The organism is Rhodococcus triatomae, from assembly GCF_014217785.1.
GTDB classification, from domain to species: Bacteria; Actinomycetota; Actinomycetes; order Mycobacteriales; family Mycobacteriaceae; genus Rhodococcus_F; species Rhodococcus_F triatomae.
This window is the reverse complement of sequence record NZ_CP048814.1, coordinates 2739001-2795973: the sequence shown is the minus strand read 5'-3', so window position 1 is coordinate 2795973 and position 56973 is coordinate 2739001. Positions and strand designations below refer to the sequence as shown.

General features: G+C 68.6%; 54 protein-coding genes and 1 pseudogene (2 of these 55 cut by a window edge). 30 read left to right on the top strand and 25 right to left on the bottom strand.

Annotated elements, in window-relative coordinates; genetic code table 11:
- From G4H71_RS13140 to G4H71_RS13125, 4 genes are all read left to right on the top strand, one after another.
- Window positions 1–184, top strand: partial view of a tyrosine-type recombinase/integrase gene (locus tag G4H71_RS13140; protein WP_083342996.1) — the final stretch only. Its footprint begins 995 nt before the window's first position; the window shows 184 of its 1179 coding nt (coding positions 996–1179); its start codon lies beyond the left edge, outside the window; it ends in the stop codon at window positions 182–184.
- Window positions 181–525, top strand: coding sequence for a helix-turn-helix domain-containing protein (locus G4H71_RS13135; RefSeq protein ID WP_072737045.1), 345 nt, complete (start codon window positions 181–183; stop codon window positions 523–525). The genes G4H71_RS13140 and G4H71_RS13135 overlap by 4 nt, the downstream gene beginning before the upstream one ends.
- A gap of 458 nt (window positions 526–983) precedes the next feature.
- Entirely contained in the window at window positions 984–2762 is a 1779-nt protein-coding gene (locus G4H71_RS13130) for a site-specific integrase (protein WP_175460995.1), read from the top strand.
- Between the two features lie 257 nt (window positions 2763–3019).
- Entirely contained in the window at window positions 3020–4819 is a 1800-nt protein-coding gene (locus G4H71_RS13125; protein WP_169847124.1) for an LGFP repeat-containing protein, read from the top strand.
- A gap of 312 nt (window positions 4820–5131) precedes the next feature.
- Here G4H71_RS13125 and G4H71_RS13120 read toward each other — a convergent pair whose 3' ends face one another.
- Both G4H71_RS13120 and G4H71_RS13115 read right to left on the bottom strand, forming a co-directional pair.
- Window positions 5132–5881 (bottom strand): alpha/beta hydrolase, encoded by a 750-nt coding sequence (locus G4H71_RS13120; RefSeq protein ID WP_083342994.1) that lies wholly within the window; start codon window positions 5879–5881, stop codon window positions 5132–5134.
- The gene (locus G4H71_RS13115; protein WP_072737048.1) at window positions 5878–7269 is read right to left on the bottom strand and encodes a flavin-containing monooxygenase; all 1392 of its coding nucleotides are present in this window, start codon (window positions 7267–7269) and stop codon (window positions 5878–5880) included. Before G4H71_RS13115 ends, G4H71_RS13120 begins: the two co-directional genes overlap by 4 nt.
- 117 nt (window positions 7270–7386) lie before the next feature.
- Between G4H71_RS13115 and G4H71_RS13110 the strand changes: the two genes are divergently transcribed.
- Window positions 7387–8028, top strand: a complete 642-nt coding sequence (locus G4H71_RS13110; protein WP_072737049.1) for a TetR/AcrR family transcriptional regulator — start codon at window positions 7387–7389, stop codon at window positions 8026–8028.
- 40 nt (window positions 8029–8068) lie between these two features.
- Here G4H71_RS13110 and G4H71_RS13105 read toward each other — a convergent pair whose 3' ends face one another.
- Complete coding sequence (locus tag G4H71_RS13105) at window positions 8069–8956, bottom strand: siderophore-interacting protein (protein WP_072737050.1); 888 nt, start codon at window positions 8954–8956, stop codon at window positions 8069–8071.
- 255 nt (window positions 8957–9211) lie between these two features.
- Between G4H71_RS13105 and G4H71_RS13100 the strand changes: the two genes are divergently transcribed.
- Entirely contained in the window at window positions 9212–9766 is a 555-nt protein-coding gene (locus G4H71_RS13100) for a TetR/AcrR family transcriptional regulator (protein ID WP_139183206.1), read from the top strand.
- Between the two features lie 68 nt (window positions 9767–9834).
- Here the strand turns inward: G4H71_RS13100 and G4H71_RS13095 are convergent, their stop codons facing one another.
- Together G4H71_RS13095 and G4H71_RS13090 are read right to left on the bottom strand one after the other, a co-directional pair.
- A complete protein-coding gene (locus G4H71_RS13095) occupies window positions 9835–10236 on the bottom strand; it encodes a hypothetical protein (protein ID WP_072737052.1) in 402 nt (133 codons plus the stop codon).
- 132 nt (window positions 10237–10368) lie between these two features.
- A complete protein-coding gene (locus tag G4H71_RS13090) occupies window positions 10369–11112 on the bottom strand; it encodes a TetR/AcrR family transcriptional regulator C-terminal domain-containing protein (RefSeq protein ID WP_072737053.1) in 744 nt (247 codons plus the stop codon).
- Window positions 11113–11331: 219 nt separating this feature from the next.
- Here G4H71_RS13090 and G4H71_RS13085 point away from each other — a divergent pair, with 219 nt between their 5' ends.
- Both G4H71_RS13085 and G4H71_RS13080 read left to right on the top strand, forming a co-directional pair.
- Entirely contained in the window at window positions 11332–11487 is a 156-nt protein-coding gene (locus tag G4H71_RS13085) for a DUF6131 family protein (RefSeq protein WP_169847125.1), read from the top strand.
- 66 nt (window positions 11488–11553) lie between these two features.
- Window positions 11554–12831: a fatty acid desaturase family protein gene (locus G4H71_RS13080; protein WP_072737055.1), complete on the top strand. Its 1278-nt coding sequence runs from the start codon at window positions 11554–11556 to the stop codon at window positions 12829–12831.
- 30 nt (window positions 12832–12861) lie between these two features.
- On the opposite strand, the gene G4H71_RS13075 is transcribed toward G4H71_RS13080, so the two are convergent.
- The 3 genes and pseudogenes from G4H71_RS13075 to G4H71_RS13065 form a co-directional block, all read right to left on the bottom strand.
- Complete coding sequence (locus G4H71_RS13075) at window positions 12862–13701, bottom strand: class I SAM-dependent methyltransferase (protein WP_072737056.1); 840 nt, start codon at window positions 13699–13701, stop codon at window positions 12862–12864.
- An 85-nt stretch (window positions 13702–13786) separates the two neighbouring features.
- Window positions 13787–14581, bottom strand: a complete 795-nt coding sequence (locus G4H71_RS13070; RefSeq protein ID WP_246442170.1) for a polysaccharide deacetylase family protein — start codon at window positions 14579–14581, stop codon at window positions 13787–13789.
- A 79-nt stretch (window positions 14582–14660) separates the two neighbouring features.
- Window positions 14661–15447 (bottom strand): annotated as a pseudogene (locus G4H71_RS13065) (polysaccharide deacetylase family protein).
- 114 nt (window positions 15448–15561) lie between these two features.
- Here G4H71_RS13065 and G4H71_RS13060 point away from each other — a divergent pair.
- Complete coding sequence (locus tag G4H71_RS13060) at window positions 15562–16491, top strand: alpha/beta hydrolase family protein (RefSeq protein ID WP_072737058.1); 930 nt, start codon at window positions 15562–15564, stop codon at window positions 16489–16491.
- Between the two features lie 13 nt (window positions 16492–16504).
- On the opposite strand, the gene G4H71_RS13055 is transcribed toward G4H71_RS13060, so the two are convergent.
- Window positions 16505–17488 (bottom strand): phosphotriesterase family protein, encoded by a 984-nt coding sequence (locus G4H71_RS13055; RefSeq protein WP_072737059.1) that lies wholly within the window; start codon window positions 17486–17488, stop codon window positions 16505–16507.
- A 73-nt stretch (window positions 17489–17561) separates the two neighbouring features.
- Complete coding sequence (locus G4H71_RS13050) at window positions 17562–18257, bottom strand: TetR/AcrR family transcriptional regulator (protein ID WP_072737060.1); 696 nt, start codon at window positions 18255–18257, stop codon at window positions 17562–17564.
- Between the two features lie 168 nt (window positions 18258–18425).
- Between G4H71_RS13050 and G4H71_RS13045 the strand changes: the two genes are divergently transcribed.
- The 3 genes from G4H71_RS13045 to G4H71_RS13035 are packed head-to-tail and all read left to right on the top strand — an operon-like array spanning window position 18426 to window position 21148.
- Entirely contained in the window at window positions 18426–19361 is a 936-nt protein-coding gene (locus tag G4H71_RS13045) for a hypothetical protein (protein WP_072737061.1), read from the top strand.
- Entirely contained in the window at window positions 19358–20467 is a 1110-nt protein-coding gene (locus G4H71_RS13040; RefSeq protein WP_072737062.1) for a hypothetical protein, read from the top strand. Before G4H71_RS13045 ends, G4H71_RS13040 begins: the two co-directional genes overlap by 4 nt.
- A gap of 12 nt (window positions 20468–20479) precedes the next feature.
- A complete protein-coding gene (locus G4H71_RS13035; protein ID WP_072737063.1) occupies window positions 20480–21148 on the top strand; it encodes a GNAT family N-acetyltransferase in 669 nt (222 codons plus the stop codon).
- A gap of 5 nt (window positions 21149–21153) precedes the next feature.
- On the opposite strand, the gene G4H71_RS13030 is transcribed toward G4H71_RS13035, so the two are convergent.
- Window positions 21154–21789, bottom strand: coding sequence for a response regulator (locus tag G4H71_RS13030; protein ID WP_246442176.1), 636 nt, complete (start codon window positions 21787–21789; stop codon window positions 21154–21156).
- Between the two features lie 5 nt (window positions 21790–21794).
- Complete coding sequence (locus G4H71_RS13025) at window positions 21795–22979, bottom strand: sensor histidine kinase (protein ID WP_139183205.1); 1185 nt, start codon at window positions 22977–22979, stop codon at window positions 21795–21797.
- Between the two features lie 124 nt (window positions 22980–23103).
- Here G4H71_RS13025 and G4H71_RS13020 point away from each other — a divergent pair, with 124 nt between their 5' ends.
- The 3 genes from G4H71_RS13020 (at window position 23104) to G4H71_RS22620 (ending at window position 25094) form a co-directional block, all read left to right on the top strand.
- Window positions 23104–24051, top strand: coding sequence for an ABC transporter ATP-binding protein (locus G4H71_RS13020; RefSeq protein WP_072737066.1), 948 nt, complete (start codon window positions 23104–23106; stop codon window positions 24049–24051).
- The gene (locus tag G4H71_RS13015; protein ID WP_072737067.1) at window positions 24048–24827 is read left to right on the top strand and encodes an ABC transporter permease; all 780 of its coding nucleotides are present in this window, start codon (window positions 24048–24050) and stop codon (window positions 24825–24827) included. Before G4H71_RS13020 ends, G4H71_RS13015 begins: the two co-directional genes overlap by 4 nt.
- A gap of 135 nt (window positions 24828–24962) precedes the next feature.
- On the top strand, window positions 24963–25094 hold the full coding sequence (locus tag G4H71_RS22620; protein ID WP_255314910.1) for a hypothetical protein: 132 nt from the start codon (window positions 24963–24965) through the stop codon (window positions 25092–25094).
- A 5-nt stretch (window positions 25095–25099) separates the two neighbouring features.
- Here the strand turns inward: G4H71_RS22620 and G4H71_RS13010 are convergent, their stop codons facing one another.
- The gene (locus tag G4H71_RS13010) at window positions 25100–26050 is read right to left on the bottom strand and encodes an alpha/beta hydrolase (protein ID WP_072737254.1); all 951 of its coding nucleotides are present in this window, start codon (window positions 26048–26050) and stop codon (window positions 25100–25102) included.
- A gap of 332 nt (window positions 26051–26382) precedes the next feature.
- Here G4H71_RS13010 and G4H71_RS13005 point away from each other — a divergent pair, with 332 nt between their 5' ends.
- Both G4H71_RS13005 and G4H71_RS13000 read left to right on the top strand, forming a co-directional pair.
- Window positions 26383–27384 (top strand): alpha/beta hydrolase, encoded by a 1002-nt coding sequence (locus G4H71_RS13005; RefSeq protein WP_072737068.1) that lies wholly within the window; start codon window positions 26383–26385, stop codon window positions 27382–27384.
- A 115-nt stretch (window positions 27385–27499) separates the two neighbouring features.
- Window positions 27500–30199 carry a hypothetical protein gene (locus G4H71_RS13000; RefSeq protein ID WP_139183204.1) on the top strand — a complete coding sequence of 900 codons (2700 nt, stop codon included), beginning with the start codon at window positions 27500–27502 and terminating at the stop codon, window positions 30197–30199.
- Here the strand turns inward: G4H71_RS13000 and G4H71_RS12995 are convergent.
- Window positions 30106–31560 (bottom strand): uracil-xanthine permease family protein, encoded by a 1455-nt coding sequence (locus G4H71_RS12995; RefSeq protein WP_072737255.1) that lies wholly within the window; start codon window positions 31558–31560, stop codon window positions 30106–30108. The two genes, G4H71_RS13000 and G4H71_RS12995, sit on opposite strands and share 94 nt — an antisense overlap.
- Window positions 31561–31727: 167 nt before the next feature.
- The gene (gene ligD / locus G4H71_RS12990; RefSeq protein ID WP_072737070.1) at window positions 31728–32699 is read right to left on the bottom strand and encodes a non-homologous end-joining DNA ligase; all 972 of its coding nucleotides are present in this window, start codon (window positions 32697–32699) and stop codon (window positions 31728–31730) included.
- Between the two features lie 130 nt (window positions 32700–32829).
- On the opposite strand from ligD, the gene G4H71_RS12985 reads away from it, so the two are divergent.
- On the top strand, window positions 32830–32976 hold the full coding sequence (locus G4H71_RS12985; protein WP_169847126.1) for a hypothetical protein: 147 nt from the start codon (window positions 32830–32832) through the stop codon (window positions 32974–32976).
- A 42-nt stretch (window positions 32977–33018) separates the two neighbouring features.
- Here the strand turns inward: G4H71_RS12985 and G4H71_RS12980 are convergent, their stop codons facing one another.
- Both G4H71_RS12980 and G4H71_RS12975 read right to left on the bottom strand, forming a co-directional pair.
- Entirely contained in the window at window positions 33019–33720 is a 702-nt protein-coding gene (locus G4H71_RS12980) for a GAP family protein (protein WP_072737071.1), read from the bottom strand.
- Window position 33721: 1 nt separating this feature from the next.
- Window positions 33722–33901: a hypothetical protein gene (locus G4H71_RS12975; protein WP_072737072.1), complete on the bottom strand. Its 180-nt coding sequence runs from the start codon at window positions 33899–33901 to the stop codon at window positions 33722–33724.
- Between the two features lie 108 nt (window positions 33902–34009).
- On the opposite strand from G4H71_RS12975, the gene G4H71_RS12970 reads away from it, so the two are divergent.
- The 3 genes from G4H71_RS12970 (at window position 34010) to G4H71_RS12960 (ending at window position 37426) form a co-directional block, all read left to right on the top strand.
- Window positions 34010–35209 carry a sensor histidine kinase gene (locus tag G4H71_RS12970; RefSeq protein ID WP_072737256.1) on the top strand — a complete coding sequence of 400 codons (1200 nt, stop codon included), beginning with the start codon at window positions 34010–34012 and terminating at the stop codon, window positions 35207–35209.
- A complete protein-coding gene (locus tag G4H71_RS12965) occupies window positions 35206–35841 on the top strand; it encodes a response regulator (protein WP_072737073.1) in 636 nt (211 codons plus the stop codon). Before G4H71_RS12970 ends, G4H71_RS12965 begins: the two co-directional genes overlap by 4 nt.
- Window positions 35842–35914: 73 nt before the next feature.
- Entirely contained in the window at window positions 35915–37426 is a 1512-nt protein-coding gene (locus G4H71_RS12960) for an ATP-dependent DNA ligase (RefSeq protein WP_072737074.1), read from the top strand.
- A gap of 13 nt (window positions 37427–37439) precedes the next feature.
- On the opposite strand, the gene G4H71_RS12955 is transcribed toward G4H71_RS12960, so the two are convergent.
- Complete coding sequence (locus G4H71_RS12955) at window positions 37440–38159, bottom strand: hypothetical protein (protein WP_139183203.1); 720 nt, start codon at window positions 38157–38159, stop codon at window positions 37440–37442.
- 241 nt (window positions 38160–38400) lie between these two features.
- On the opposite strand from G4H71_RS12955, the gene G4H71_RS12950 reads away from it, so the two are divergent.
- Both G4H71_RS12950 and G4H71_RS12945 read left to right on the top strand, forming a co-directional pair.
- A complete protein-coding gene (locus tag G4H71_RS12950) occupies window positions 38401–39324 on the top strand; it encodes a GmrSD restriction endonuclease domain-containing protein (protein WP_083342993.1) in 924 nt (307 codons plus the stop codon).
- 72 nt (window positions 39325–39396) lie between these two features.
- The gene (locus G4H71_RS12945; protein WP_139183202.1) at window positions 39397–39894 is read left to right on the top strand and encodes an MTB12 C-terminal domain-containing protein; all 498 of its coding nucleotides are present in this window, start codon (window positions 39397–39399) and stop codon (window positions 39892–39894) included.
- Here the strand turns inward: G4H71_RS12945 and G4H71_RS12940 are convergent, their stop codons facing one another.
- Entirely contained in the window at window positions 39895–41172 is a 1278-nt protein-coding gene (locus G4H71_RS12940) for a lactate 2-monooxygenase (protein ID WP_072737077.1), read from the bottom strand.
- A gap of 139 nt (window positions 41173–41311) precedes the next feature.
- Here G4H71_RS12940 and G4H71_RS12935 point away from each other — a divergent pair, with 139 nt between their 5' ends.
- Window positions 41312–42091, top strand: coding sequence for a VOC family protein (locus tag G4H71_RS12935; protein WP_072737258.1), 780 nt, complete (start codon window positions 41312–41314; stop codon window positions 42089–42091).
- Here G4H71_RS12935 and G4H71_RS12930 read toward each other — a convergent pair.
- Window positions 42036–42998 carry an alpha/beta fold hydrolase gene (locus tag G4H71_RS12930; protein WP_072737078.1) on the bottom strand — a complete coding sequence of 321 codons (963 nt, stop codon included), beginning with the start codon at window positions 42996–42998 and terminating at the stop codon, window positions 42036–42038. The genes G4H71_RS12935 and G4H71_RS12930 overlap by 56 nt on opposite strands.
- A gap of 75 nt (window positions 42999–43073) precedes the next feature.
- A complete protein-coding gene (locus tag G4H71_RS12925) occupies window positions 43074–44555 on the bottom strand; it encodes a flavin-containing monooxygenase (RefSeq protein ID WP_072737079.1) in 1482 nt (493 codons plus the stop codon).
- 90 nt (window positions 44556–44645) lie between these two features.
- Between G4H71_RS12925 and G4H71_RS12920 the strand changes: the two genes are divergently transcribed.
- Window positions 44646–45797 (top strand): alkaline phosphatase family protein, encoded by a 1152-nt coding sequence (locus G4H71_RS12920; RefSeq protein WP_072737080.1) that lies wholly within the window; start codon window positions 44646–44648, stop codon window positions 45795–45797.
- Between the two features lie 13 nt (window positions 45798–45810).
- Here G4H71_RS12920 and G4H71_RS12915 read toward each other — a convergent pair whose 3' ends face one another.
- Window positions 45811–46428 (bottom strand): DUF3060 domain-containing protein, encoded by a 618-nt coding sequence (locus G4H71_RS12915; RefSeq protein ID WP_072737081.1) that lies wholly within the window; start codon window positions 46426–46428, stop codon window positions 45811–45813.
- Window positions 46429–46585: 157 nt separating this feature from the next.
- Here G4H71_RS12915 and G4H71_RS12910 point away from each other — a divergent pair, with 157 nt between their 5' ends.
- The 5 genes from G4H71_RS12910 (at window position 46586) to G4H71_RS12890 (ending at window position 51879) form a co-directional block, all read left to right on the top strand.
- Entirely contained in the window at window positions 46586–46750 is a 165-nt protein-coding gene (locus G4H71_RS12910) for a hypothetical protein (protein WP_169847127.1), read from the top strand.
- 219 nt (window positions 46751–46969) lie between these two features.
- Complete coding sequence (locus G4H71_RS12905; protein ID WP_072737082.1) at window positions 46970–48085, top strand: glycoside hydrolase family 183 protein; 1116 nt, start codon at window positions 46970–46972, stop codon at window positions 48083–48085.
- 61 nt (window positions 48086–48146) lie between these two features.
- Window positions 48147–48764, top strand: a complete 618-nt coding sequence (locus G4H71_RS12900; protein ID WP_246442179.1) for a class I SAM-dependent methyltransferase — start codon at window positions 48147–48149, stop codon at window positions 48762–48764.
- Window positions 48765–48849: 85 nt separating this feature from the next.
- Window positions 48850–50685, top strand: coding sequence for an acyl-CoA dehydrogenase (locus tag G4H71_RS12895; protein WP_072737083.1), 1836 nt, complete (start codon window positions 48850–48852; stop codon window positions 50683–50685).
- Window positions 50686–50934: 249 nt separating this feature from the next.
- Window positions 50935–51879: a type IV toxin-antitoxin system AbiEi family antitoxin domain-containing protein gene (locus G4H71_RS12890; protein WP_072737084.1), complete on the top strand. Its 945-nt coding sequence runs from the start codon at window positions 50935–50937 to the stop codon at window positions 51877–51879.
- Between the two features lie 58 nt (window positions 51880–51937).
- On the opposite strand, the gene G4H71_RS12885 is transcribed toward G4H71_RS12890, so the two are convergent.
- From G4H71_RS12885 to G4H71_RS12875, 3 genes are all read right to left on the bottom strand, one after another.
- Entirely contained in the window at window positions 51938–53302 is a 1365-nt protein-coding gene (locus tag G4H71_RS12885) for an FAD-binding oxidoreductase (RefSeq protein ID WP_072737085.1), read from the bottom strand.
- A gap of 36 nt (window positions 53303–53338) precedes the next feature.
- Window positions 53339–55504 (bottom strand): VanW family protein, encoded by a 2166-nt coding sequence (locus G4H71_RS12880; protein WP_083342991.1) that lies wholly within the window; start codon window positions 55502–55504, stop codon window positions 53339–53341.
- A gap of 354 nt (window positions 55505–55858) precedes the next feature.
- A protein-coding gene (locus G4H71_RS12875) for an acetyl-CoA C-acetyltransferase (RefSeq protein ID WP_072737086.1) crosses the window boundary here: on the bottom strand, window positions 55859–56973 show its 3' portion. The gene runs 220 nt beyond the window's last position; the window shows 1115 of its 1335 coding nt (coding positions 221–1335); the start codon falls outside the window, past its right edge; its stop codon occupies window positions 55859–55861.

Below are 56973 nucleotides of genomic sequence, written 5' to 3'. Positions count from 1 at the left end.
CGCGACCCACAACTACGAACGGGGGATGGGGCTGTGGGAAGTGCAGCGACTCCTCGGTCATGAGCGAGCAACGACGACGGTCGGATACCTGTCGACTGCCCAAGCCGACCCTGAGCACGCCAGTCTGGCGTCGTCCGGTCGCGCGGTCCAGCGACTGATGATCGATCCTGGGAGGTTGGGATGAAGTGGAATCTACGATGGGCGGCTGCCCGGCGGGACATCTGGCGCCCCAGCGAACTGTTGGTCGCGTTCAGACAGGTCGGATTCGAGCCGTCGTTGAGTAAAGTCGCCCAGCTGTGGAGCAAGAAACCGATCTCGCTGCGCCTCGACGAACTCGACCTGATCTGTGCCGCGCTGGAGTGCAGCATTTCGGACCTCCTCGAGCCCGAACCCGCCGCCCGAGTCGGTGAGGAGCGAGCCGCCAGCGGCGGAGACAGTCCCCTGACGCGGGACGACGAATCCCACCCTGTCCGGCCGACGCCCCAACGAGGCAAGCGCGGACCCCGCGCCCTACCCCCCAACTGACCAGGCGACCGGCGGGAGACGAGGGTGGGAGAGAACGCGCCGTCGGTGAATGCCTGGTCTGCCACGGATGGGGACATATCGGCGCAGACGGCCGATGCCCGCCGTGCAAGGTATGGAATCGAACGAATTCGTTTATCGGACAATGTAATCGATGTGGCTTTACCGAGACTGTCAACCCTCATCATGTCTGCCGACGGTGCTACCTCGTCAACGACGTCGACGCTCGCCGCGAACGACGGCCTTTGCCTCCTGCGCAACTGATTCTGATCCTTCCTGGTGTCGGCCGACCCGAGCGGTCCGCCGTCCGGGATCCACGGCCACCGTGGGTGTGGTCATCGACCACCCCTCCTGTCGAAGACGAGTCGATCTGCCCGCCACTGCCACCGGGCCAGTTGATGCTGGTCCGTCCGCCGCGGCGCTTCTCGCACTCACTCGGGGCGCGGATCGACGGACGGTGGTTGCCCGGATTCGAGATCGTCGCCGCCGAGGTCAAGCGACGGGCCCGCGAGTTCGGACACGACACGATCAGGCGTCAGGGCACCAGGCGGATCGCGAATCTGCTGCTCGCTGCCGCCCGCGCGGATGGCCTGGAACGAGTGCCGCGGTCATGGATCAGAACTGCGCCCCGAGGAACCGACGCCTATGCAGTCCTGGCTCCCTTCGGGCTAGTGGAGGCCGGGCCGCGGGCTTTCGTGGACACTGAACCTCGATCCTGCCTGGACTGCTTGAGCTGGGGCAACGAACCAGTGTGCCCACCTTGCCGAGCCTGGCGACTCAAACACCAGGCGGGATGCTGCACGTGGTGTCGGCGTGAGCCGATCGCTGTCGCCGACAGGGCCGGCATCCCTTTGTGCCGGATGTGTGCCATCGCACGACAACACCGAATCGACAACAGCGACGAGCCCACGCCCATTCAGCTCACTTTCGGTGGCGCGCTCGGACCACGATTCACCTCGAGGGCGGAGGTCAACCGCCGCGCAAAAGCGGCCACGCCCACGCACGCTCCGTCCGAACACCTCGTCCGAGTAGGCCAGCTGCACCTGTTCGACTGTGAACGGGACTGGACCCGCCTTCCCCCCGACGAGAACCTGCCAGCCCTGACAGGCCAATCACAGGCCATGATCGAGGCCATGCGCGCCTTCGCGCGCGAGCGGCGATGGGACCACACCACGACGACGTTGAGTGTCCGTACGTTGACCGTGCTCCTGCGCTGGATCGGCGCCGAGATGCCCATCCGTGAAGCCGACATCCGAGCTCTACGCCCTCTACGCCGCAACCTCGACAAGGGGACCGGAAACCGCGCCATAGCTTTCCTCGCCGCCCACGACCTACTCGTGCCTGACCCCACGACCACGGCCAGCGAACTCTGGGTCACCACGCACGTCGACCAGTATCCCGACCACTTCGCCACCGAGATCCACGCTTGGGTTCAGGCAATGCGGGGACAGGGGCGGCGCAGACGGAAGCCACGCTCATGGAAGCTGATCAGGAACCATCTCTACGCAGTCCGACCTCTGCTGAACACCTGGAGCACCCGGCACCGAAGCCTCCGCGACGTCACCGAAGACCAGATCCTCGACGGCGTGCGCCAGGTCACCGGATCAGCCTCGTATCACAGGCTGCTCGGCTTGCGCAGCATCTTCGGAATCTTGAAGGCAGAGCGGATTCTGCCCAGCGACCCGACCCGCGCGGTCACGAATTCCCGCGCTGTTCCGCTCCCGACGCCGCTACGAGATGACCAGCTCCGGGGCCTCATAGAACGTGCTGAAGACCCGCGAGCGCAGTTGATCGTCGCGCTTGTCGCGGTCCACGCTCTCAACGTCGAGGAGATCCGGTCCCTGCGAATGGACTTGCTCGACAATCACGCAGGCACCCTTACCGTCGTGCGTCCACGAGGCCGCACTCGAATCCTCTACCTCGACGACCTCACCCAAACACTGATCGGCAGGTGGCTCCGCCACCGCCACGCGATGTGGCCGGCGAGCCCGAACCCCCATCTGCTGATCTCCTCATACGGCGCGCACGCGGCCAACACCCCACCACAGGCCGCCCTCACCATCACCACCACGTTCCGGCGACTGGGTCTGCAATCCCACCGCGTTCGGAGCGACCGAATCCTGCACGAAGCAACCACGACCGAGGACCCGATCCTGCTCATCAGACTGTTCGGCATCACCGTTCCCACCGCCATGCACTACCTACACGCAGCACACCCCGCACCGATCGTGCGCCGCTAGATGGCCGCGACATGAATGAGATGCGCCCGTTCGCTTCGGTACTGAATGAAACTCTTGTGATCTGTGTGTCAGAAGTGTCGATAGTTGTTACTGTCCCGACAGCGACAGGCTCCGTTGAGCGATTACTCCGATAGGTAGGGCATGAGATGGCCAAGCATGTACGAGGGAATCCTCTGACGGACCGGTCGCACTTCGGATTTCGATCTGGTCTGGCCACTGTCTCCCTTGCAACGTTCCTGGTTGCTTCAGGAGCCGGCGTGGCTGTAGCACAGCCGGCATCCCCTCCTACGTCGACCGCCGAATCGGATAGCAGCCAACGCTATCCATCAACGAGCACCACGCCCGAATCGCCGGGCGTCACAGCCACTACTCAAGCTCCGCCGTCATCTCCCGGTGTCGCCGCAACCCCGAGCCCAGTGGTACCTGCCACAGGAGAGACTTCAGAGAATCAAACGCCGTCAGATACGGAATCGACTGCATCCGAGACCGAGCAGGTCGTCGTCGAGTTACCACATCCCGTTTCGGTCGGGGATGCCCTGACGCTACGCACCACCGTCGACCTGGTCGGACTGCAGTACACCACGATGGGTGCAGCCGGCGGCGTCTCCGTGGCAGAAGGCCAGTCGGATGCCGATGTCATCGCTCAACTGGATGCCGCCACGTCGCCGTATGGCTTCACCCCGGCGATCACCGCGATCGTGGTGAGGCAACCGCGAACCAGCGGGCCCTCAGAGCCGAATGCTCGAACCGCTGAGCCCACGGTCCCCATCGTCAGCGACGCATTGCAGGACAAAGTCGACAGTATGGCCGGCGGATTACCTGAGGGCGGGACGGCGGGACAACCGCAGCAACCAGAGATCGCGCCTCCGCCTGCGTCGCGATCCGAACAACCTCAAGTGGGTGTTCAAGCAGAAGGCGACAATGCCGCCTGGAGCCCTGCTTACGCGAACAGCACCGCGTGGGAGTTCGAATCCAGTGTCGCCACCATCCGACATGACCTCGTTTGGGACGGCTCGACCGACTACCCGTGGGCCATCATCGATGACTTCGGTCTTGAGATCGGAGACAAACAGGTCAATGAGAACCTGCTTCCTGGAATACGCCCATACTGCCCCGACACATCAAGCGAGACAGGCTACTGGGCTCGCCGCGTCGACGCAAACAACGTGTTGTCCTGGACCATAATGATTCCGAACAACGACCCGGATGTGTACAGGTCCTACCTCGACTGGGAAAACAGCACCGACAGCTGCAAAGAAATGGAACTCGCAGTCGGCATCGGCTACCCCAATCGGCTCCAGTCGTACGGCCAAGAGTTCCGCATCTTCACCGAGATCCGAACCCCCCGGGGAAATGACGCAGGAACAGATGTGAACTCGGATCTGCAAGCCCCAAGCAACGATTGCCCACCAGGAGTGAACCCGAATACCACCTGCATGGGACTCAACATCGATCGCGGTTACGGTGGAACAAGTCTTCTCCGAACGGGAACGGGAAAACCATTTCCTGGCTCGTGGCACTGGCAATATGACACCGCCATAGCCGAGTGGGTGCAGGCGCAATGTGCGGCCTACGGGCGCATCGGAGATGCATATCGTCGCAACAACAGCGCAGCAGGCCCTCTCGGGACCTGTGAAACCTGGGAGTATCCAGGACCAGGGGATGGACGCCAACAAAACTTCGCGAACGGCCGCATCTACTGGCACCCCAACACCGACGCCTGGGCAGTCCACGGCGCTATCGGAACCCACTACATCGCCCTGAGTGAAGCCAGCGGCCCCCTCCGATACCCCACCAGTGACGAACTCAATTGTCCGACTCGACCCGACTGCAAGTTCAATCGATTCGAGACTGGCAACATCTATTGGTCGCCGACCACCGGGGCACACGGTGTCTATGGGGCGATCTTCGACGAATACGGTAGGCAAGGATACGAAAACGGGCGTTTCGGCCTACCGACAACCGATGAATTCTCAGTCGGTGCCGACCGGCAAGTCAACTTCGAAGGTGGCTGGATCCGGTGGATTGCCGCCACAGGCGCAGTCATCACCTCATGACCGACACCGCCGCCCGACGAGCCAAGACAGCTCTAGGCCTTACCGCATTCGTGTCGGGCGCCCTACTCGTCGTGCTCTATCTCTGGGATCATCTCACCCGAAGAACAACGCTGGCGACGCATTGGTGTCGTGACCGCTACGGCTTCCCTTCGCAATTCGACTACCTATTACCCGATCGTGCGGAGCGAATCCGAGCTGCCATCACCGATCCGTGGGGCTTGTTTCCGCCCGGGGCGACATGTGTCTTTCGGGACGTGATCACGAAGGAGGCTGTTGTTGTCGGTCCGGAGCCTTGGCGCGGCTATCTCGCCATCATCCTTGCTGCTTGCTTTCTCGTGTCGAGCGTCGCGTACATCGCCCTCCGGCGCCGTCGAGCTGCCTGATTCGCGCTGCACCCGCTCTTACCGGTCCTCGGGTCCCCATCGCGCCGCTCATCGATAGGAATGCGCCTGCCATTGCGAGGCCAGGAGAACCGGCACACGTCGAGGTGTCGATCGTCGAATGGGTTCCGGTTCCGGTGACAAGACCGTCAAGAATCGGCGAACCCGCTCGCTTTAGACGGCTGGTGACCACGTCACGGACGGCGGCGAGGGTGGCACCCATCGACGAGCGTGGGCTCATCGCCAATGTCGACGCGATACCGTCGGTGAACGGGCACTGCGCGATCGCGGCGACCAGCCCGTCGGGCCGGGTGGCAGCTGTCGCGATGACGTTGCCCCCGCCGAACGACGTTCCCCAGGCCACGATCCGGTCACCGTCCACCTCCTCGAGACCGCGGGCGAAGTCGATTGCCGCTGTCCAGTCCGCCTGTTGTCTCCGCGGGGCGACGAGGTGGCGCGGCACACCGTCACTGCCGCCGAAATGGCGGTAGTCGAACACCAGGCAGCCGTAGCCCGCGGAAACGAAGCGCTCCGCGTAGGCGTCGAGTCCCATGGCGCGGACGGCGCCGAGACCGTGCGCCATCACGATGATCGGCGGCCTGCCCGCACCGGTCGGCTCGGGCAGATGGAGGTCGGCCTCGCACCGTTCCCCGTCGACGGTGAAGTACACGGTGCGGCTCATGCGGGCACCTCCGCGGCGAGTTCGGCCGCTCGCCGCGCGGCGGCGCTCGCCACGGGCCGGTCGACCGGAGTCCGGCCGGCCGCGCGACGGGTACCGCGCCGGCGCTCGAGCCGCAGCGTGCGCATGTAGTCGTCGTAGTCGGCCTGAATGGTGTGCCGCTTCGACGCCACGTACCGCTTCTCGATCCCCCGCCGGTGCGCCGCGATCTCCTTGCGCATGCTCGACGCGCTCGGCAGCCGGTACACGCCCTGCAGGTGATCGGCGATCAGCTCGGACTGGCGCTCCGCGATGGGCATGATCGCACCGAGCGGCTGGATCAGCCCGACGAAGTACAGGCCGGGCACGGTGGTATGGAACACCCGCCGGTACAGCTCCACCTCGTTGTCGCCCGACGGGTCGAGGAAGTCACGGTCGAAGAACGGGAAACTGATCTTGTAGCCGGTGCAGAACACCACCAGGTCCGCCTCGACCCGGCTGCCGTCGGTGAAGACGACGTGGTCACCGTCGAAGCGGTCGATGTTCGGCTTCGGGGTGATCGCACCGTGGGCCAGGCGGTCGAGTATCCGGCTCGACATCGTCGGATGCGCCTGCGCGAAGCGGTGATCGGGAGCAGGCAGCCCGTATCTCTCCATCGGCCCCGTCGCCGCGGCCATCAGCCGGCGCGCGATCGGCCAGCGGACGGAACCGGGCAGCCATTCGCTTCCCCCGATCTGGTCGTACGGGCGGCCCCACACGTACTTGGGGACGACGTGAACCCCGCGCCGCGCCGACAGGTACGTCTCGTCGGAGTGGTAGGACGCATCCACCGCGATGTCCATCGCCGAGTTCCCCATCCCGACGACCACGACCTTGCGGCCCAGTAACTGTTCCTCCGCGGTGTAGGCGTGCGAGTGCATCACCGTCCCGGTGAACGTGTCGAGGCCCGGGAACATCGGTTCCGGCAGTCGTTGATCCCAATGGTGACCGTTGGCGACCAGTACCGCGTCGTACAGCGGCCGCTCCCCCGTCGACAAGGTGACCTCGAAGGTGCCGTCGCGCCGGGGCTCCACATGGTCGACGCCGGTGCGGAACCTGATGTGCTCGCGCAGACCGAAACGGTCGGCATACGCGTCGAAGTAGGCCGCCACCTGATCGTGCCGCGCGAAGTCCGGCAGGTCACCGGGCATCGGGAAGTCGCTGAACTCCATACGCCGCCGGGAGGTGTTGATGTGGAGGGACCGGTACGCCGCCGACACCCCGTTGCTGTTTCTCCAGACCCAGTTGCCGCCGACCCGATCGGACAGCTCGAAACACTCGACGTCGATGCCGCGTTCGGCGAGCACCTTGACTGCGGCGATGCCTGCCGATCCCGCACCGATCACGCACACCCGGTAACTGTTGTCGTTCATGCCTGACTCCCTCGCATACCGACCCCTCATGTGACCAGTGGTCATGTGACCAGTGGTCACAGCGTACGATCAGCGAAGTCGGCCCGTCAAGGGCTGCCCGGAGAGGAGGGATCGACCATGCCGACGGCCACGTGGGAGCGACTTCCGCAAGAACGACGGGCTGCGGTGATCGAGGCAGCCGAGGCGGAGTTCGCCGCACGAGGATTCAGCCACGGCAGCCTGAACACGATCTGCCGGGAAGCGGGCGTCTCCAAGGGGAGCCTGTTCCAGTACTTCACCGACAAGGCCGACATGTACGTGTACCTGGCCGATCGGGCGAGCAGACGCATTCGCGCGGCCATCGAAGCCGAGGCAGCCAGGTTGCACTGGAACGACGACTTCTACTCGTCGATGCTCTCCCTCACCGAGACCTGGGTGCGGTACTTCTACGACCATCCCCGCGACCTCGCGATGACGGCCGCCACGAACCTCGAACCCGATCAGACGGCCCGCGCCTCGGTCCGCGAGGTGGTCAACGAGCACTACACCGAGGTGCTGTCCCCGCTCCTCGACGCCGCCCGTGACAACGGGCAGCTGACGAGAGAGGCTGACCCCCAGGCGATCCTGGCAGTACTCCTGGTACTGCTGCCACACCTGGCGATCGCGCCCCACGTCCGGGGACTCGACTCCGTCATGGGGCTGGAAGCCTCCGACGCGGAGCAGGCCGCGGCCGCGGGCACGAGGATGATCGCCGTCGCCGTCCGGCCCTACGTGCGCTGACCGAACCTCGAACCTCGAACGCCGTGGTGCGGAACGCGACTCAGACTCCGATGGCGAAGTCGTCCAGATCGTCGATCCTCCCACCCGCCGCCAGCGTCCGCTCGTAGTGGGCGAGACGGTGCCGGTCGACCTCACTGGTGCTCATCCCGTGCTTCCAGTACCCGAACACGGCCACGTCGTCCTTGGGCAGGCCTACTTCCGAACGGAAGTGGGTCCGGAGCGCCCTCATCTCGTCGCGCTCGCCCGCCGCCCACACGGTATGGCCCGCCGGATCGGTGAGCGTCCTCGCCGCCGCGACGAGGGCACCGGTGGTTCCCGGCAGGCTCTCCGGGTCGCGGCGCACGTGATGCAGCGTGACACCCGCACTGTCCGCAGCCTCACGAAGTTCCTCGACCGGGAACGGATCGGCGGACTCGACCCACCCGACCGCCTCGGACCCCGACGGCCACTGCCGCAGAATCGCGTACAGGGCGGGAATCGCGGTCTCGTCGAGGAACATCGCGATACGGCGTCCGGGCACGACGGGAGGGAGGAAGTGCGGTCTCGGCCCGGTCAGCCGGAACACCTCGCCGGCCCGGAGCGCGGCCACCCACATCATCATCGGGCTCGTTCCCGGATGCAGGACGACGTCGATCTCCATGCGCCAGGCACCGAGGTCGAGGCTGCGGACCGTGTAGACCCGGGAGATCTCGCCGTCACCGACGGTCGCGAGATGGATCCGGACGGCGACGTTGGGGCGCAACCAATTCGGGTCCTCGAGCGGCACGAGCGATTCGGCGACGATCCGTAACAGGTGGCGCGCCGGCCGACGTAACTCGACGACACGCATCTCCACCGTGCCGATCGCGCGCGCATGATCCGCGCCGCTCAACGCTCCACCGGTGTCGGCCACCGCCTCGTCGTCGTGTGTCGCATTCCCGGATGTCATCGCGGATCGGCCTCCCTCGTCGTGACAATTAGTTAAATGAGGTTAGCCTTATTTACCGGCAAGGGTCAAGGTCCACTCCTTCCGGGACACGGCCTGGAATGCACGAGCCGTACCCGACAGAATGAGCGGGAGCGCACGCGACGGGTGTGCCCGGACGAAACGGGGTGACAGACGGTGGCGAACCGACCGGACCGACCCGGGCGTGGGCGTCCACCCCGGATCACACGGGACCGGATCGCCGACGTCGGGATCGAGATGACCCTTCCGCTCATCACGTTCACCGGTCTGGCCAAGCGACTCGGCGTGACCTTTCCCGCGCTGTACAAGCACGTCGACGGCATCGACAGCCTTCGACTGCTCGTCGCCGAGGAGATCTTCGACCGGTGGGAGTTGCCACCCCTCGACGCGGACGCGGCGGACGACGTGGCCGAGTACCTCACCACGCTCGCGGAATCGCTCCGGGAACTGGTGCATCGCCACCCGGGAATCGCCTGGTACCTCGCCCGGGTGGACACCCGAACACCGGTGGCCCTGAGGAAGATCGACCAGCACCACGGCCAGGTTGCGGCGCGCTACGGCTTCACCCCGACCCAGGCGTCCTGGCTGCTGTCCACGGTGGCCTCACACGCCGTCGCCTTGGCGGACACGATCTACCCGACACGGGACGACCGGGCCCGCGAGGAACTTACGGGGCGGATCGACCTGCCCACGCTCTCGCGCGTGGCTCCGAGCCCGGAGACCGCCGGATTCGGCCTCTCCATGCGCGCCCTCGTCACCGGGGCTCTCGCGATCGTGCCCGAACTCCCCTGAGCGACAGGAGATTACCGGACACCGGGGTCACCCCTCGTCGACCAGGGCGAGAATGATCGTGCGAGTCCTCAGGAGCCGCGTGCTGCGTCGCCGCGGCCGGTACGAGGTTCCTCCGGAGTCGACGACGCGGGATCGATGGTGTCCGCGCGGTCCCACTGCCGGTTCAACTCCTCCCGGGAGTGGGCTGCGAGGTGGCGCCGATCGGCGGCCCGCTGTTGCAGTTCGGCGGCTTCCTCCGCCATGGCGTCGGCTTCCGCTCGGGCGACCCGAGCTCGATCGGTCGCCTCGTCCGCGAGTGCCTCCCGCCGGCCGACGTGGAACGATTCCTCCTCGGCCAGATCACGAATCTCCCCGGCCTCGATGTGGCGGCGTTCGTTGCGCCTGTTGCGCGCCACCCATACGAGGGCGCCGAGTACGAGAACCGCGGCAACCACTGCGACGACGATCCAGACGAGCGTGCTGGTAGCCATGTCGGCTCCTTGCGTTGTCGCGAGCGCACTCCGGGCAGGGACGTCACGTGCGCCTCGAGATGTGTACACCACGAGTCAACGCCCTCGAGCAGCGAGTGTCAACACCGTAGACCTACGAAGAAGGTCTACGCATCAGATCGGTGCCGGTGCCGGTGCCGCCGGATCGACGTCGGGGTCGGTATCGGTGAGCGTGACCGTCAATCCGGCGAAGAGGATGTCCAGGCCGCGCTCGAGTTCGAACTCCCCGTCGTAGGCGGCCAGCACCGGCGCCAGACCGCGGAGGTGGGGAAACTCTCCGACGGGCAGTCGATGGAGCCCCAGACGCAACAGATCGTCCGTCTCCTCCGGACGCTCGACCAGCTCCTGCAACTCGTCGAGCACGTGACCGTGAAGGAAACCGAACAGCGCGCGGTAGACGTGCAGTGCGCCGGGGGCCGTGAATCCCGCACTGACGAGCAGGGAGAGGATGTCCTCGAGCGGCTTCAGCGTCCCCAGCGGACGCATGCCGAGCGGCGTGGAGAGCGGCCTGGTGACCAGGAGCGGCACCACCTGGGGGTGGTCGAGGGCGAGCCTGCGAAATCGGTGTGCGACGGTGCGCAGCTGCGTGATCCAGTCGCCGTCGTCGGTGTCGACCTCGAGTTGCCCGAGAACCATCTCGGCGACGCCGTCGAGCACCGCGGCCTTGTTGGGCGCATGCCGGTAGAGGGTCATCGGGTCGCGGTCCAGCGCTTTGCCGAGGCGTCGCATGGAGAGCCCCTCGACCCCGTCGCCGTCGATGATCTCGAGCGCGGCCTCGAGAATGCGGTGCCGGGTGATCCGGCCGTCGCCCGGGGACACCCCGCGGGGATTCGAACTGCGAGCCGAATCCTTCGGCATCACGCGCTCCCTCCGTTGAGACCTCTCCACTGTAGTCCACTGCCATAGGCCTACAGTGTTGACAGGCCGCGGGATACGGCGTTGACTCGGTTGCACGGGGCGACACCGTCCCACAGAGGCCGCGAAGTGCGGCGCGGAAGTCCGACGCGATCGGCGGGCACAGATCCCGTGGGTCACAGCCACGCACGCACGTCTCTCGGCCACGATCAGGGAGTCATCATGGTCATTGTCGGAATCATCCTCGTGGTCGCGGGGCTCGTCTTCAGCGTCCCGATCGTGACGTTCATCGGAGCGGTCCTGGCGGTCGTCGGACTGGCGTTGATGCTCTTCGGATCGATGGGGCACGCCGTGGCGGGCCGACGACACTACTACTGACCGCACGCCCGTCTCCTCGAGCGACAACTCGATCACGCTCGGGTCGGGAGGACGGGGTGGGCACCGATGGCAATCACCGATATCAAGGAATACGCACACCTGCACACCGACGACGTCGCGGCCCTGCGCGCCGAACTGGACCACATACGTCGAGAGATCACCGATTCACTCGGCGCGTCGGACGCCGCATACATCCGCCGCACGATCGCGTTCCAGCGCATTCTGGACGCCGCCGCGCGGTTGGTGATCGTCGGTAGCCGGACGAAGACGGGCTGGGCGCTCGGGGTCTCGGCTCTCGCTGCGGCGAAGAGCATCGAGAACATGGAGATCGGGCACAACGTGTCCCACGGTCAGTGGGACTGGATGAACGATCCGGAGATCCATTCCTCCAGTTGGGAATGGGACATGGCAGGCGTCTCGTCACAGTGGCGTTACTCCCACAACTATCGCCACCACGTGTTCAACAACGTGGTCGGCGTGGACGACGACCTCGGATTCGGCATCATCCGAATCACCCGTGACCAGCCGTGGCGGCCGTCGGACCTTCTTCAACCGTTGCGGAACCTGTTGTTGGCGATCACCTTCGAATGGGGTGTCGCCCTCCATGATCTCCACGCCGAGCGGGAGCGTGCCGGCAGTGACGCCGAGAAGTCCGCTCATTCGCGGGCGCTGCTCGGAAAGATCTCCCGACAGGCCGCGAAGGACTACCTCCTCCTACCGCTCCTCAGCGGGAAACGCTGGCGACGAACGTTGACGGCGGGCATCGTGGCGAATCTGCTTCGCAACCTGTGGGCATATGTGGTGATCTTCTGCGGCCACTTCCCCGACGGGGCCGAGAAATTCACGCGCGAGGAACTCGCGGGCGAGAATCGCGGGGAGTGGTACCTCCGTCAGATGCTGGGCACCGCGAACTTCCGCGCGGGCCCCGTTCTGGCCTTCGCGAGCGGAAACCTGTGCTACCAGATCGAGCACCACCTCTTTCCGGACCTCCCGAGCAATCGCTACGCAGACATTGCCCCGAAAGTGCGTGCCCTGTGCGAAGAATTCGATCTTCCGTACACCACCGGGTCGCTCACCAGACAGTATCTGCAGGTGCTCCGCACCATCCACAAACTCGCTCTTCCCGACAGGTTCCTCGTCGCGGACTCCGACGACGCCCCGGAAACCGCATCGGAACTCAGGTTCCGCGACACGGAAGCGTCGCGGGCACCCGGGATCCGCCCGGCCGAGCACGTCCCGCCCCCGCCGGGCGCATGGCGGTCCGGGCTCGGTACCGCACTGCGAGCGCCGCACCCGAGACGTCGCCGGATCCGTCGGCCTGCCCGGGCACACGGCCCCCGGTGAGATCGACCGGGCCGGCAACCGCGTGAACGATCACCGCGTTCGCCGGGCGACGACGGCGAAGTTCAGTGGAATCCGGGGTGCCCCGGGACCGAGCTCCCACCCCTCCCGGCAGGGAACGAGGCCGGGGAAGGCCGGCCAGTCCATGTACGGAAGTTCCTCCAGGGCTTCGATACGCAGACCGGCCGCGAGCAGCGCCCCGACGATCTCCCCCAGATCGTGCCGCCACTCGTGGTTCGTCACGTGCGCCACCTGCCCGGCGGAGTCGGCGGTGTAGGTCCCCGAGTCCTCGTAGGTGCGGGCACCGCCGCCACCGAGGTAGTCGTCGGTGACGTCCCAGGGTTCGAAGGCCATCGCTCCCAGGATCGGGTGGTCGTCACGGATCAGGAACACCCCTCCCGGCTCGAGGAGATCATGGATCGACCGGGCCCACTCGATGAGACCGGGGAGCCACACGATCGTCCCGGCACTGGTCACGATCGTGTCGAACCGGCGATCGATCACCGACGAGGCGAACCGGGCGTCACCGCCGACCCAGGTGATCTCCCTGCCGTCCGCCTCCGCGATACGGCGGGCATGGCTCAGGGAATTCGGCGAGAGATCGAGGCCGTGGACGTCGACCGCACCGAGCCTGGCCCACGAAACGGTATCGGTTCCGATATGGCACTGCAGGTGCAGCAGCGTGCGCCCACATATTCCGGATTCCGGTAGGTGGGGAGCCAACACGGCGAGATCGTTGCGGACCACCGACGAGATCTCCGCGGGCCCGGCCAGAAAGCCGTCGACGTCGTACATGTCCGAACGCGCGTGGACGTCGGCCCGGTCGTCCCAGTTCGCCCGGTTGGCGGCAATAGCCTCCGCGTCACCGCTCATGTCGCCACCTCACTTCTTCTCCCGACGTCGGGCCGTCCGACTCGACACCGTTCTCTCGCACCTGCTCGGAGCAACGCGAGTGAATTCAGTCCCTCCCCTGCTCGAGGAGGACGAAATGTGTACCCGACGCACGGAGCTCCGGCAGCGCCGCCTCGAGCCCCTCGGCAGTGCCACCCTGCGGGTGATTGAGGTGCAGCAACACGATGGCCCCGGACTCGGCGCCGAGCAGGGACGCGCGCACCTGCCCGGCGCCGAACGTCGCCCCGCCGTCACCGTTGACAGCGAATCCTGCAATCCGGACACCGATCTCGCCGACGATGTCGACCGCCACCTCGTCGTAGTGCGCCGTGCCCGCGCGGAACCAGTGCGGCTCCCGGCCGGTGAGCGTACGGATACGCTCGTGATTGTCGAGGACCTCGTCCACGACCTCCGCGCTCGACCCGGTGCCGTCGATCCCGTACGCGGACCGGCCGTGCACCGACAACGGCAGGTGCCGGGACCCGTGGTTCTCCACCTCGAACAGCGGGTGAGCGGCGAGGTCCCGGACGAGATCCGGGTGGGCGTCGATCCACCGCCGGTTCAGGAACAGTGTCGCCGGAATCCTTTCTCGCTCCAACAGATCGAGCAGGGCGTGATCCACACCCGAGCCTGCCGGTCCACCGCAACCGTCGAAGGTCAGCGCCAGCGGCCGACCGGGTCCGCCCGCGGAGACGTGCGTGACGACACCCGGAAGATGTGTGCCCCACTGCGTCGCCGGAACACCCTCGAAGCGAGCCACGAGCGCTCCGCGATCCACCCCTGCGGGCGCCCGGCCCTGCCGCGCGGCCGGGGCCGGGGCCATCGACGGCGCCGCCACCGACCCGGGCGACGCGACGGGCACCCCTGGACGGGAGGCGCAGGCACTCACAAACAGTCCCGCAGAGAGCACCGTCAGGAACCGGCGACGATCGACGTCCACCTCAGGCGGCCGACGGGACGGTGAAGACGTCGTCGAGGGTGACCATCGACAGGTTGCGCTCACGGATGATGTCGACGAGTTCGCCGTACACATTCGTCACCGGGAGATGGTTGGCGTGGCCGATGACGATCGACTGCGCGGTGAAGTACTTGTGCGCGCACTCGAGGAGGTACTCCTCGGTGATCAGCCCCGAGTCCGACAGCGACCCGTACCAGAGAGTGGGGACGGTGTAGCCGTGATCCGCGGCGATCCGGTCGACGGTGGAATTGTGGTATCCGAACGGCGGCCGGTAGTACGGCGTGCCGTCGACCCCGAAGGTGTCGTGCAGAAAGGTCTTCGTCCGGTGGAACTGCTCGGCGACACCGGTGGCGGTGAGTGCGGTCAGGTCGGGATGATCCCAGGTGTGGTTGCCGAGCTGGATCTGACCGGAGTCGACCAGCGGCCGCAATGCGGCGCGGTGCGTGGTCCAGCCGTCGAACACTCCGGTGACGAAGAACGTGAACCTGGCTCCGGTGTCCTTCGCGAACTGGATGTACGCGCCGACGACGTCGGCGCTCGCCCCGTCGTCGACGGTCAGGGCGATGTTGCTTCCCGGACCGGGGATGGCGGTGACCGCACCGGCAGGCACCGGAACACGCGCGGACGGCGGAGGTGGCCCGGGAAGCGGTGGCGGGCCCGGGGGGCGGTGGGGGCGCGGCCGCGCCGCCCTGCTCCACCGGCAGGGCGACCTCACCATGCGCGGGCGAACAGCCGGCCGCGGCGGCCGTCGCGGCCCCGGCGGCGAGCATCGTGAGGAACCTGCGTCTGTCCACGGCCGATACCCTAATTGTCCGAAGTGGCCGCTTCGGACAGGCACGCCGTGATGCGATGGGCGAGAGTTGACACCGACACGGAGGGGCTTCATGAGATTGGCACACTCGTCCCCGAGGCTTGTCCTCACCGCGCTCGCCGCGCTGACGGCCGCGACGGTCACGGCCGCTTGCGGCTCCGGCGACGAACCCGCCGCCGCGACCGAGGACACCACCACTCCCCCGGCCACGTCGGGCGGCACCTCGCGCATCGCCTACGGGGACGATCCGGACAACTACGGAATCCTGCACCTCCCCGACGGTGAGGGCCCGCACCCGGTGGTCGTGATGGTGCACGGCGGCGGGTGGCTCGAGGATCACGATCTCTCCTACTTCGAGCCGCTGTCCCAGTCGCTGACGGACGAGGGAATCGCGGTGTGGAACATCGAGTACCGCCGTGTCGAGGGCACCGGAGGATGGCCCACCACGCTCGCCGACGCCGACGACGCCACCGAGGCGCTCGGTACCGTCGTCCAGGACGAAGCCGGTGGACGCCTCGACCTGGACGACGTGCACCTCGCGGGGCACTCCGCGGGTGGCCATCTCGCGGCCTGGATCGCCGGACGGCACACGCTGCCCCCGGGATCCCCCGGCGAACAGCCGAGCATCGTGCCACGTAGCGCCACCATCATGGCGGGAGTGTTCGACCTGGGCCTCGCTGCCACCGCCGGACACGACATGTTCGTCCAGGGGCTTCTCGGCGGTACCCCCGATCAATATCCGGACCGCTACCGGATCGCGTCCCCGATCGAACACCTCCCGGTCGGATTGCCGGTCACCGCCGTCCACGGAACCGCGGACCAGACCGTCGATCCGGCGCAGTCCCGCAACTATGTCGCCGCGGCGACCACCGCCGGCGATCCGGCGCAGTTGCACACCCTCGACGGTGTCGGGCACGGGGAGTTCGGTGACGTCACCTCACCGGCCTGGGCCGCCTCGAAGCAGATCATCCTCGATCACGTCGCGGCGGAGGACGACGGGTAGAGCCGACGACCTGTCACCGCGCCTCGAAGTAGCGCCGCGGGACATCGACGAGCATCGTGGTGATCTGTTCCTCGGAGACCCCGTGCTCCCGCAGGTACGGCAGCACGTCGTTCTCGATGTGCAGGTAGTTCCATTGCGTGAGCATCGCCTTGACGTTCGGGTCGATCCAGTCGATGAAGCACGACGCGTCCTGGGAGAGCACCATCCGATCGGCGTATCCACGGCGGACCATCTCGATCAGCGTGTCCGCGCGAGCCTCGAAGGTGGTCTCGATGTTGATACCGAATCGATCCATTCCGAGAACGAATCCGGCCTCGGCCAGTTCCGTGAGGTGCTCGACATCCGTGGTGTCGCCGCTGTGTCCCAGCACGATTCGGCTCGGCTCCACGCCCTCCTGCTCGCACATCACCCGGGCGACCTCGAGCCCGGACCTGCTGCCCGGGTGGGTGTGCACGGTGATCGGCGTCCCGGTCACGCGGTGGGCACCTGCCACCGCCCGCATGACCCGCTCGACACCGGGGGTGAGGCCCTCGCTGTCGATCGCACACTTGAGCAGGCCGGCGCGGACACCGGTGCCCGTGATGCCCTCCTCGATGTCCCCGACGAACATGTCGACCATCGGATCGGGAAGAGACACCCCGGCGATCTCGTCGAGGGCCGGCCCACGGTAGTGGAAGAAGAACGGCACGTCGGTATACGTGTAACAGCCGGTGGCCACCACGATGTTCAGTTCCGGCACCTGTTCGGCGATGCGCTGGATCCGCGGAATGTAGCGTCCCAGACCGATCACCGTCGGATCGACGATCGTGCGGACCCCCTGCGCGGCCAGCGCCTTCAGCTTCGTGACCGCGTCCGCGACCCGCTCGTCCTCGTCGCCCCACTCGTCGGGGTAGTTCTGCTGCACGTCCGGAGTGAGAACGAAGACGTGCTCGTGCATGTACGTGCGTCCGAGTTCGCTCGTGTCGATCGGGCCACGGACGGTGTGGATCTGCGACATTCGGCTACGGTCGCACATCGACACCGACTCTGTCCGCGACTCGACGATGGGTGCCGGGCAGAACTGCCGGAGGTCAGTCGTCCATGGGAAGCCGCAGAGCATTCGCCCACAGGCGAGTGGCGGTGCGGACGAGATCGTCGAGGGACACGGTGGTCTCGCCCGGGGCCACACTCGGCGCCACGACGAAGTACGAGAACGCGAGCCGGCTGATCATGCCGGAGAGGGCACTGGATGCCAGCAGCGGGTCGACCCCGGTGTCGGCGACACCCCTGGCCTGCAAGTCGGCGATGCTCCGCGCATTGCGGCGGACGAACGCGTCGGCACGTTCCTGACGCAGCTTCCGGAACCCGGGGTCGATGTTCGCCACCTGTTCGAGCAGCGCCATGAGCCGGGCGTTGCGCTCGTAGGCCGCGAAGTACGCCCGATTGCTGGCCTCGATGACGGCGACCGCGTCGTCGTCGGCGTCCACGTGCGCCATCCCGGGATGCAGCATGTCCTCCTGCGCGACCTCGAGCACCGCCGCGAAGATCTCTTCCTTACTCGCGAAGTACGTGTAGAAGGTTCCGGAGGAGCACTTCGCTTCCTGCGTGATGTCCGCCAGCCGCGCATCGAGGTACCCCGAGCGCTCGAACACCGTCCGCGCGGCGGCCACGAGGGCCGAGCGGGTACGCAGGCCACGGCGAGTGACCGGGAGAGCGCGGAGTAGATCGGCACTCGCCATCGACGGAGGCGATTCCTCCCGCGGGGTGTCGGCTGCGGATCCGGACATGGACCTATTTATACGTCAGTTCCCCCTGTCCTCCGGTATCCGGCTGTTCCGGTACCCGGCGCTTCAGGGATCCGGCACTTCAGGGGATCCGCCGCGTCGGGGATCCGCTGAAGTGGGTCCGCCACCGATCTCGTCCGGGTAGCGTCCCTTCCAGCAGCTACTCGGGACATGAATACCGAGGAGACCCGGTTGAAGGCAGCCTCGCTCACCCGACGCCGCGCGCGCGTTCTGCTCGTTCCCGCGGTCGGGTTCGTCCTCTATCTCGGCATGTCGTCGCTGCCACAGCCGACCGGTCATGCCACCGTCTGGGATCTCGTGGAGATCTGGTGCGCGTTCCTGCTGCCGCTCGCCGCATTCGCCGTCCTCCGCGCGACCGGGTCCCACACGCCGGCGGGCGAGCCCGCGATCACGACCCGCCACCTCGTCGGCTACTGGGCCACCGCGGTCGTCCTGTGTGTTCTCCCCGCGACCGCGTTCTCGGTCGCGGCCCTCACCTCGGGCCGGACCCTGGGGCTCAGCGAGAGCGCCTGGGTGGGAATCGCGCTCGCCTCCTGGTTCGCACCGAGCCTGCTGATCGCGCCGATGGTCCCGAAACTGCGGCGGTATCGCAGCGTCGCCTACATCCTCGAGAGCTACCTGCGCTGGGCGATCACGGTGGTGCTCTCGGTGGTCGCCTGGCTCATCGTCAGTCACGGGATCCTGCCGCCCTCCACCCCGGACCCCGCCGCGGTGACCGCCGACCACGAATACGGATGGTTCCTGACCCGAGGTGGCTTCGTGTACGTCATCGCCGGCCTCCTCGCACTCGTCCCCATCCACCACCTCGTCCTCCACACCCTCCGGAAGGACAGGGACGTCGTCGTCGACGGCGGCGTGGTCACGATGACGGTCAGTGCCGTCGTCGCGGTGCTGTGCCTGGTGCTGGTGAGCACCACCGCCGACGAGATCGCGCGCGAGCTGGGCGGGGACTCGAACACCGCGGTCAACGTCACGGCACTCACCGTCGTCGCCGTCGCGGCCCTCTACGTCCAGGAGCAGGCACCACACATCCGCACCGGATCCGACCGGCCGGCAGCGGAACAGAGCGGAACGAGGCAATCGTGACCGAGGACGCCACCACGGCAACCGGCCGTCGAACCCGACTGTTGCGCAACGTCTACGGCAGTTCCGCGGCCGAGTCGTTCCTCGTCGTCGCCATCGCCACCATCCTGATCACGCGCCTGTACCTGGCACTGACCGACTACCCCCAGATCGGTGGCGGGACACTGCACATCGCCCACGCCCTCTACGGCGGAGCGGCGATGATGGCGGCTCTGCTCATCGGGTGGCTGTTCCTCGGCTTCGGGACCCGGGTGACCACCGTGGTGGTCGGCGGCATCGGCTTCGGACTCTTCCTCGACGAGGTCGGCAAATTCGTCACCCGCGACAACGACTACTTCTACGGACCGGCCGCGGAGATCATGTACGTGCTGGTCGTACTCCTTCTGGTGATCAACCGCGTGGTGCGAGACTTCCGGGCGCCGACGGCGGACGAGTGTCTCGCGAACGCCGCAGCGATCGCCGCCGACGGGGTGGTCCACGGCCTGCCTCCTCATCGCCGAGCCCTCGCACTGCGCATCATCGAGCGGGGTCAGCGGCTCGGCGCGGATGCCTCTGCCCTCGCCGGGGTGACTCTGATGATCGACGCGGCAGGCCACCGCGACGACAGGCTCTACGCGGCGAGCCGGCTCGTACCCCGGCTGGTTCCCTCGTTCCTCAAGAGCCCGCGCTGGGTGCCCGTCATGGGATGGCTACTCGTCGTGTCCGCACTTCTCGGGGTGATCGGCGGGATCGTCCAACTCGTCGCGGGTGGGCTGGACGTCGATACCGACGACACCTCGCTCCAGATCGATCGGATGGGTATTTCCGGCGGCATCCTCTTCGTCAGCGCCGCAGTGACACTGTCACTCGCACTCCCGGCGATGCTCCGGCTACGCCGCGACGGGCCCCTGTGGCCGTTGCGACTGCTGCGGCTGGCGGCTCTGATCTTCACCGCACTCAACGCGCTGGTGGACTTCGCGACCGAGGGGTTCGGTGCCCTCACCTACGTGGCGATCGGATTGTTCACGATGGCGGTGATCTCGCACCGGATCACCGTGCGCAGTGAGGAACTCGCGGCGGACGAGGCCGGTGCCCGGGAATCGCTACCACGCGAGACCCCGCACCCGTGATGAACTGTTCCCATGAGCGAACGAACACCCGATCGCGACGTCGTCGTCCGCACCTTCATCGACACGGACCGGCCCGAGCTGCTCGCCCTGTTCGAGCGGGCCGGAGAAGGCTCCCCCTCGGGCACCCTGTGGGGGCACACCGAGTCCGAGGCCGCGGTCTACCTCACCCCGTACATGGATCTCGAGCCGGAATCGCTGTTCGTCGCCGTCGTCGACGGTGAGCTCGCCGGATACCTCGCCGGCTGCACGGACAGCGCCCGGTTCCCGAGCGAGAGCGAACGGATGGAAGCGGCCATCCGCCGATATCGGCTCGTGTTCCGGCGCCGGCCGGCCGCGTTCTTCGCGCGCAGTATCGCCGACATGGTGTGGGCGAAGCTCCGCCGGATTCCGGCAGCCGGGGAGTTCCAGGACGCGCGTTGGCCCGCGCACCTACACATCGACCTCGTTCCCGAGGCCCGCGGACGAGGCGTCGGTGGCGCCCTGATGCGCCGGTGGCTGGACCGGCTGGAGGCTCTGGGCGTACCCGGCTGCCACCTACAGACCCTCGTGGAGAACGAGGGGGCGGTGCGATTCTTCGAGAGCAGCGGTTTCGTCCCGCACGGCGAGCCACGCGCGGTACCCGGTGTCCGATACCGGGGAAACCGGGTCCGTCAACGCGACATGGTGTGGACCGCTCCCTGACCGGCTCACCCGAGCAGGCCCTGCTGCAACGCCCGGAGCACCGCGTTCGTGCGGTCACGGGCACCGAGCTTGAGCAGCACGGTCGAGACGTGGTTCTTCACCGTCCCCTCGGCGAGGAACAGCACGTCGGCGATCTCGCGATTCGAATATCCGCTCGCCAGAAGCCGCAGCACCTCGGTCTCCCGGTCGGTGAGCGACTCGACCCGGACGTCGTCGGCGTCCGCCGCCGGGCCTGCCACGGCAGCCCGCAACACCCGATCCGTGATCGCGGGCTGCACCCACGTGCCACCGGAGGCGAGCGCTCGCACCCCGCCGACGAGTTGGTCCAGCGTCACGTCCTTGAGGAGATAGCCCTTGGCGCCGGACCGGATGGCACGCAACACCAGCTCGTCGTCGTCGAAGGTGGTGAGGACGAGGACCGGCACGTCGACGTCGCTGTCCCGCAACGCTTCCAGCATCCAGATACCGTCGTGCCGCGGCATCCGCAGATCGAGGAGCACCACGTCGGGGCGATACTCGGCGACCGCGGCCAGACCGGACATCCCGTCGTCCGCCTCGGCCACCACCTCGACATCGTCGGTGAGGCCCAACAGGCTGCGAATTCCCTGCCGCACCAGGGTCTGGTCGTCGACGAGCAACACCGAGATCACCGTGCCAGCACCGACGCCACCACTCGGAAACCGTCGTCTGCGGTGAACTCCACGTGTCCGCCCAGGCTTTCCGCACGCTCGGTGATACCGCGCAACCCGTTGCCGATCGTGACCTGAGTGGCGCCCTGTCCGTTGTCGTGTCCCGTGAGCACCACGCGGTCTCCGTCCACCGTCACCGCGACCCGGAGTCGAGTCGCCCCGGAATGCCGGAGGGTGTTGGTGACCACCTCTTGCGCACACCGCACCAGCGCCGCCGAGCGCTCCTCGTCCACCGACACCTCGTCGTCCACCGTGAGTTCGACGTCGAGACCGGGCAGGTCGGCCACGATCCGTGCCAGCGACTCACGCAGATCCGGTGCACTGCTCCGCATCTCCCCCACAGTTTCCCGGACGTCGGCGAGCAACTCGCGCGCCACCTCGCGGGCACGTGTCACGTGTTCGAGAGCCGGCGGCGTCGCGCGATGCGAGGCCACCTCGAGTTCGAGCGCCAGCACGGTGAGCTGATGACCGATCAGGTCGTGCAGTTCGCGCGCGATACGCAGACGTTCGTCGGCCCGCGAGGAGTCCGCCAACAGGGCACTGGTGGCCCGTAACTCCGTGTGTGCCACCGCGAGTTCGCGCCGGAGCCGCACCTCGTGTTCCTGTGCCACCACGGCGAGGACCGTCGCCGACTGGATCATCACGTACAGCGCCGTCACCATCAGCACCTCGCCGGGCGCATCGGTGATCGACCACAGCGACCAGGCGATGACCGCCGAATTGAGTACGACGACAACGACCGTCACCGGTCGGCTCACCAGGTACGCACTCACCGCCGCCGTGAACACGAGCAGGATCGGGGTGAGTCCGGCGGACGGCGCGGCGAGAACCAGCACCGGGCCCGCGACCACCTGGATTCCGAACACCCACGGGACCGCGGCCGGGCGGACCAGCTCGACCATGCAGATCACCATCGCCGCGAGGAACACGCCGAACACGACGACCCACAGCCACGGCGGCACGGTCGTCACCGAGTCCCCCAGGGCGACGGCGACCAGCACCGGCACGCCCGCCGCGGCACACACCAGTACGGCCAGCAGCCCGGACCATTCGTCCGCTCCCAGCCTTCTCATCGCTGCCGTCTTCTCATCGCCGTCGAGTCTATTCGGTGGCGGACGCACCCCGCCCGTGCCGAAAGTCATGGCGGGCGAACGTTACTTCCGGCACCTGCGTCGGAGGGCCGCGCTCCCTAGCGTCGGAGTCGACAGGAGAACAGGGCCGTCGCGAACGGCAGCCGCCGCGAACAGCAGTGGAAGGGATACGGCAATGCACGCGATGGAAGCGCGGAAGCTGCGCAAGCTCTATCGAGGGACACCGGCCGTCGAGGACGTCGACCTGCACGTCGAGGAGGGCGAGATCCTCGGTGTGCTCGGCCGGAACGGCGCGGGCAAGACGACGACGGTGGAAATGATCGCGGGGCTGCGCCGCCCCGACTCGGGCAGCGTCCGGATCCTCGGACTCGATCCGCACCGAGACCGTCGGCAGGTGCGGGAGGTTCTCGGCGTGCAGTTGCAGTCGAGCGCACTCCACTCGGCACTCACGGTGGACGAACTGGTTCGCCTCTACCGCACCTTCTACACCCACGGGGCCGACCCGGACGAGCTCGTCGATGCGGTCGGGCTCGAGGCGAAACGTGGCACCCGGTTCGAGAAGCTCTCCGGCGGGCAACAACAGCGGCTCTCCATCGCCCTCGCGCTCGTCGGGCGCCCACGCGTCGTGCTGCTCGACGAGTTGACCACCGGCCTCGACCCGGAGGCCCGCCGCAAGATCTGGGGCCTCGTCGAGAGGTTGCGGGCCGACGGTGTCGCCGTGCTGCTCGTCAGTCACCTCATGGAGGAGGTCGAGCGGCTCTGCGACCGTGTCACGATCATCGACCGGGGACGCGTGGCCGCCGAAGGCACGCCCACCGAACTCGTCGGATCGGCAGGGTTCGAGCAGCAGGTGTCGTTCCGGACCCGGGAGGCGTTCGACACCCGGGTCCTCGACCGGCTGCCCGAGGTCACCGGCGTCCGCGTGGACGGCGACCGGGTCGAGATCACCGGCGGCGGCGACCTACTGCAGACCGTCAGCACCGCCCTCGTGCACGGCGGTGTCGTCGCCACCGAGACCCGTCTGCAGCGGGCCACGCTCGACGACGCCTTCCTCGCACTCACCGGCCGGCCACTCACCGAACACGAACCCACCGAACCCCACGGACAGGAGACACTCCGATGACCACCACCGCCGCACCCGCCGGGCGATCTCCGGGGCCGAAGGCCTGGGCCGCCCTCACCCTCGCCGAGACCAAGATGGTCGTCCGGGACACCGCCGGGCTCGTCATCCCTCTCGGCCTCCCGCTCCTGATTCTCGTCATGAACGGGATGGGCGCCGGCAGTGACGAAGTGGACGGCACCTCCGGGATGACCGTGCTCGACCTGTACGTCATGCCCCTGGTGCTCGTCATGGTCGTCGCGACGATCGGTGTGGTGAACATGCCGAGCTTCCTGTCCTACTACCGCAAGACCGGGGTGCTGCGCAGGCTGGCGGTCACACCGGCGAACCCGGCGATGGTGCTCGTCGCACAGGTCCTCACCAGCATCGCCCAGACCGCGATCGGGGTCGGGCTGGCAGTGGTCGTCGCCATGACGGTGTTCGACGCGAACCTGCCCCGGTCGCCGTTCGTCGCGCTCGGCGTCTTCGCACTGACCGCAGCCGCGATGTATGCCATCGGCATGACGGTGGCGGCCATCGCGCCGAGCGGAAATGCCTCCATCGCAATCGGTCTCGTCACGTTCTTCGCGATGGGCGCGGTCGGCGGCCTGTTCGGGCCCGCGGGCAATCTTCCCGATCCGCTGGCCCGTGTCGGGGAGGTACTGCCCTTCGGCGCTGCCGTACAGGCACTCGGCGACGCCTGGGCGGGGGACACACCCGAGGCAGGCCACCTGGCGAGCCTGGTCACGACCGTCGTCGTCGGAGCTCTGCTCTCGGCCCGGTTCTTCCGCTGGGACTGACGGGCCCGCATCCACCGCTCGTCGCAGCAGAGCGACCACTCGGGTGCTCCGACCCGCCGCCCGCGTTGCGCGATCACGGTCGACCTCCTTGACTGAAGACCTGGACGAAGCGGACACGGCCGAAGGGAAGCCGACATGACCGACCGACAGCAGAAATCCCGCGGGCCGCTGTTCGGCGCTCCCGAGTCACTCGGCGGCGACATCGCGATCGCCCTGGCCGCGGTGATCGTCCTGCTCACGATGGTGCTGCTGGCGATACTCCTCTGAACGCGTCAGGCACCGATCGCCCGGGCGATCAGCGGCCACGAGTCCCGGAGTTCGGCCTCGAACAGCCCCCAGGAGTGCGAACCCTCCGGGTAGTAGCGGAACGTCGCGGGCACACCGAGAGAGCGGAGGCGTAGTTCGAACAGGCCGGTGCACGCCGCCGCCAGAGCCTCGACGGCGGCGCCACCGATGGTCTGGGGCACGACGAACCCCGGGTCGTGGTTGTCGATCGGGCCCGGCCACCCGCTGGCCGCGGACACGAACACCTCGACCCCGTGCAGTCTGGCCGCGTTGGCCATCGGGTCGTGGACGGTCCACAGCGGCGCCCCGAACGGCCCCCACATGTTCGCGGCGTTGCCCCGCCCGCCCACCTCGACCATGGAACGGACGATCGCCTCACCGAGTGGGCCACTCGTCATCGGGCACCCGCTGTACGAGGCGGCGGCCCGGTAGAAACCGGGTGCCTGGATCGCCAGATCCAGTGCGGGTCCGCCGGACATGGACACTCCGCCGATCGCGCGGAGTCCCGTGCTCGGGAAGCGCTGCTCGACCGCAGCCGGTAGCTCGCGGGTGAGGTACGTCTGCCAGCTGTTGCGCCCGAGCACCGGATCGTCGGCGATCCAGTCGGTGTACATGCTGAAGGCACCGCCGACCGGGAGCACGACCGTGACGTTCTCTCCGGCGAAGAAGTCGCGGACGTGGCTGTTGTTGAACCACGAGATGCCGTCCTCGCCACCGCCGATCCCGGTGAGGAGGTAGAACGTCGGCGTGGGCGCTCCGGTGGCGGGGGTGATGACGTCATTGGCGATCCACCGGTTCATCGACGGAGAGAACACGTCGATCCGGGTGACCCGGGCGTCCGCCGCCGGTGGGTCCGTGAGCGGCACGAGCCACGCCGCGGCCGTGAGGACGGCGGTGAGGAGCCAGACCAGCGCCGGTCGTCGCCTGGCGGGGTTCATCGCGCCTCCTCGGCCGAGACGCCGCCAATCCCGGCGCACGTCACCGACTTTCCCGAACGCCTCGAATGCTACGGACACCTCGGGGCCCGCGGGCCCGGCGTCATCGAACCGATATGCCGGGCCCGACGGCCGGCTGCTGCGGCGGTGATCCTGGCACACCGTCGACGGGCGATCCACCACACGAACCCGAGAGCCTCCTCACATCTCGTTTGGGTAACGAAGAGGCGCGCGACGTCGATCTGGTCACTAGTCCAACTGAAAGTAACGCGGATCGGCCCGCCCTGGCGCACAACGCCGGGGCGGGCGCGGCCCCACTCGAGGAGATTCACCGCATGACCCCTGTGACATCGAGACGGCGCCCGCTGCGGCACCGATTCAGCGCCCTGATCGCCGCCACTCTCGCCCTCCTCACCGCCGCGACCGTGGCCGCCGCCGGAGCGGGCGCCGCCCCGGTACCCGGCCCGGCCCGCACCGTGCCGTCGGGCGGATACGAGGAACTGTGGGTGCCCTCGGCCATGGGGAACGTCAAGGTGCAGGTGCAGTGGGCTGCCCGCGGCGGGAATGCCTCGCTCTACCTGCTCGACGGATTGCGCGCTCTCCCGGACCGCAACGCATGGTCGTTCGACACGAACGCGATGGACCAGTTCCGACACGACAACATCACGCTGGTGATGCCGGTGGGTGGCGAGTCCAGCTTCTACACCGACTGGTACTACCCCAGCAATTTCAACCAGCAGCAGGTCACCTACAAATGGGAGACCTTTCTGACCCGGGAACTCCCGGACTTCCTCGCCCGGTACGGAGTGGAGCGCAGCAACACCGGAATCGCCGGTGTCTCGATGGGTGGCACCGCCGCGATGACCCTGGCCGCGCACCACCGCGACCAGTTCAAGTTCGCCGGCTCGTACTCCGGCTACCTCAACACCACCGCCCCCGGCATGCGCGAGGCGATCCGGATCGCGATGCTCGATGCGGGCCGCTACAACGTCGACGCCATGTGGGGCCCGCCGTGGAACCCGGCCTGGCTCCGCAACGACCCGTTCGTGGTCGCTCCGCAGCTACAGGGCATGTCGCTGTACGTGTCCGCGGGCACCGGCTTCCCCGGCATCTACGACCACCCGGGCGCCCCGATCGAGTACTGGAACACCGCGATGGGCATGGGCCTGGAGCTTCTGTCGATGACCTCGTCCCGGGCGTTCCAGATCAGGCTCGCAACCCTCGGGATCCCGGCGACGTTCAGCTTCCCGCCGTCCGGCATCCATTCCTGGCCGTACTGGTCCGGCGAACTGTGGCAGTCCCGCGCACAGATCCTCCACACCCTGAACGCCTGGTGACCCGCGGTCGCCGACCGGCCACAGCACTTCTCCACCCGACGCCCCCTGGCTACACTCGGCCGGCCGTGTAGTCCACGCCGGGAACACCGGCCGCACAGTCCCGTCGGGGGGTCGAATGTCGGAGAGCGCTACCGGAACATCCGGAACATCGGGGACGCCGGGGACATCCGGGACGCCGGGGATCTCCCGCACGGTCCTGGAACTACGGATCCACGGGGTGGGCAACACTCCCCCCGAGGCGATACTCGACCTGCCCCGGGAACACGTCGAGAAGGCGGCCGGCGACGCGCTCGGCGGATTCTGGCAGCCGACCGGCGCGGCGGACACTCCGCAGGCCCGGGCGCGCGGAGCGGTGCCCGATCCCGATGTCCGCCGCGAGGCGTACTCGTGGGGAAATCTCGCCCGCACCACGGTCGCGTCCGGCGGTTCCCCGAACCGGATCGGTGGCGGTCTCGCACGAGTCGGGTGGATGTTGCTGATCCCGTTCGGCCTGGTCAACGTCGCCTACTGGGCCCGCTGCCTGGACAAGGGCACCGGGACGAGGCCACACCCCTGTCATGCGGGGACGCTCCGCCTGGCCGGGCTCCTCCTCACCCTGCTGCTGGCGACCTCGGTGTCGGTGGTCGCACTGGATCTGATCGCGGTCCAGTGCGCCGGGCGGAGTTGTGCGGTGGTGTCCGGGCCGTTGGGATTCGCCGACTCGTGGACGGTGGGACAGCGCCTCGCGGCGGCGAGTTCGGTTCCGATCGTGCTGGTGACCGCGCTCGCGGCACTCGGAGCCGCCACCCGGGCCCGATACGAACGTCCCGACCCGCTGGATCGGACATCACGGTCCGGGGACTCCGGAGGGGGGCGCCCGCTGTTGTCACGACAACGGTTCTGGGGCCACCAGGCCGTCACCCTCACCGCGGCAGGCGTCCACGTGTCGGCGACCGCAGCCCTGGTCACCGTCGGAACAGCGTGGCACTTCGCCTTCGGGCCCCATCCCGCATGCGGCCGGATGGAAGACCTCGCCACACCCCGATGCCACGCGGAGGCCTTCGGCTCGGCCGCGAACATTCCTGCGCTGGTGATGCTCTCGCTCGGTCTCGTCGTCCTCCTGTGGAGCGCGATCGTCCTCGTCCGGCGCAGCGATCTCACTCCCGCATCCCGACGTCGCATCCCCGCCCTGGACCGGGCGCGGTACGTCTCGATCGCAGGGGTGTCGCTCTTCGTCGTCCAACTCGCGATCCTGGCCTTCGAGCCGGCCGAGCGGCAACCGGTGGCCGATCATCTGGTCGGTGTCTCGGCGATGCCCGCGATCCTGCTGGCCGGGCTGCTCGCCCTGTCGGTATCGGCCCTGCTGTGGCGGAGGACGGCGAGCCGGTCCGGTCCCACCCGCCACCTCCCGACCGTCCTCGGTGCCCTGTTCGTCGCCGGACTGCTCACCGTCGGCTTCGACCTTCACCGATGGTGGGGGCTGATCCCGTCCGCGGCGATCGGTGCGGCGATCGTGGTCTGGACGCGCGGGTGTCGAGACCACGCCTGGCGCGGCACCGGCCCGGGCATCGCGCTGATGGCCGCGACCGTGACGGCGATGCTGTTCTCGAGCAGCGTGGTCGTCGTCGCCGGTGACGTCCTCAACGGGCCCGCCCCGGTCACCGCACTGGCCAGCCCGGAGTCCGGGACCACCGACGGGGCCCTCGGCGAAGTCGCCGACGGCTCCGCGAACCTGCTGATCCCCTTGCCGTACACCTGGTTCGGGGCCGCGGCCATTCCGGCGCTCCTCCTCCTGGCCGCCGTGGTCGGGGTGTCCACCCTGCGCTCGTCGAGGTGGCGGCGACCGTCCGCCGCCGATCCCGGCGATTCCGACAGCTCCGCCCTGCGGGCCCACCGCCGGATCGCCGCCGCCGCCCAGCGCGCCGAAGGATACGTCGCCGCGCTCGCCCTGCTCGGCGGCGCAGCGGCCTCGGCCGCACTCGTGTTGTCCGTCGCGGACGCCTCGCTCGCCCCCGGTGCGGCAGTCCGCGGCCCGGTCGGCGCCGGCATCTGGCTCATGGCGATGGTGGGCCTCGCCCTCGGCGTCACGGCCCTGTTCCGCGGCGCCGCAGGCAGTACCCGGCCGGTCGGGCTGGTCTGGGACCTCATCTGTTTTCTCCCCCGGGGTGGCCACCCGCTGGCCCCACCCTGCTATGCGGAGCGGGTCGTTCCCGAGGTCGCCTGGCGATGCCGCGAATGGCTCGAATCCGGCGACGAGCACGAGCCGCAACGGCGCACGGTGGTGCTGTCGGCGCACAGCCTCGGCTCCGTGCTCGCCGTCGCGGTGATCCTCTCACCGATCCTCACCGACGCTCAGCGGCAACGTCTCTCGCTCATCACCTACGGCAGCCAGCTCCGCGCCTACTTCGGCCGCATCTTTCCCGAGTTGATCGGTCCGACGGTGGTGGGCTATCCCGCCGGAACCGCGCCGAGCCTCCTGTCCACCGATCCCTGGCGCGCCGAGCACCGACTTCGCACTGCCGCACCGACGCCCGGCACGGGCACGATGTGCAGCGCCCTCACCGACGACGACGGCACGCTCCGTTGGCGGAACCTGTGGCGACGCACCGACTACATCGGGTTTCCCGTGTGGGGCTATCCCACCGGCGGCGCCAATCCGGTCGACCGCGCCGCCGAGGAGATCGACGACACCGGCTATCTCAACCGGATCGCCACCCACAGCGCCTATCCGCGCTCACGCGCCTACCGCACGGCGCTACGGGAGTTGTGTGACCGTGCCACCCTCGACCCGTCCTCGGCCGGAACACTCGTCCCGGAATCGGGTTCCGACAGGTGACCCCGATCCGGCTCGTCGTCGGTACCCCTGCGCGCGAACTCACCGAGCGGGCTGTGATTGAACAGCAGGTTGAGGCCGAACGAGACCATCGCCGCCAACGCGATCCCGCTACCCAGCACGATTTGCGCGGTGGACGGGAAGTGCTCGAAGAGCCCCTCTGCCAGCTCCGGTAGCAGGCCGATGCCGACTGCCGTGGCGGCGATGGTGGCGTTGATCCGGTCGTCGAGCCCCGCGCGCCGCAAGGTGTTGATCCCGACGACGGCGATGGTGGAGAAGAGGATCAGACCCACGCCACCCACGACCGGACCGGGCACGGCCGCGATCACGGCGCCCACCTTGGGGATCGCGCCGAACAGAATGAGGATCCCGCCGCTCACCGCGGTCACGTAGCGGCTGTACACGCGGGTCGTGGCGACGGCGCCGACGTTCTGGTTGAAGACGGTGTCGACCGACGCGTTGAACACGCCGCCGAGGACGCCGGACAGCCCGTCCCCGGCCAGCCCCCTGGCGATGTCGCCGCGGGACAGCCTGCGACCGGTGATCTCGCTGACGGCGAGCATGCTCGCCGTCGTCTCGGCCAGCACCACCGCCATCACGATGCTCATGGCGACCACCGCGGTGATCGGGAACTCCGGCGCGCCGAAGTGGAACGGAGTGGGAAACCCCGCCCACGCCGCGGACGACACACCACCGAGACCCACCATGCCCAGCGGGATCGCGACGACGGTGCCTGCGGCGAGCGCGATCAGTACCGCGAGCTGCGACCAGACACCGCGTCCGAGGCACATGAACGCCAGGGCGACCACCACCACCGCCGCGGCCAGTCCGATGCGCAGCGGGTCGCCGTGATCCGCGGCGGTCGGGTCGTTACCCATGATCAGCCCACCCGAGACGCCGATCAGGGAGATGCCGACGACGGTGAGGACGGACCCGATCACGAGCGGCGGGAAGAAGCGCACGATCCTGGCGAACGGCCAGGCCAGGGCGATGCCGACCAACCCACCCACGAGCATCGAGCCGTACACCGCCTGCAATCCGTACTGCTGCGCGATGAGGATCATCGGCGTCAACGCGACGAACGTGGAGCCGCAGACGATCGGAAGCCGCGCGCCCGCCAGCTTCCCGAGACCCAGGCTCTGGATCACCGTGATGATTCCGGCGACCAGCAGTGACGCGCAGATCAGCATGGCGACGGTGTCCCGCTCGAGGCCCACCGCGGAACCGAACACGAGCGGAACGGTCACGCTGCCCGCGTACATGATCAGCACGTGCTGGAGCCCGAAGGCGAACAACCGCCCCACCGGCAGGCGCTGGTCGACGGGATGCACCCGCTCGGGGTCGGCAGAAGGTGCTCGGGTCATCGACGGCTCCGTCCTGGTCGCCTCCGTCGCCGGGCGGCGGGGCGTGTGTTCGCGCTCGTATACGCGTGCGTATTCCAGGACGGACACTAGGCGAATGTTGTTGCACGGCAATGACAGCCGATCACAAACTGGTTAACGTTGTTGCCGTCGTGTGAACAGCAGCCGGTTCAGTGGTCGGCGCCACCCGGGTCCGCGGCGCCCGCGGCCTCGTCCCGCTCCGCCCATTCCAGGAGCGGGTCGAGGGCGAACACCGCGTCGTCGATGCCCGCGTGCAGGTCGCCGAGTTCGGCGAACCGGGCGGGCACGGTCTCGACGGTGAAGGCACGAGGGTCGACGTCGTGGATCTCGTCCCACGTCACCGGGGTCGACACGGTCGCCGACGGCACCCCCCGCACCGAGTACGCGCTCGCGATGGTGTGATCACGAGCGTTCTGGTTGTAGTCGACGAACAGCTTCGCCGGATCGCGGTCCTTGCGCCACCACGTGGTGGTCACGTCCTGGGGGCTGCGTCGCTCCACTTCCCGAGCGAAGGCGAGGGCGGCCCGGCGGACGTCCCCGAATCCCCACCGCGGCTCGATCCGGACGTACACGTGCAGCCCGCGCCCGCCGGACGTCTTCGGCCACCCGGTCGCGCCGATCTCGTCGAGCACCTCGTGCACCACCGACGCGACGCGGCGCACGCAGTCGAAGTCGCAGTCCGGCATCGGATCGAGGTCGATGCGCCACTCGTCCGGACGTTCGACGTCGGCGCGGCGCGAGTTCCACGGGTGGAACTCCACCGTCGACATCTGCACGGCCCACACGACGTCCGCGAGATGCGTGACGCACAGTTCGTCCGCGTGCCGCCCGTAGCGCGGAAAATCCACGCGCACGGTCCGGATCCATTCCGGCGCACCACGAGGCAGGCGTTTCTGGTGCACCTTGTCGCCCGCGAGCCCGTCGGGGAAGCGGTGCAACATGCACGGACGATCCCCCAGCGCGCGCACGATCCCGTCACCGACGCTCAGGTAGTAGTTCACCAGATCCAGCTTGGTGGTGCCGGTCTCGGGGAAGTAGATCCGGTCCGGATTGGAGATCCGGACCGTCCGGCCGTCCACCTCGAGTTCGACTGCGGGCGAGGCCTTCCTGCTCGACGCCATGGGCACCACCTCTCACGGTTCCTGCCCAGTCTGCGCTCCCTCGCGCCGCCCGCGCCCGCAATCTCGCGATATCCGGTGAGCGGACGGCCGGTGGGTGGGCCGATGCCGCACAGTCCGGCAGAATGACGGTGTGACCGACTCCCCCGCGCGCCTGCTCGCCGTCCTCGTCGCCGTCCTCGCCGCCGTGGGCCTGCTCGTCTGGGCCCGGTCCGGTGGCGGCGTCAGCCCCGCCGAGTGGCGTGGCGACGTCGTCGGCCCGGACGACCTCGCCGGCTGAGCGGCCGTACCCGACGGGCAACCTCCACCCGACGTCCGGCGCTCACCCCGTGAACAGCGCCGCGGCGGCGTCGCGGGCCAGCAGGAACCCGGCGATCCCGATCACCCATCCGATCGCGCTGTCCGCGTGCCGGGACAGGAACCCGTCCAACCGCTGCAACGGACCGTCCAGACGGGCTCCGCCCGCGACGCGAGCAGCGAGAACGATCCCGGCCGGAATCACCATGATCAGGCAGTACCCCGCCAGCAACGGCAACGAACTCACGACCGTGTACCCGCCCGCCACGATCAGGGCGATGGCCGCGAGGTACGGCAACATGGTGACCAGTTCCACCACTCCGGCGGACACGGCCAAGGTGGCGACCGATCCCGATGACCGGTCCGGTCGCAGAGCGCGGTTGCGCCATGCGGCGGTGCGATCCGATTCGCCCGCCTCCCTCCGCTTCTTCGAGTCGAATCGGAAGCTCCACGCGAACAGACCGACGCCCAGGGCCAGCTGCGCGATCCGCACGACCGGAGTGTCGATCAGTCCCTCGCTCACCACGACGCCGGCGCGGGCGACGGAAAGTATCAGGACGCCCACGACGAAGTAGAAGGCGGCGAGGACACCGAGATAGAGGACGAGGCGGCGCACCGGCGGCCGGCCCGGGGCGAGGAGCATCCACACCGGGATGACCAGGGTGCCGATGCTCGTGCTGTCCAGGAGGGCCAGGCCCGCGAGTGACGCGAGCAGCACGACGTCCACGTCAGCTCCTGGTCGCGGTCCGGCGGGAGTTGAGGAGATCCAGGGCGCCGACGATCATCAGGACGACGCCGAGCGCTCCTCCACGGAACCAGAAGATCTCCGTGTCCCGAGCGAACAGCCACAGACCGGCGCCGCCGACGATCAGGATCACGCCGATGACGGGTTCGAATCGAATCTTCATGCCCCCAGCCTGCGTCTGCACGGGGTCGTGGCACATCGGCCGTCCGGAGGCATTCGCGTCATCATTCGGTATGACGAACGCCCGGCACGGATGTGCTGTGATGGACCGGTGTTGACCAGACGCCCACATGCAGGCCGGTGGAGCGACCCGCTGATCGCCGCGGGGACGTTCGGGATCGGTGTGGTGCTGTACCTGGTCGGGCTGTACCAACTCGGGACCGGCCCCACGGACGTGGCACTCGGTCTCCGAATCGGGCTTCTGGCCCTGATGTGCGTCGCCGACGTGTTCCGCCGTGCACATCCGGCTGCCGCGCTGGCCGCCGGCAGCGTCGTCTTCGCCGCCGACCTGGCTCTCGGGCCGACCATCCCGATCTGGCTGGTACTGACAGACCTCGTCTACGCGGCCGTCCGGTACGGGTCGGCGCGGGTGAGCCGCGCCGTCTGCTACCTCACCGCGGTGGCCGTTGCCGCCCTCGCCACGGTGGTCTACGTGGCGGAGGAGGACATCCGGTTCGCGGCGGGCGCGGGATTGGTGACCGCCCTGTTCTTCGGCACCCCGGTGTGGTGGGGACTGGCGATCCGCAGGCAGACCGAAATCGCCGCCGCCGAACGTGAGCGCGCCAGGGCCCAGGAGGTGCTCGCCGAACTCGACCGCGAGGCGGCCGTCACGCACGAGCGCGCCACCATGGCCCGCGATCTCCACGACGTGATCGCCAGCCACCTGTCCGCCATCGCGATCCACTCGGAGGCAGCTCTGTCGGCGGACGGCGCATACAGCGATCCCGCGTTGCACACCGTCCTGAAGGCGATCCGATCGAGCAGTGTGGCGGGGCTTTCCGAGATGAAGTCGATGATCGAACTGTTGCGCGCCACCGACCCGGACACCACCCCCGACCCGCGCGCGGCACCACCACGGCTGGTCGAACTGCCCGTCGTCGTCGATGCGGCCCGCGCGACGGGAAGCACGGTCGATGCGCGGGTGGAGGTCGACGCCGGCGCGCTGCCGAGCATCGTGGACCACACTGCGTACCGCATCGCGCAGGAGGCCCTCACCAACGCCCTCAAACATGCACCGGGAGAACCCATCGACGTCTCGATCCGATTGTGCGAGAACACTCTCCACCTCGACGTCCGCAACCCGCTGGCACCCGGGCGCCCCTCGGCCCCCGAGTCGACGGGCGCGCACGGGCTCGCCAACATGCGGCACCGCGCCGGACTTCTCGGCGGCACCCTGCACGCCGGGGCCACCGATCGCACCTGGCGCGTGTCCGCGCGGCTGCCGGTCACCACGGCGGGAGGCGACCGATGATCACCGTGGCACTGGTCGACGACCACGCCGCCATCCGGTCCGGCCTGGCGATGATGCTGGGACGCCAGGACGACATCGAGATCGTCGCGGAGGCCGACAACGGCGCATCGGCCGTCACCGTCACCCGCACACACGAACCGGACGTGGTGCTGATGGACATCCGGATGCCCGGCACCGACGGCATCGAGGCCACCCGGCAGATCGTGGCCACCACACGCAGCCGGGTCCTCGTCCTGACGACGTTCGACCTCGACGAGTACGTGTTCGCCGCCCTGCGCGCCGGTGCCTCCGGGTTCCTGCTCAAGACGGCGACCTCCGACGAACTCACCGGCGCGGTGCGCAGTGTCGCCGAGGGCGACGCCGTCCTCGCGCCGCAGGCCGCCCGGGCACTGATCGGCGAGTTCGTCCAGCTCCCGCCGAAACGGGACGCTCCGCCCGGTTTCGACGATCTCACCGAGCGCGAACGCGAGGTGCTCGCGCTACTCGGGGCCGGTCTGTCGAATGCCGAGTTGTCGCACCGGCTCGGCGTCGGCGGGCCGACGGTGAAGACGCACGTCTCCCGGGTGCTGTCGAAGCTGCATCTGTCCTCACGGGTCCAGGCGGCCATCCTCGCCCGGGAGCTCGGGCTGTAGGGCCTGCAGGGGCAGGCCGCCGATCGTGCTCGAACACGACGACCGTGTCGGCGGCACGCGCTAGCGTCGACTCGTGCTGTTCTCGACGGTGGTGGACGCGTCGCGGACCGTCGCGGGAACACGCTCGCGACGGGCCAAGTCCGACGCGCTGCGTGCCGTCCTGGAGGCGCTCGCCCCGGACGAGGTCGAACCGGTGGTGTCGTGGCTGTCCGGCGAGCTCACGCAGGGAAGGATCGGCGTCGGCTGGCGCACCATCGTCGGCACCGATGCGTCGCCGGTGGATTCCTCCTCCCTGACAGTCGCCGACGTGCAGGAGGCGACGGACCTGATCGCCCGAGCCTCCGGGCGCGGATCCGCCGCACTCCGCCGCGAACTCCTCGCCGGGCTGCTGGGCCGGGCCACCGACGACGAGCAGCGTTTCCTCGTCCAGGTCCTCGGCGGCGAGCTACGGCAGGGGGCGCTCGAGGGCGTCATGATCGAGGCGATCGCGGCGGCCGCCGGCCTCCCGACCGACCCGGTGCGCCGCGCCGTGATGCTCTCCGGCCGCCTCCCCGACGCCGCTGCCGCCGCACTCGACGGCGGCGTGGATGCCCTCGCCGCCTTCCGGCTCGAGGTGGGACGCCCGGTCCGGCCGATGCTCGCCTCTCCGGCGGCGTCGCTGGAATCCGCGCTGGGGGAGTTCGATTCGGGTGTCAGTGTGGAGTACAAACTCGACGGCGCCCGTATCCAGGTGCACCGCAACGGCGATCGGGTGTGGGTGTTCACCCGCACCCTGCGCGACATCACCGGGACGGTCCCGGAACTGGTCGAGCTCGTCGCCGGGCTTCCCGTACACAGCGTCGTCCTCGACGGCGAGACCCTCGCGCTCACCGATGCCGGCCGCCCCCGCCCGTTCCAGGAGACCATGAGCCGGTTCGGCGCCACCAGCACCCGCGAACTCCTGCTGCACCCGTACTTCTTCGACTGCCTCCACGTGGACGGCGAGGATCTTCTCGACCTCCCTCTCTCCACCCGGCTGCAGGCCCTGGACCGCGCGGCGCCCGGACACCGGATCCCGGCGCTGCACCGACCCGATGCGGCTGCCGCCGGGGAACATCTCGAGTCCGCCCTGTCCGAGGGGCACGAGGGCGTCATGGTCAAGGCCCTGGACGCGCCCTATGCGGCCGGCCGTCGTGGACGCACCTGGCAGAAGGTGAAACCGGAGCACACCCTCGATCTCGTCGTGCTCGGTGCCGAGTGGGGCTACGGTCGGCGCACCGGATACCTGTCGAATCTGCATCTCGGAGCCCGCGATCCCGACGGTGGGCCACCGATCATGGTGGGCAAGACGTTCAAAGGCCTCACGGACGCCCTGTTGCGTTGGCAGACCGAGGAATTCCCACTCCACGAATCCCACCGGGACGAGCACACCGTCCATCTGCGCCCGGAGCTCGTCGTGGAGATCGAGCTCGACGGGGTCCAGACCAGTACCCGGTATCCCGGCGGTCTGGCACTGAGATTCGCACGTGTCCTCCGCTACCGCCCGGACAAGGCTGCCGCGGACGCGGACACCATCGACGCGGTGCGGGCACTGCTCCGTCGGTGATGCGCGAGGCAGCTCAGCGGGTGCCGACGGCCGCGAAGGGCGTGGTGGCCGTATACCGCGCCGCGAGCTCGGCGATCATCGCCTCGGTCCGTTCCCTCGGCCGCACCTGATCCTCCCACTCGATCGACAATTGCTTCATCGGGAGCATCACCTGGTCCGCGTACTGCGGAAAGTACACCGCCACCGAGCGGATCGCCCGGGCACACAGATACGGTCGCTGTGCCCCCTCGACCAGCGCGTGCGTCTCGGACAGGCACACCAGCCGGCCCACTGCGTCACCGCCGTGCTTCTCGCCGGGGAACAGCGTCGCCATCATCGGCAGCGCCACCCGATCGGCAATACGCTCGAGATCCGCGGATTCGAGTTCGTCGGCGGGCCGCCGGTGTCGCGAGAACGCCGCACGAGCCGCCGCGATCCCTTCCTCGCTGGCCCGCTCGAACGCGCTGCCCGTGCGTACCTGACTGCTGTCGTCCATCAGCGCGGTGAGACCGGCGAGTGTCTCGGTGAGTCGGCGTGGGCCGACCTCCCGCAGCAGGTAGTACCCGCATTCCGTCGTGAAACGCGCCATCGTGGCGCGCCGCGCCAGCCCGTCGTCGGCGGGAACCCGGGAACACTCCCCGGCGTACGCCGTGGTGACGCGGGTGAGGACTCCTGGTGGACGTTGCCCCATCGTGGCCTCCAGACCGTGGTGACGTCGTGCTCCCCCCGCGAGCGCCTTCCGCTGTCGAGCCACGATACCCCCGTTTTCCAACCGCGCAGGGATTCGGGAGCCGCGCAGCGGTTGGGGCCCTATCTCCTATGCGCCTGCACAATCGCCCTGCGGATGCGCGACGAGTGCGGGCGGTGGTGCTGTCGCGGCTCCGACGTAACGTGTGCACCGGCCACGCCGAGAATGACGCGGCGAGGACGACACGGCGAAGACGACACAGCGAAGACGACACAGCCGCGAGAACGACGAGGAGACCGACACCCCCATGACCGGCAGTACCCGGCGGCGGCCGGCCGCATACTTCCTGGCAGGAATCACGATCGCGATCAGCGGGTGCGCCGGTCTCGCGGACGAACCGGTCGATGTCGCCGTCCCACCCCCGGCGGCGGCCGCGGACGCCGTGATTCCTCCGCCACCGCCGGAGCAATCGGTCGCCGCCGCGCTCGACGGACTGGCCACCCTCGAGATCAAGGGGCGTGCTCCCAAGACCGGATACGATCGGGCGCTCTTCGGCCAACGATGGTCCGACGACGTGAACGTCGACGGTGGCCGCAACGGGTGCGACACCCGCAACGACATCCTGCAACGCGACCTCGACGACATCACTTTCCGGCCGGGAACCAGGGACTGTGTCGTGGCGACCGGGACACTGCACGATCCCTACACCGGCTCCCGGATCGACTTCGTCCGCGGCGAACGGACATCCGAGGCGGTCCAGATCGACCACGTCGTCGCCCTCTCCGATGCGTGGCAGAAGGGCGCACAGCAACTCGACGCACAGACGAGAGCGGACTTCGCGAACGATCCGCTCAACCTGCGTGCCGTGGACGGACCCACCAACCAGCGCAAGGGAGACGGGGACGCCGCCACCTGGCTGCCGCCGAACCGTGCGTTTCGCTGCACGTACGTCGCCGATCAGGTGGCCGTCAAGGCCCGCTACCGGCTGTGGGTGACCCAGGCCGAACACGATGCGATCGCCGGGATCCTGTCCGGGTGCACAGGGGCCGAGCTACCGCCCGCGCCCGAGCCTCTTCCCGATCCCGCGCCGGCACCCGCGGAGCCGGCCTCCGAGGTCTACTATCCGCACTGCGCTGCGGCACGAGCCGCGGGCGTCGCTCCGATTCACCGGGGATCCCCGGGCTACCGTCCCGGTCTCGACGGCGACGGCGACGGCATCGCATGCGAATGATCGTCCCCGTCGCGTGTCGATGATCGCCACTGCCATACTCGACGGGTCCACGAACTGCAGGAGGGTGTGTTCATGCGGAATCCGGTCATCTCGCGCCGAGTCGTCCAGGCGGGTGCGGGCCTGCTCGCGGCCGCGTCCCTCGGCGTACTGACGGCGTGCGGCTCGGACGATCCGGCCCCGCCCGCAGACGACGCCGGCCCCGGGCAGACCACCACCGGCGAATCCCCTGATACCGCTCCACTGCCCACCCTGCTGCCGCCGATCCCGGAGGAGCTGACCGCGATCGCCAACGCCGCCTTCGGCTCCGACGCCGATCCGGCGCAGAGCGCGGCCGCCATCTCCGGACCCGCCGAATCGAACGACACGGCGGCCGGGAACCTGGCCGCGGAGAACTGGACGATCGAGATCACCGATCTGTACATGCCCGGCGCGGGAACCGCCGAGGGGACAGGCGTCCGGTCCGTCGACGGCACTCCCGAGACCGACCGCGTGACAGTGGAATTCGTCGCCGAGGACGGCGCCTGGAAACTCTCCCGCGACTGGGTGTGCGAGCAGGTCGACTGCGGCTGATCAGACGCGGCGCAGGGCGTCCCGGTCGATCTCGGCCACGGAGGTCAGTCCGCTGAGTCCCACGGTCAGATCGAACTCCGCGAGCAGGTTGGCGGTCACGTCCCGGACCCCGTCGCGGCCCGCCAAGGCCAGTCCGTACAGGTGCGGCCGCCCCAGCGTGACCGCATCCGCACCGAGCGCGAGAGCCTTGAACACGTCGGCGCCCGAACGGATCCCGCTGTCGAGGACGAGTTTCAGCCTTCCGTCGACGACGGGCGCGATGTCGGTGAGCGCATCGAGCGCCGCCACCGATCCGTCGACCTGACGTCCCCCGTGGTTCGACACCACCAGCCCGTCCACTCCGGCATCGATCGCGCGGCGTGCATCGTCGGGATGAAGGACGCCCTTGAGCAGCACCGGAAGCGAGGTGCGCTCGCGCAGCGACTCGATGTCCGACCAGGACAGCGAGGGACGCGAATAGATGTCGAGGAACGTCTCGACCGCGGCACGCGGTTCCGGTGAACGGAGGTTGTCCAGGAACCGTCCGGGGTACCGGCTCGTCATCGACAGCAGGGCCTTGACGGCACCGAGTGTCACCTTCACCTCGGGCTTCTCGGTGACGGCCGCGATGCGTTCGCGCACGATCCGGCGGAACACCGGATCCGAGGTGTACTGGGCGATTCCCTGCCCCTGGGCGAACGGGAGCGAGCCGAGATTCAGGTCCTCGGGGCGCCATCCCAGCATGGTCGTGTCCAGGGTGACCACGATCGCGTCGGCGGAGATGCGGCGCGCCCGGTCCAGGAAGCTGTCGACGAGGTCGTCGTCGGTGCTCCAGTACAACTGGAACCACCGAGGCGCGTCCCCCATCGCCGCCGCGCTCTCCTCCATCGGCGCGCAGCCCTGGTTGGAGAAGATGTACGGAACTCCGAGTTCTCCTGCAGCGGAGGCGATTGCCACATCCGCGTCGGGGTGGGCGAGTTCGGCCGCGCCGACCGGGGCGAGCAGGACCGGAGCCGGAAGCCGACGTCCGAACAACTCGACACCGAGGTCGCGCTCCGACACGTCGCGCAGGACGCGCGGCACGATCTGCCAGCGGTCGAACGCCGCGCGATTCGCGGACATCGTCGAACCCGACCCGGCCCCGCCGTGCACGTACGCCCACGCCTTGGGCGACATCTTGCGGCGTGCGGCGGCCTCGAGCCCCGCGAAATCGGTCGGCACCGACGGGCGCTTCCCGAACACGCCGTCCCGATAGATCGTGTTCTGCCGTGCCCGGCCTGCACTCTCCTGCGTCGACACCGACTGCCCCTTCCGCTCGTCACGATCTCGGCACGGCTGTCGGTTCCCCCGCGTAGGTTGGTCCCTGCAACCTGTGATCGGCACCACGCTACCGCGGGCCGACGCAGAGGGATTCCACCGGCCGACCCGAGGAGATTCCATGTCCCATCGCCCCGACCTCGTCGGCGCACCCTGCTGGGTGGATCTGACCAGCTCGGACACCGACCGCGCCGCAGAGTTCTACACCGGGCTGTTCGGATGGACCGCCGCGACGGACCCCGACCCGCAGTACGGCGGCTACACGATGTTCAGCCTGCGCGGCGAGCCCATCGCCGGCCTGGGCCCGCGCCAGCCGGACAACCCGTACGCCGAGGTGTGGACCGTCTACCTGTCGGTGGCAGATGCCGAGGCCACCACCACGCGAGCCGTCGATACGGGCGGCCAGATCGTCGCACCCACGATGCAGATCGGCGACCAGGGCAGCATGGCGATCCTCGCGGACTCGGCCGGTGCGATCTTCGGGGTGTGGGAGGCCGGTGGCCACACGGGATTCGGGCTCGTCGACGAGCCCGGCGCCCCGGTCTGGCACGAGTCGTACACTCGTGACTTCCCGAGATCCAAGGTGTTCTACAGCGGGGTGTTCGGCTGGTCCTGGGTCACCCTCGAGGACAGCGACCGGTTCCGCTACGCCCAGGCAGATCTGGACGGGCAGCCGGTCGCCGGGCTCATGGATGCCTCCCGGATCCTGCCGAGCGGTGTGCCGTCGTTCTGGCAGTTCTACGTGGGGGTCGACGACACCGACGCCGCCCTGCGGGCGGTCACCGAACTCGGCGGCAGCGTTCTCCGCGCGCCGGAGGACACCCCGTACGGACGTCTCGCGGCGATCAGCGACCCGCTGGGCTCGTCCCTCCAGATCGTGAGCGTGACTGAAGGCTCGTGACTCCGGCCTTCCGGTCCCACAGGTCCATCAGGGTGGTGAGGATTTCCTCGGCCCGGCCAAGCCCGCCCAGATGGCTCTCGCCGGGCATCGGGGTGATGGTCGCGTTCGGCAGCCGATCCACGACGTGTTCGCCGTGCCGGTACGGAATGATGTGGTCGCAGTCCCCGTGCCACCAGCGCACCGGCGTCTGCACGTCACCGAGTTCGAAGCCCCAGTCCCTGGCGAACAGGACCACGTCGGCGAACGGGGCTCCGAACTGCTTCCTGCCGCCGTGCAGCAGGTCGTCGAGAAACATCGCCTTGAACTCGGGGCGGGCCAGCAACCGCCGGTCGCCCTCGGGGGACAGCAGCCCGTACAGATCGATGATGGGCGAGGCCACCGGTCGGGCGAATCTCACGAACGTGCTGGCCGCGAGCCCGATCGGGGTCCCCGCCGTGGCCAGGACCGGCGCCAGTGCCGTCGCCACGTCGAGCAACCCGCCGCGGCTGGCGTCCGGGCCGCGCGTGGGCGGCACCCCGCCGATGACGCCCGCGGCCACCACCCGGTCGGGCAGCGCGTGCGCGGCGGCCAGGGTGTACGGCCCGCCGCCGGAGAGCCCGACGATCGCCATCTCGCCGATGCCGAGGACATCGGCGAACACGTCGAGATCGTCGGCGAACTCGAGCACCGAACCGTACGTGTGTGTGGTCGACGAGCCGACGCCGGGACGGTCGATACCGATCAGGCGGATCTCCGCGCGCTCGGCGAACGCCCGGGCCTCCGTCGGGATCTGCCTACGGGCACCCGGGGTGCCGTGCATCCAGATGACGGTGCGGCCGCGTGCGGCCCCGAACTCGGCGAATCCCAGCCTGCGACCGGGAGCCACCGAGACGGATCCCTCCAGCTGAGGGCGTGCGATGTCCCACATACCGACAGCTTCGCACGTGACCGTCGTCACGTCACGCGCCGGGGTGGCGGACGGACCACCACCGTAGTCACCCGATCACTTGATCGCGTAGTCCTCGAGCGGAAACGCGCGCGCCTCCCGGAAGGCGTTGATCGTCGACGTGGGGCGCAGCAACGCGGCCTCGCCGTGCGGGTTGAAGTAGTAGCTACGCGAGGTGGCACAACTACCGCGGTAGAACACCGAGTCGTCGAGATTGCTGGTCATCCGATCCAGGAAGTCGGTGTTGGCTCGTTCGGTGACCTCGAACGTGTCCGCGTTCCGGCGCGCCACCTCCGACAGCAACCGCTCGATGTGCTTCATCTGCGACTCGATCGTGGTGAAGTACGACAGACCGCTGTACGCGTACGGGCTGTTGAGTGTGAGGAAGTTGGGGAAGTGCGGGACGGCGACCCCCTCGTAGGCCTGAAACCTGTTTTCGCGCCACCACTTCCCGAGATTCCGACCGTCCCGTCCGATCACCTCGATCGCCGGGAAGTTCGTCTTCCAGAGATCGAACCCGGTGGCCAGCACCAGGGTGTCGATCTCCCGCTCCCGCCCGTCCACGGTCACGATGCGATCGGGTTCGATCCGGTCGATCGACGCCGACTCGAGGTGCACGTCCGGTCGGGTGAAGGTACGGAAGTACGTGTTGGAGAAGGTCGGCCGCTTGCACCCGAAGTCGTAGTCGGGCGTCAGCCGACGACGCAGCCCGGGATCGGGCACCTGACGCCGCAGGTGTGCCTTCGCGGCCAGCGCCGCACCCCGGTTGAGGAACTTCGCCTGACGGAAGTGCAGGACCGCGCTGACCATCACGGCCTCGAGGATCGAGGTGCTGATCGCCCGGGCGATCTTCTGAGTGAAGGGCACGCGTGCGAAGAGCCGTTGGACCACCCGCGGTATCGGGACGTCGAGCTTGGGCACGACCCAGATCGGGGTGCGCTGGTAGACGGTGAGGTCGTCCACCACCCGCGCCAGCTCCGGAACCAGCTGCACCGCCGTCGCGCCGGTACCGATGACCGCCGCCCTGGCGCCGGTGAGATCACGGTCGCCGTCCCAGGCGGTCGTGTGCATCACCGTGCCCGCGAACGTCTCGATCCCGGGAATGTCCGGCGTGTGCGGCTGGGAAAGAAATCCCGTGGCGGTGAGCAGGTAGCGCGCGGTGATCTGCTCGCCGCCCGCCACCGAGACCACCCAGTGCCGGTTCTCCTCGTCCCAGCGTGCGCCGTCGACGACGGTGCCGAACCGCATGTGCCTGCGCAGGTCGTACTTGTCCGCGACGTGGTGCGCGTAGCGTTCGAGCTCGTTTCCGGGAGCGAACAGCCTCGACCAGTACGGATTGGGCTCGAAGGAGTACGAATAGGTCACCGAGGCGATGTCGACCGCCAGGCCCGGGTACCTGTTGACGTGCCAGGTACCGCCGAGGTCGTCCTCGCGCTCGAGGATCACGATGTCGTCGAGCCCCATCCGCTTCAGTTGGATACCGGCACCCATGCCGCCGAAACCTGCTCCGACGATCACGGCGTCGTGCTGCGTCACCATGTGTGACCTCCCTCTCATACCCCTCCCCCGAGACTATCTGTATCCGTCGGTAACGGGAAGACCGGCGGGGTCGGGCGCACACTGGTAGCCATGACCGCCGCCGTTCCCCCACTGGACGTCCACTCCCGCGCGTCCCTGGCCGACGTCCTGCCGTCGGTACTGTCCGCACTCGGCGTACCGGGCGAGCCGGGCGCCCTGAGCCTGCCGCGCCGCGATCGCTACGTCGTCCTGCTGGTCGACGGCCTGGGCTGGAATCTGTTGCACCGCAACCTCGATCACGCGCCCTTCCTCGCCGGGGCGGAAGGCGGACCGATCCGTGCGGGATTCCCGACCACCACGGCCACGAGCATCACCACCCTGGGCACGGGCACGCCGGCCGGACGCCACGGGGTCACCGGCTACCGGTCCTGGGTCCCCGAACTCGACGACCAGATCAACTGGCTGTCCTGGCACAGCGTCGGCGGGAACCGCGACCTCCGCACCGACTTCGCCCCCGAACTCGCCCAGCCGTCGGCCACCGCATTCGAACGCGCTTCCGCCGCCGGGGTCCGGTGCACGACGGTGCTCCCCGCTTCCTTCCACGACAGCGGGCTGACCAGAGCAGCACTGCGGGGCGCGAACTTCGTCGGGGTGCACGGACACGGCGACCTCCTCGCCCACACCGTCACCGCTGCCGGATCCTCCGACCGATCGCTGACCTACTGCTACATCAGCGAGATCGACACCCTCGGGCACGTCTACGGACCGGAGAGCCTGTCCTGGTGCCACGAACTCCGGGTCGCCGACCTGTTCGTGAGCCGGCTCGCCACCACCCTGCCGGCCGACACCGCACTACTGGTCACCGCCGACCACGGCATGGTCACCGTCTCCGCGTCGGATCGCATCGAGTTCGACGACGTCCCCACGCTGTCACAGGACGTGATCGCGCTCGCGGGCGAACCGCGGTGCCGCCACATCCACACCGCGCCGGGGACTGCCGACGCGGTGGCACACCGGTGGCGGGAGCATCTCGGCGATCGGATGTGGATCGGCACCCGCGCGGAGGCGATCGCCGCCGGAATGTTCGGCCCTACGGTGACTTCCGTTGCCCGGGAACGGATCGGCGACGTCCTCGCCTTCGCGCGGGACCGCACCGCCGTCGTCCGTCACCGCAGCGAGCCGGTCCTGGCCGAGCTGATCGGACAGCACGGAGCGCTCACCGACGACGAACTACTCGTGCCGCTCCTGCTCGCCCACTCGTAGCGGGGGCCGGGCCCTAGCGGGGACCGGACAGGGTGTTCTGGGCCCCCGTGTCCCGCACGACCTCGACCGGCGTGTCCGTCCACTCGACGGTGTTGTGCGAACCGGTCACCTCGACCTCGCCCAACTCGCCCGCACGCACGGTGTTGTCGTTGCCCGCCACGGTGACCGCGGTGGCCTGCTCGACGGAGAGCACGTTTCCGCTGCCGGTCAGATCCACGGACGCCACCTCCCGTGCGTCGACGGTCATGCCGTTGCCCCGAACGGCGAGCGAACCCACCGATTCGATGGTCGATCGACCGCTGCGGCCCGACAGGATCACCGCATCCGCCTGCCCACCGGACACGCCGATTCCCTGACCGTCGAGCACGACGGTTTCGGCGGAGTCGATGTACAGCTGCACCCCGTTCGCGCGCACCAGGACGGTGCCACACTCCCCTTGGAGGGCCACCGCCTCGCCGTCCCGGTCGATCACCATGTCCCGACCGGCACAGTCGGAACCGTCCGGGGCATTCGCCACCGATTCCGCTCCGTCGGCCGAGGACACGCCACTCGTGCCCGAGCCGCATCCGGAGACCGTCAACCCCACGGCAAGTGCCGCCACCACCGCACGCATCCGACGATTCGTCGCCATTCCCCGTCCCGCCTCCTGCACTTCGGCCCGCAACACTCGTGGGCAAGGTACCGAACCCGGAGCGCGTGATCCCGCACATCGACGCGCGGCGGCCACAATCGCGCAACGAAGGCCCGGCCGACAGGGGCCTTCGACGGCCGGGTGCCAGAATGGGAACGTGCTCTGGGTATGGATCGGCCTCGGCGTCTGGGCGGTGCTGTCCGTTCCGGTGGCCGTGATCGTCGGCCGCTCGATCGCCCGTGCCGACCGTATCGAACGGCGCACGGACCGTACCTCGATCGGCTCGACGCCCGGCGACCACGACGACACCCGTCACGGCTGATCGCCCCGACGGTCACGGCCGGTTACTCGCCGATAGCTGCGTCGGCGTCCCCGCCCGGTAGGGCAGAAGTGCCTCGGGTCACCCGTGACTTTTGTTAGCCTTTTCACGTTTCGTGACATCGAACGCCGTGTTCGCCGCGATGTTCGCACGTCTCCATGGGGGAGATGGATTCGGAAGGGGCGCCCGCGCCCGGAAGAGACCTGAGGATGGGATAGAAGCGTGAAGCGCACCGGAGCACTGACCCTGGCGGCACTGAGCGGCGTCGCCGCCACCGTCATCGCCACGGCGGCACCCGCGGCCGCCAATCCGAACATGGTCAATCCCATCCCCGGCCTCAACGGCACCACCGGGTTGCCACACCTGACCGGGCCCAGCCAGGCCGTCGCGCAGCTGACGGGCCTGCTCAGCGAGAACCGCACCCAGGACTCGAACGTGCTCGGCACCGACCTGGGCATCATGTGGGACAACGGGCACGGAGAGGTGCTCGTCGCGTTCGGCGACTCGGCGGGCCTCGGGCTCCCGAACCTGCTCTCGGGCAGCTTGTGGTCCTGGCGCAGCAGCACCCTGTTCCGCAGCAGCGACCGCAACCTCGCCGACGGCATGACCTTCGACAGTTCGCCGCGTGACTTCCTCGGCCAGTCCAAGGAATTGCTGCCCAGCCCGAAGATCCCCGGCATCGAGATCAGCAAGATCCCCACCGCGGGTGTGGCCGTGGGCGACACCCAGGTGATGTCGATGATGTCGGTCAACCACTGGGGCGAGGCCGGCAAGTGGGTCACCAACGATTCACAGCTCGCGTACTCGCACGACAACGGCGAGAATTGGGCGCTGGCACCGGAGACCGTCCGGCCGAACGAGGGCGGCAACGCGAACTTCCAGATGGGGGCCTTCCTCAAGGCCGGCGGCTTCGTCTACCAGTACGGCACCCCCTCCGGGCGCGGTGGCTTCGTCCACGTCTCGCGGGTCCCCGAGGCTCAGATCATGGACCTGGGCGCGTACGAGTACTGGGACGGCGGCACGTGGGTCAAGGGCAACCCGGACGTCGCCCGCCCCGTCGCGGACGGCGGCGTCGGCGAGTTGTCGGTCGACTGGAACGAGTACCTCGGCCAGTACCTCATGCTCACCACCGACGGCTACAACAACGTCGTCATGCGGCGTTCCCCGACCCCGACCGGGCCGTGGGGCCACCCCGAGGTCCTGGTTGCCGAGCACGAACTGCCGTCCGCGTACGGCGCGTACATCCACCCCTGGTCGTCGGGTCCGGACCTCTACTTCCTCACCACGGTGCACTCGAACTACAACGTCCTGCTGATGCGGACCACGCTGCACCACTGACCCCTGCACCACCGACCCCCTGCACCGCCGACGGCGACCGTCCGCACGCTAGCGTGTTGCCGTGCTGACCTGGGACGAGTACTACTCCCGCTCCGAGCCGGTGTGGGGAGCACCGCCGGACGACCTGTTGGTGGATCTCGCGACGTCGATGCCCCGCGGTACGGCACTGGACCTGGGGTGCGGCGAGGGGCGGAACGCGCTGTGGCTGGCGACCCGCGGGTGGCAGGTGACGGCGGTGGACTCGTCACCGGTCGCGGTGACCCGGGCACGCGCCGTCGCTGCCCGCTCTCCTCGTTCGGTGCGCGAGCGCCTGGACTTCCGCCTCGGATCTGCCGCGGACGTCCGGTGGGAGAACGAGTACGACCTCGCCCTCGTGTTGTACGTTCACGTCCCCCCGCCCGAGCGCCGGCAGATTGTGAACCATGCCATATCTGCGCTGAAACCTGATGGAACCCTCATGATTTCGGGATACGACGTCACCGACCCCGGTTCCTGGGGAGATCTCCCCATCGAGCGCGAAAATCTTTACGACACAACACAGTTCACGGAGGAGCTCGCCGACCGGCTGACGATCTCCCAAATCGGGCAGCGCCGGCGGGAGATCGGCCCGGGATTCGCCGTCGACGCCGTCGTCGTCGGACGCACCCCGATTCTTGGCACGTCGTTGGATCCGGCGTAATATCGGGGAAAGTTACCGACGAGTAATAAGCTTGGGCGGTACTCGACGGACAGACCGCACCATCTCACCGGGAGATAGAAACGACATGGGCCATTACAAGAGCAACGTCCGCGACTTGGAGTTCAACCTCTTCGAGCTGCTCGGACTCGAGAAGCCTCTCGAAGAGGGCGTGTGGGGCGACCTCGACGTCGACACCGTCAAGAACATGCTCAGCGAGGTTGCCCGCCTCGCCGAAGGACCGCTCGGCGAGTCCTTCGCCGACGCCGACCGCAACCCGCCGGTCTTCGACCCCGAGAACCACACCGTCACCCTGCCGGAGTCCTTCAAGAAGTCCTTCCGCGCGCTGTGGGACGCCGAGTGGTACCGCATGGGTCTGTCCGAGGAGATCGGCGGCGTCCCGGTTCCCCGTTCCGTCGTGTGGGCCATCGGTGAGCTGATCCTCGGCTCGCAGCCCGCCGCGCACATGTACCAGGCCGGCCCCGCGTTCGCCGACGTGCTGTTCAACAACGGCACCGACGAGCAGAAGAAGTGGGCGGCCACCCTCGTCGAGCGCGGCTGGGGCGCCACCATGGTTCTCACCGAGCCCGACGCCGGTTCCGACGTCGGTGCGGGCCGCACCAAGGCGATCCAGCAGGACGACGGCTCCTGGCACATCGAGGGCGTCAAGCGCTTCATCACCTCGGCCGATTCCGACGACCTGTTCGAGAACATCTTCCACCTGGTTCTCGCTCGTCCCGAGGGCGCCAAGCCCGGCACCAAGGGCCTGTCGCTGTTCTTCGTCCCGAAGATCCACTTCGACTTCGAGAAGGAAGAGTTCGGCGAGCGCAACGGCGTCTACGTCACCAACGTCGAGCACAAGATGGGCCTGAAGGTCTCGGCCACCTGTGAGGTCACCTTCGGTGGCCACGGTGTTCCGGCCAAGGGCTGGCTCGTCGGCGAGGTCCATGACGGTATCGCCCAGATGTTCGACGTCATCGAGCACGCTCGCATGATGGTCGGCACCAAGGCCATCGCCACGCTGTCGACCGGTTACCTCAACGCGCTCGACTACGCCAAGGAGCGCGTCCAGGGTGCCGATCTGACGCAGATGACGGACAAGACCGCGCCGCGCGTCACCATCACGCATCACCCGGACGTCCGTCGCGCCCTGATGATCCAGAAGGCCTACTCCGAGGGCCTGCGCTCGGTGTATCTGTACACCGCCGCGCACCAGGATCCCGAGGTCGCGAAGCTGGTCTCCGGCGCGGACGCCGAACTGGCGGCCCGGGTCAACGACCTGCTGCTCCCGATCGTCAAGGGTGTCGGCTCCGAGCAGGCCTACGCCAAGCTCACCGAGTCGCTGCAGACCTTCGGTGGCTCCGGCTTCCTGCAGGACTACCCGATCGAGCAGTACATCCGCGACGCGAAGATCGACTCGCTGTACGAGGGCACCACTGCCATCCAGGCGCAGGACTTCTTCTTCCGCAAGATCGCCCGTGACCGCGGTGTCGCACTCGCGCACGTGGCGGGCGAGGTCAAGAAGTTCATCGACAGCGAGGCGGGCAACGGTCGTCTCAAGTCCGAGCGCGCACTGCTGAACACCGCCCTCGAGGACGTCCAGGGCATGGCCGCCACGCTCACCGGGTTCCTCATGGGCGCCCAGGAGCAGCCGTCCGAGCTGTACAAGGTCGGACTCGGTTCCGTGCGCTTCCTCATGTCCGTCGGCGACCTGCTCATCGGCTGGCAGCTGCTGCGCGGCGCCGAGGTGGCCATCAAGGCGCTCGACGAGGGTGCCTCCGACAAGGACAAGGCGTTCTACGAGGGCAAGGTCGCCGTGGCGTCCTGGTTCGCGAAGAACATCCTGCCCGAGCTGACCGCCACCAAGGGCATCGTCGCGAACGTCGACAACGACATCATGGAGCTCGACGAAGCCGCGTTCTGATCGCAGGCGAACTCCACGACGGCAGCGCCCCCGGACCACTCGGTCCGGGGGCGCTGCCGTGTGGCGAGCCGCCATACGTCGCGGCAACTCGATGCCGCGCACCGATTCGGGATCCGCGGGGCGATTCCGGCCCTATCCGCCCCGCGGCTGCGGAATGCCTGTGCGGATCATCTATCCCCAGGTTTTCGCCATCCACAGATCGCGGATCGGCAGCTGCGGAGAGCATTCCGACCGGCCACCATCGGACCCATGGAACGTTCCAGCCACCGCGTCGTGCGACGACAACAGGCACTCGCCGCCGGGTACTCCGACGAGGAGATCCGGCGGCGCTACACACGAGGCGAGTGGCAGCGACTCGGACACGGCGCCTACATCGAGGCGGCAACGATGTCCGCCCTCGACGCACCGGCACGCCACCTGCTCGCCGTCGACGCCGTACTACCGGCCCTCGCACCCGATGCGGTGCTCAGTCACGGCACCGCCGCCGTGGTCCACGGACTCCCCCTGTGGGACGCCCCTCTCGACCGGGTACATGTCACTCGGGACCGACCCAGCGGCGGGCGAACCGGCGCCGATGTCGTCGTCCACGCCTCCCCGTTGCACGGCTCGGTGACGACGATCGGCGGCTACCGCGTCACCTCACCCGCACGAACCGTCGTCGACCTCGCCTGCTCGTACGGCGTCGAATCTGCCGTCGTCGCCGGGGACGCGGCGGCACGCACGCTCGCCGTCGGCTCGCGGGAACTGTCGGCGGAAGTTACCCGCGCCGGCGGCAGACGTGGCGTACAGGCGGCGCGCCGGGCTGCCGCGCTCGTCGATGCGCGCTGTGAGAGCGTCGGCGAATCACGGAGTCGGGTGTTCTTCGAGGCGTACGACCTGCCCGTGCCGTCGCTCCAGCACGAGTTCCGGGACGGCGGCGGATACTTCCTCGCCCGGGTCGACTTCTACTGGGCCGAGTACGGCGTGATCGGCGAGTTCGACGGACGGACGAAGTACGGTCGGCTCCTGCGCCCCGGCCAGGAGCCCGGCGATGCCGTCTTCGCCGAGAAACTCCGTGAGGACGCCCTGCGCGAACTGGGGTACGGCGTCGTCCGGTGGACCTGGGCGGATCTCGGCGCTCCCGAGGTGCTCGCCGCTCGGATACGTCGAGCCCTCCACAGCCGCATACCGTTTCCGCACCCGCGCGGAGATTAGGGCCCAATCCACCGTGCGGCTACGGAATCGGCGCGCAGTAGTGGGCAGGGTAACCCGGTCAGAGCACCGCGCCGGGATTGAGCAGGTGGTCCGGGTCCAGTGCGGTCTTGATCCGCCGGGTCAGCTCCATGACGTCGGGGCCCACCTGGTCCGGCAGCCACGCCTTCTTCAGCCGACCCACCCCGTGCTCGCCGGTGATCGTGCCGCCCAGCGAGATCGCCAGATCCATGATCTCACCGAACGCGGCGTTCGCCCGCGCGGTCTCGGCGGCGTCGAGGGGGTCGTGCACGATCAGCGGGTGGGTGTTGCCGTCGCCCGCATGAGCGATGACCGCGACGAGAACCTCACGGCGACGGGCGATCTCCTCGATTCCCAGGATGAGGTCGGGCAGGGACGGCACCGGCACACCGACATCCTCGAGCAACAGGGTTCCGAGCCTCTCGACGGCGGGAATCGCGAAACGCCGGGCCGCCGTGAACGCCTCACCCTCCTCCTGATCGTCGGTCGCGAACACCTCCGGCGCGTGGTGCCGCGCGAAAGCCTCGGCGATGAACTCGGTTTCGCGGGCACGGTCCGCCCCCGGCGAATCGGATTGCGCGATCAGCATCGCGTGCGCCGACCGGTCGAGTCCCATCTTCAGCGCATCCTCCACCGCACCGATCGAGGCGCGATCCATGAACTCGAGCATCGCGGGACGCATCGCGCGCGTCACGGACAGGATCGCGGCCGTCGCGTCCTCGACGGTGGCGAACGACGCGACCACCGTGCTCGCCGGTGGCTGCGCCGGGAGAAGTCGCACGATCACCTCGGTGATGATCCCGAGCGTGCCTTCGCTACCCACGAACAGCTTCGTGAGGGACAGACCAGCGGAATCCTTCAACCGGGGGCCGCCGAGCCGCACCGCCGTGCCGTCTGCGAGGACCACCTCGAGTCCCAGGACGTAGTCGGTGGTCACGCCGTACTTCACGCAGCACAGCCCGCCGGCGTTGGTGGCCGCATTGCCGCCGATCGAGCAGATCTCGAACGAGGACGGGTCCGGCGGATACCAGAGGCCGTGCTCGCCGACCGCCTTCTTGACCTCTGCGTTGAGCAGGCCGGGCTGGACCACCGCCGTCCGGGTGACGGGATCGACGTCGATCCGCCGCATCCGCTCGGTGGTGAGGACCAGGCCACCGTCGACGGCCGTCGCTCCCCCGGAGAGCCCGGAACCGGCGCCGCGGGGTACGACGGGGACGCGGCGCGCACTCGCCCAGCGGAGCACCGCCTGGACGTCGGCGGTGCAACTCGCACGAACCACTGCCAGCGGACGGCCGGCATCCGGGTCCTTCGCCCAGTCACGGCGGTAGCCCTCGACCAGGTCGGGGTCGGTGAGCACCGCGCCGTCCGGGAGCTGCGCCGCCAACTTGCGCAGGTCCTCGTCCATCGCTACCTCCCTGCTCGACGTCCGTCGACAGGGACGCTACTCGTCGTCGTCCGCCGTGGGGCGTGGCGCGCGGGTGGTCGTCTCGCCTGCGGGTGCCGACGGAGTGGAGCTCGGCGCACTGCGCCCCGTCGTCGGCGCAGCTGCCGGCGCCTGGCCGCCCCCACCGCCGCCGGGCTCGGGCGCGGGTGCGCGCTCCGGCGGGCCGTCCGCCGGAGGTGCTGCGGGAGCGGGGTCCGACGACTCGCACTCGACCGTCGGAACGGGGTCGTAGCGAACCGTCCGGGTGTTGCGGGAGATCTCCCGGCCGGTGGCCACGTCGGTGATGATCCGAGTGTCACTGGACGTGAATCCCGGTGAACCGCTGGACGGTACGCACGCGTCGCCGGCCGGCAGAGTGATCGTGTCCGGCTGTGTCGGGCGGCTGCGCGACCCGGTCACCGACTGCACGTCCACCGTCTTGGTGCCCCAGAAACGGATGGTCAGCTGGGAGCTTCCCCCGATCGCCTGGATCAGCACACCCGTGTCGGTGGGATTACGGAACTTGAGGTCGATCGCCCCCTCGAACACGGTGGCCTCGCGGGCCTCGGGGTACCGCGAGATGTAGTAGGAGTGCTCGGTGTGCTCGACGTCCTCCATGCCGGCGAAGTACGACGCGTTGTAGAGCGTCGTCGCGACCTGGCTGACACCACCGCCGACGGCGGTGTCCGGCCTGCCGTGGTTGATGATGCCGGACTCGACGTAGCCCTGAGCGGTTCCGCGCGGCCCGGTGTGCCCATTGAGCGAGAAGGTCTCGCCGGGAAGGACGAGGGCCCCGTCGAGGGAGGCGGCCGCCAGACGGATGTTCACGCCGGACGCCGAGGAGAATCCGCCCGTCGTGAACTCGCCGATCACCTCGCGCACGCCGAGCGACTCGGCCGCCTCGGTGGTCAATTCCGGCTCCACCGGCCCGTAGACCGCGTCGATCCGGTGAGTGCCCGCAAGCGCCTGCGGCAGCCCCTCGAGCGTCTCGGGCCACTGGACCAGATCGCCCACCACCGCGGGCACCACCGTGGGCGAACCTCCGGACAGCGTGATCTCGGCGTCCTTCGGCTCCCGTTCGGTGGGGGCCAGCTGCGGCGCGAGGATGCCGGTCGCCGCCTCGAAGTCGTACACCGGCTCGAGACCACCGTCGCCGTCCGGCTCGAATCGGAGCAGGGCGCCGATCCGGTCGCGCGGCGACGTGGCCGTCACGCCGTCGCGACCCGAGACCACCAGGTCTGCGGACGCGGCCGGAACCGCCACGTCGGCGAGGGCGCGGTCCACGCTGTCCTGGGAGACGGTCACCTCGACCGATTCGACCGGCAGGTCGATCGGCTCGGCGAATGCCCACCGCTCCGTGAGCAACTCCTCCGTGCCCTCACCGTCGATCTGCTGGCCGGGCGCAGGCGTCACCGGCACCGGGGTGGCGCCCTCGAACACGATGTTGCCCTCCCGCACCGCGCGGTCGGCCGTGCCCCGGAGCCCGTCTATCGCACCCGCGAGCGCCGCCTCGTCGACGGTGGAGCTCACCCCTGCCTCGCGGTCGACGAAGAACGACGTCAGCCGGGTCCAGGGGTTGAGGGGCTGGGAATCGATGCGGTCGAGCGTGGCGGCCCAGTCCACCCCGAGACCGGCCTCGGCCGGGACGATCTGCTCGGTGACGTCACCGGCGGTGACCTCCACCGGTTCGTTCGCGCGGGGCTCGAGCGCCGCGCGCAGCGTCTGCTCGGCATCGGCCGTCGACATTCCGCCGACGTCCACACCCGCGACGGTCGTCCCGCGCGCCACCGATCCCGACGCGACCGCGAGGTCGATGGCGTAGCCGAGACCGAGAAGCGCGGCGGCCCCACCGGCGACCGCAACGATCTTGGCCCAGGGCGCTGCCTTGACGGCGCCGCTCACGCCACCGTCGCTTCCGTCACCACCCGATCCGCCCGCTCCCCCACCCGAAGACGGGTCGGAGCCGGCCGGAGAAGCCGCCTCGGCCTGAGGAGCCGTGAACTGCTCGGTGGCCGCGCCGGCGCCTTCGGGATCGACCTGCTCGTAGGCCCTGGGGGGTGCCGGCTCGTCGGGTACCGCCGGGATCACCTGGGTCGGGTCTTCGCTGCCGTCGCCCTGCGAGCGGTCCGAGATCGGCGTCGTCGGCAACTCCTCGGGCCGGGGGTCGTCAGTGCCGTCGTCCACGCTGTCCTCTCACCGGATCGTCTGCCCGTTCCGGCCGCAGCCCGGAACGAAGATCGTGACTTGTCCTCACGATTATGAGCCCACCCCGGAACCACAGTACCGCCAGGTGGGGAGATGAGGAGATGCGAGAGCCCCGCGCTGCTGCCAGGTCGGGGGTCAGGCAGCAACACGGGGCTGACAGGTGTATCGGCGTCCGGGCCGAGGCGTTACACCGCTCTCGAAAAAGTCGGAAAAGGCGTCGGGGATCCGGTCACCCCTCGCTACCGGATCCCCGAGACACCCTTCCGCAACTCCTGCGGATGAGGTCCGCCCCGGCAGCCGAACGGCCGGGACGGACCCTCGTCGGTGTGCGCGTCAGCGCTCGATGATGGCCGTGACGCCCTGGCCGCCTGCCGCGCAGATCGAGATCAGGCCCCGGCCCGAACCCTTCTCCGCCAGCGCCTTCGCGAGCGAGGCGACGATCCGGCCGCCCGTGGCCGCGAACGGGTGGCCCGCGGCCAGGGAGGAGCCGTTGACGTTGAGCTTGCTGCGGTCGATCGACCCCAGTGCGCCGTCCAGCCCCAGCCGTTCCTTGCAGTACGCGTCGTCCTCGAACGCCTGCAGCGTGGCGAGCACGACGGAGGCGAAGGCCTCGTGGATCTCGTAGAAGTCGAAGTCCTGCAAGGTCAGGCCGTTGCGTTCGAGCAGACGCGGAATCGCGTAGGTCGGCGCCATGAGCAGGCCGTCCTTGCCGTGCACGTAGTCGACGGCGGCAGTCTCCGAGTCGACCAGATGAGCGAGGACCGGCAGGTTGCGCTCGGTGGCCCATTCGTCGGTGGAGAGCAGGACAGCGGACGCGCCGTCGGTGAGCGGAGTCGAGTTGCCCGCCGTCATGGTGGCGTCGCCGAGCTTGGTGCCGAACACCGGCTTCAGCTTGGCGAGCTTCTCCACCGAGGAGTCGGCACGCAGATTGTCGTCGCGGGTCAGACCGAGGAACGGGGTGACCAGATCGTCGAAGAAGCCCCGATCGTAGGCGGCAGCCATGTTCTGGTGACTCGCCGCGGCCAGTTCGTCCTGCGCCTCGCGGCTGACCCCGAACTCCTTCGCCGTGATCGCGGCGTGGTCGCCCATGGACAAGCCGGTACGGGGCTCGCCGTTGCGCGGGATCTCGATGCCGAGCATCGACGGGCGGACGTTGCCCAGGAGCTTGATGCGGTCACCGGTCGACTTCGCGCGGTTCAGCGACAGCAGGAACTCGCGCAGCTCGTTGTTCACCCCGATGGGTGCATCCGACGTGGTGTCGACGCCGCCGCCGATACCGGCATCGATACGACCCGCGGCGATGGCGTCGCCGACGGTGACGATGGCCTGCAGACCGGTGCCACAGGCCTGCTGCAGGTCGTATCCGGGCGTGTAGGGGCTCAGCGCGCTGCCCAGCACGCTCTCGCGGATGAGGTTGAAGTCGCGGCTGTGCTTGAGCACCGCGCCAC

Excerpts from the sequence above, each read along its gene's own strand:
- G4H71_RS13135 (WP_072737045.1), top strand. The coding sequence starts at position 181 with ATGAAGTGGAATCTACGATGGGCGGCTGCCCGGCGGGACATCTGGCGC.
- G4H71_RS13120 (WP_083342994.1), bottom strand. The coding sequence starts at position 5,881 with ATGAGCCGCACCGTGTACTTCACCGTCGACGGGGAACGGTGCGAGGCC.
- G4H71_RS13115 (WP_072737048.1), bottom strand. The coding sequence starts at position 7,269 with ATGAACGACAACAGTTACCGGGTGTGCGTGATCGGTGCGGGATCGGCA.
- G4H71_RS13110 (WP_072737049.1), top strand. The coding sequence starts at position 7,387 with ATGCCGACGGCCACGTGGGAGCGACTTCCGCAAGAACGACGGGCTGCG.
- G4H71_RS13105 (WP_072737050.1), bottom strand. The coding sequence starts at position 8,956 with ATGACATCCGGGAATGCGACACACGACGACGAGGCGGTGGCCGACACC.
- G4H71_RS13100 (WP_139183206.1), top strand. The coding sequence starts at position 9,212 with ATGACCCTTCCGCTCATCACGTTCACCGGTCTGGCCAAGCGACTCGGC.
- G4H71_RS13095 (WP_072737052.1), bottom strand. The coding sequence starts at position 10,236 with ATGGCTACCAGCACGCTCGTCTGGATCGTCGTCGCAGTGGTTGCCGCG.
- G4H71_RS13090 (WP_072737053.1), bottom strand. The coding sequence starts at position 11,112 with ATGCCGAAGGATTCGGCTCGCAGTTCGAATCCCCGCGGGGTGTCCCCG.
- G4H71_RS13085 (WP_169847125.1), top strand. The coding sequence starts at position 11,332 with ATGGTCATTGTCGGAATCATCCTCGTGGTCGCGGGGCTCGTCTTCAGC.
- G4H71_RS13080 (WP_072737055.1), top strand. The coding sequence starts at position 11,554 with ATGGCAATCACCGATATCAAGGAATACGCACACCTGCACACCGACGAC.
- G4H71_RS13075 (WP_072737056.1), bottom strand. The coding sequence starts at position 13,701 with ATGAGCGGTGACGCGGAGGCTATTGCCGCCAACCGGGCGAACTGGGAC.
- G4H71_RS13060 (WP_072737058.1), top strand. The coding sequence starts at position 15,562 with ATGAGATTGGCACACTCGTCCCCGAGGCTTGTCCTCACCGCGCTCGCC.
- G4H71_RS13055 (WP_072737059.1), bottom strand. The coding sequence starts at position 17,488 with ATGTCGCAGATCCACACCGTCCGTGGCCCGATCGACACGAGCGAACTC.
- G4H71_RS13050 (WP_072737060.1), bottom strand. The coding sequence starts at position 18,257 with ATGTCCGGATCCGCAGCCGACACCCCGCGGGAGGAATCGCCTCCGTCG.
- G4H71_RS13045 (WP_072737061.1), top strand. The coding sequence starts at position 18,426 with ATGAATACCGAGGAGACCCGGTTGAAGGCAGCCTCGCTCACCCGACGC.
- G4H71_RS13035 (WP_072737063.1), top strand. The coding sequence starts at position 20,480 with ATGAGCGAACGAACACCCGATCGCGACGTCGTCGTCCGCACCTTCATC.
- G4H71_RS13025 (WP_139183205.1), bottom strand. The coding sequence starts at position 22,979 with ATGACTTTCGGCACGGGCGGGGTGCGTCCGCCACCGAATAGACTCGAC.
- G4H71_RS13020 (WP_072737066.1), top strand. The coding sequence starts at position 23,104 with ATGCACGCGATGGAAGCGCGGAAGCTGCGCAAGCTCTATCGAGGGACA.
- G4H71_RS13015 (WP_072737067.1), top strand. The coding sequence starts at position 24,048 with ATGACCACCACCGCCGCACCCGCCGGGCGATCTCCGGGGCCGAAGGCC.
- G4H71_RS22620 (WP_255314910.1), top strand. The coding sequence starts at position 24,963 with ATGACCGACCGACAGCAGAAATCCCGCGGGCCGCTGTTCGGCGCTCCC.
- G4H71_RS13010 (WP_072737254.1), bottom strand. The coding sequence starts at position 26,050 with ATGAACCCCGCCAGGCGACGACCGGCGCTGGTCTGGCTCCTCACCGCC.
- G4H71_RS13005 (WP_072737068.1), top strand. The coding sequence starts at position 26,383 with ATGACCCCTGTGACATCGAGACGGCGCCCGCTGCGGCACCGATTCAGC.
- G4H71_RS13000 (WP_139183204.1), top strand. The coding sequence starts at position 27,500 with ATGTCGGAGAGCGCTACCGGAACATCCGGAACATCGGGGACGCCGGGG.
- G4H71_RS12995 (WP_072737255.1), bottom strand. The coding sequence starts at position 31,560 with ATGACCCGAGCACCTTCTGCCGACCCCGAGCGGGTGCATCCCGTCGAC.
- ligD (WP_072737070.1), bottom strand. The coding sequence starts at position 32,699 with ATGGCGTCGAGCAGGAAGGCCTCGCCCGCAGTCGAACTCGAGGTGGAC.
- G4H71_RS12975 (WP_072737072.1), bottom strand. The coding sequence starts at position 33,901 with ATGAAGATTCGATTCGAACCCGTCATCGGCGTGATCCTGATCGTCGGC.
- G4H71_RS12965 (WP_072737073.1), top strand. The coding sequence starts at position 35,206 with ATGATCACCGTGGCACTGGTCGACGACCACGCCGCCATCCGGTCCGGC.
- G4H71_RS12950 (WP_083342993.1), top strand. The coding sequence starts at position 38,401 with ATGACCGGCAGTACCCGGCGGCGGCCGGCCGCATACTTCCTGGCAGGA.
- G4H71_RS12945 (WP_139183202.1), top strand. The coding sequence starts at position 39,397 with ATGCGGAATCCGGTCATCTCGCGCCGAGTCGTCCAGGCGGGTGCGGGC.
- G4H71_RS12935 (WP_072737258.1), top strand. The coding sequence starts at position 41,312 with ATGTCCCATCGCCCCGACCTCGTCGGCGCACCCTGCTGGGTGGATCTG.
- G4H71_RS12930 (WP_072737078.1), bottom strand. The coding sequence starts at position 42,998 with ATGTGGGACATCGCACGCCCTCAGCTGGAGGGATCCGTCTCGGTGGCT.
- G4H71_RS12925 (WP_072737079.1), bottom strand. The coding sequence starts at position 44,555 with ATGGTGACGCAGCACGACGCCGTGATCGTCGGAGCAGGTTTCGGCGGC.
- G4H71_RS12920 (WP_072737080.1), top strand. The coding sequence starts at position 44,646 with ATGACCGCCGCCGTTCCCCCACTGGACGTCCACTCCCGCGCGTCCCTG.
- G4H71_RS12915 (WP_072737081.1), bottom strand. The coding sequence starts at position 46,428 with ATGGCGACGAATCGTCGGATGCGTGCGGTGGTGGCGGCACTTGCCGTG.
- G4H71_RS12895 (WP_072737083.1), top strand. The coding sequence starts at position 48,850 with ATGGGCCATTACAAGAGCAACGTCCGCGACTTGGAGTTCAACCTCTTC.
- G4H71_RS12890 (WP_072737084.1), top strand. The coding sequence starts at position 50,935 with ATGGAACGTTCCAGCCACCGCGTCGTGCGACGACAACAGGCACTCGCC.
- G4H71_RS12885 (WP_072737085.1), bottom strand. The coding sequence starts at position 53,302 with ATGGACGAGGACCTGCGCAAGTTGGCGGCGCAGCTCCCGGACGGCGCG.